We start from the raw sequence: 56,692 nt of genomic DNA, 5'->3' as shown, positions 1-56,692 counted from the left end.
CGACGATTTCGTCAAAAACACCCGTCTGTTCACCTATGCCATGAAGGCCTTTGGCCTTGGCGACATGGCCTACGCCAAGGCCTTCATGGTCAAAGCCCTGAAGGAAGGTGTCTCCGACTCCGATAGCTTCGCCAACAAATTGACCGACAAGCGCTATGCGGAGTTCGTCACCGCCTTTAACTTCGCGGCCCTGGGCGCGGACGCCACCAGCTACAGCCCCGCTCAGCAGGGCGTGACCAAGAATTACGCAGCGCAGGTGGGGCTCGGCTCGTTCCAGAACGGCTACAGCTATTACAAGGGCGAAACGTCCAATTTCATCAGCAATATCTCCAAGGTCAAATCGATCGACGATCTGATGGGAGACAACCGGTTGCTTACCTACGCCATGGCCGCATTCGGCCTTGACGCCGAGGCCGAGCCGCCCGCTACCGTACGGGCCATGCTCGAGGGCGGTGTCACCGATCCGGACAGTCCCGCGAACAAGTCGATCAACAAGGGTTACGCGGCTTTTGTCGCTGCCTTCGATTTCGTCCAGTATGGCGATCAGGCGACATCGCGGGACGCGGTTCAAGTGGCGATTCCCAAGGCGGTGATGGCCGGGACCGGGCTGGTTCTGGTGAAACCGACCGCGCAGTACATCAAGGGCGAAGCCGACTATTACGCGGCAAACATATCCAAGGTGAAATCGATCGACGATCTCATCAAGGACAAGCGCCTCTTGACCTTCGCCATGGCCGCTTATGGCATCGATGCGTCAACCCAGACGCCGAAGCAGATCCGCACCATGGTCAATGGCGGCGTCACCGATCCGTTCAGCCCGGCCAACCTGCAGACCGACAAAAGCTACGCCAACTTCGTCCGCGCTTTCGATTTTGCCCAGTATGGCGACCAGACAACCACGCGCGACGCGGTAACGAAGGACACGCCAAAGCTCTACACCGGTCTGTCTACCCTCGGTCTCATCTCGCCGAACGCCGATGCCGTGCAGGCAGAAACCAATTACTACAACGCCAACATCGTCAAGGTGAAATCGATCGACGATCTGATGGCCGACGGCCGGCTCTACAATTATGCGCTGTCGGCAAGCGGAATAGATCCGGCAAGCGTCAGCAAAGACCTGATCCGCAGGGTCCTGGAAGGCGGCGTCAGCGACCCGGACAGCGTCGCCAACAAGGCCACCAACAAGGCCTTTGCCAGGCTCGCCACGTCGTTGAACTTCGAGGCTTACGGAGAGGCAGCGACCACCCGCGTCGCCTCGCAGCAGCCGGTGATCGACAAATACATGCGCCAGACGCTGGAAGAGGATGCGGGCAAGACCAATGAAGGCGTGCGGCTGGCGCTCTATTTCGAGCGCAAGGCGCCCACCATCACCAATTGGTACGACGTGCTGGCCGACACGGCGCTGGCCAGCGTGGTACGCACCGCGATCGGCCTGCCCGATTCCTTCGCCACCGCCGATATCGACAAGCAGGCGCAGGCCTTCGAGGCAAAACTCGACCTCACCGACTTCACCGACCCGGCCAAGCTCGACAAATTCCTGACCCGCTTCACCAGTCTGTGGGAAATCAACCATCCGACTTCGACCGCCCAGACATCGATCGGAGTGCTGTTTGCCCAACCGACCACCGTCGGCATCTCGACCGATCTGATGATGGCCATGCAGAAACTGAAATTCTGAGAGCACCATGCAGGACAGTCTTTACGTCGCCCTTTCCTCGCAGATCGCGCTCGAGCGCCGTCTCGATACTATCGCCGACAATGTCGCCAACGCCTCGACCATCGGCTTTCGCGCCACCGGTGTGAAGTTCGAGGACGTCGTCTCCGGCAGCGGCCCCAAATCGGTGTCCTTCGCCTCCTCCGGCAAGACCTATTTGTCCGGCGCGCATGGCGCGATGACGCAGACCGGCAACCCGTTCGACTTCGCCGTCCAGGGCGATGCCTGGTTCGGCATCGACACCCCGGCCGGCACCGTGATGACGCGCGACGGGCGTTTTTCGATGAACGAGAACGGCGAGTTGATGTCGCTCGAAGGCCATCCGGTGCTCGACGCCGGCGGTGCGCCGATCCAGCTCGACCCGCGCGACGGGCCACCCAAGGCGGGCGCCGACGGTTCGCTGCGCCAGGGCGACAAGCTCGTCGGTGCCATTGGCCTGTTCAATTTCGACCCAGGCCCGAATTTCGTCCGCTACGGCAATTCGGGCATCGTTCCCTCACGCGCGCCGGAGCCGGTCACCGACCGCTCCGATCTCGGCGTCGCGCAAGGCTTTGTCGAGGAATCCAACGTCAATCCGGTGCTCGAGATGACGCGCCTGATCATGGTTCAGCGCGCCTTCGAGAACACGGCGGCGCTGATGCGCCAGACCGACGCCTCGACCGACGACGCCATCAAGACGCTCGGCTCCAAGTCGTAGCGCATGTCGAGCCCGCAATCATCGATACGTGCGCTTGAACGGCAGCCGGAAGCAGCACCGGAAAACCGGCTGGCTGCGCTGGAGCGGATCTGGCGCCGGTTCGACGATACCGAAACTCTGCTGCGGCGCGGCGGTCGCGTCGCCGAGGTTTCGCCGACGCACTACAAGGTGCGCGGCCTGTCCGAAGTCGCGAGGCTCGGTGACCTCGTCGAGCAGCGCGGCCAAGCCGGCACGCGCCGCGGCGAGATCGTCAGGATCGGCCGCGACGAGGTGGTCATCGCGCCTTTCGAACGCAGCGCCGATGCCGGCATCGGCGACGCCGTGTTTCGCCGCGGTCCGCTGGTGGTGACGCCACACGCTTCCTGGCGCGGACGCGCCATCGACGCGCTGACCCGCGCCATTGATGGCGGTCCGCCGCTGATCAGGAACGGCGAGGCGGCAAGCGGCGACGGCACCACGCCCGGCGCCATGGCGCGGCAGCGTGTCGGCACCGCCTTCACTACCGGGGTCAAGGTCATCGACATCTTCACGCCGCTCTGCTTCGGCCAGCGCCTCGGCGTCTTTGCCGGTTCCGGCGTCGGCAAGTCAACGCTGCTCGCCATGCTGGCCGGCGCCGATGCTTTCGATACGGTGGTGGTGGCGCTGATCGGCGAACGCGGCCGCGAGGTGCGCGAATTCCTCGAAGACACGATCGGCGCGCAAAGCATGGCAAAGACGGTCGCCGTCGTCGCCACCAGCGACGAGAGCGCCATGATGCGGCGGCGCGCGCCGGACACCGCCATGCGCGTCGCCGAGCATTTTCGCGATCAGGGCCACCGTGTGCTTCTGGTGCTGGATTCGATCACCCGTTTTGCCCATGCGCTGCGCGAAGTGGCGACCGGCACCGGCGAGCCGCCGGTGGCGCGCGGCTATCCCGCTTCCGTCTTCACTGACCTGCCGAAGCTGCTCGAACGCGCTGGACCCGGCGCTGAAGGCCCAGGGGTTAAGGGACAAGGATCCATCACGGCCATCATCTCGGTGCTGGTTGACGGTGACGACCACAACGACCCGGTCGCCGATTCGGTGCGCGGCATTCTCGACGGCCATGTCGTGCTCGACCGCACGATAGCCGAACAGGGCCGCTATCCGCCGGTCAATCCGCTGTCGTCGATCTCGCGCCTCGCCGACAAGGCATGGAGCCCCGAGCAGCGCATGCTGGTGACGAGGCTCAAGTCGATGATCTCGCGCTTCGAGGACACGCGCGACATCCGCCTGCTCGGCGCCTACCAGGGCGGCGCCGATGCCGAACTCGACATTGCGGTGCGCCAGGTGCCGCTGATCTATGAAGCGCTGACGCAGTCGCCGAAGGACCGCGCCTCGAGCGACGCATTCTCCGACCTCGCCCGTCATCTGAAAGGCAAGCAAAGTGTCGATGCCGGAGACTGAGCGCCAATACACCGAGCGGCTTTTGCGCGAGATGCTGGCCGAGGCCACCGCCGCCGAAGAAGCCAGGGCTGACGAAGCAAGGGCTGCCAAGGCGAAAGCTGATCGCGCCAAGGCAGCCAAAACCGCGGCCGCATTGGCCAGGGCGGCCAAGCCACCCTTGCCGAGACTGGTCCAGCCTGCGTTGCGCAGCGTGCCCGAACCTGCCTTGCTCGGCTCGCCCGAGGTTACCTCGCCGAGCGTAGCCAACCTTGCCCTGCCCGGCATGGGCGAGCCATCCACACCCAGCGCGCTCAGGCTTGCCTTGGTCGGTGCACCGAAGGCCGCCTTGCGCGCTGTGTCCAGGCTTGCATCGGGCAGCGCGAAACTTATCTCGAGCAGCGCGTCCAAGGCGGCGTCGCGCAAAGCGGCCAAGTCCGCCTCGCGCAAAATGGCCAAGCCTGCTCCAACCGGCGAGACCAAACCCGTATCGATCAGAACAGTCGAACCTGCACTGCGCGATCTCAGCAAGCCTGCCTTCCCCGAGGTGGCCAGACCTGCTCCGCCCGCTTTCGCCAAGCCGCCACCGCCCAAGGCTCCGCATGCCGAACTCAACGAGGCGATCGCGGCTAGCCGTGACTCGCTTCTCGACGGGCTCTTTCCCGACGTCGACTGGCCGCAGCCGCCAAGGGCGCAGTTTCCCAAGGTGAAAAAGAACGCTGACCGCCGCAGTGATATCGTCTTTGCCGCGATCGGCATCACGCTCGGCCTGATCTGCGCGCTGTTTCCCTGGTATATCTTCTTCAATCAGGACCAGTTCGGCGTGCAGGCGATCAAGTTCGGCGGCAGCGGCACCAATGCCGGTCGCGTCAGCGGTGGCTCCCAGATGGAAAATTCCGGCCAGCCGCTGACGGCGAACGATGTACCCGATGTCGACCTGTTCGCCACCGGCACGCTGCAGGATCCCGAGGACAAGACACGGGCTCCGGGCGTAGACGAGCAGCCCTTTCCGGCCGACCCAAAGTTCCGCATGGTTCATGTCGCCAATGGCCGCGCCATGATTGAGGACGACGCCGGCCTGTGGATCGTCCAGCGCGGCTCGAAGCTGCCCGACTCCAGCGTGGTCTCGTCGATCGAGCAGCGCGGCGGCAAATGGGTCATGGTCACCAGCACCGACCAGGTGATCGAACTCTCCAAATAATCGCACGCTCCAGCTGCGGCACGGGCCGGCCCGCGCAAGGTCCGCGCAAGACTGGCGGCCTAGTCTGGTGCGTACCAGCCTGGAGATCCCCATGGAGCCCGTCAACCTTTTCGATCTTGCAGCCAAGCAGTCGCAATGGCTGTCCGTGCGTCAGTCCGCCATTGCCGGCAACATCGCCAACGTCAACACGCCGGGCTACACCGCCGGCGACGTCGAGCCGTTCGAGAAGGTGCTCGACCGCACGGCGGTATCGCTGACGGCCACCCAGGCCGGGCATCTCGGCACCGCCGCCCCCAATGCCGGCTTCACGGTCAAGCCCGAAGAGACGACCGGCGCCATCATGCCGTCGAAGAACACCGTGGTGGTCGAGAACGAGCTGATGAAAGCCGGCGAGGTCCGCCGCTCCTTCGAGCTCAACACGGCGATCGTCAAGGCCTTCCATTCGATGATGATGATGGCGGTTAAGACCTGACCATGGACGCGCTCACCGCAGCCCTCAAGATCGCCGCATCCGGCCTCGGCGCCCAGTCGGATCGTTTGCGCGTGGTCTCGGAAAACCTTGCAAACGCGCAGTCGACCGGCAACACGCCGGGCGCTGACCCCTATCGCCGCAAGACCATCAGCTTCGTCTCCGAGCTCGACCGTGCCTCCGGCGGCACGATGGTCGAGGTCAACTCCATCGACCGCGACCCCAGCGACTTTCCCGTTGAATTCCAGCCCGGCAACGAGGCCGCCGACGACAAGGGCTACGTCAAGATGCCCAACGTCAACGTGCTGGTCGAGATGGCCGACATGAGCGAAGCCAACCGTTCCTACGAAGCCAACCTTCAGGTCATCAAGCAGGCGCGTGATCTGATCTCCATGACCATCGACCTGATGAGGAACCAGTAATGATCAGCGGCATTGGCGGTATCGGATCGCTTCCACTGAAGCCGGAGATCGGCGGCACTGACGCCGCGACCGACCTGTTTCAGGGCACCACGGCGCCAATGGCTGGCGGCGAGATCGGCGGCACCTTCGCCGAGGCGCTGAGCCAGGCCGCTTCAAAGACCGTCAACACCTTGCAGAATGCCGAGCAGGTCTCGATCCAGGCGCTCAAGGGCGACGCCGATACCCGCCAGGTCGTCGACGCCGTCATGAGCGCCCAGCAGGCCCTTCAGACCACGATCGCCATCCGCGACAAGGTCGTCTCCGCCTATCTCGAAATCAGCCGTATGGGCATCTGAGGAGACTTGCCGTGAAAGCACTCGCCATTGCAGCGACCGGCATGAACGCCCAGCAGACCAATCTGGAAGTCATCGCCAACAACATCGCCAACATCAACACCACCGGCTACAAGCGCGCGCGCGCCGAATTCTCCGACCTGCTCTACCAGGTCGACCGCACGCAAGGCGTGCCCAACCGCTCCAATTCCTCGCTGGTGCCGGAAGGCGTCTCGATCGGCCTCGGCGTCAAGACGACGGCGGTGCGCAACGTCCATACACAGGGCGAGCTTACCTCGACCGGCAACAGTTTCGATATGGCGCTGACCGGCCGCGGCTGGTTCCAGATCGAGGGCGCCGACGGCGGCACGCTCTACAGCCGCGCCGGCGCCTTCAACACCAACGCCACCGGCCAGCTGGTGACCGTCGACGGCGCCAATGTCATCCCGGCGATCACCGTGCCCGTCGATGCCATCGAGGTCGTCGTCAACAAGACCGGCCAAGTTTTTGCCCGCATCGACGGCCAGACCGATCTCCAGCTGCTCGGCCAACTGCAGCTCGCCAACTTCGCCAACGAAGCGGGCCTCGCGCCGCTCGGCGACAATCTGTTCCAGGAAACGCCGGCCTCCGGCCCGGCCAATGTCGGCGTGCCCGGCGATCCCGGCTTTGCCACGGTCGAGCAGGGCTATCTCGAGGCGTCCAACGTCGATCCGGTCAAGGAAATCACCGAGCTGATCTCGGCGCAGCGCGCCTATGAGATGAACTCAAAGGTCATCCAGGCCGCCGACGACATGGCCTCGGTCGTGTCCAAGAACATCAGGTAAGGTTTGATGGTCTCTCCGGCCTCCCGCTTAGCACTTTGCCGCACCGCGCTGATCCTCGCGCTGGTGGCCGGCGGCATGCCGGCGTTGGCACAGGAGCAGATCAGCACCCAAGTCGTCAGCAGCCAGACAACCGGCGAAGTCGTGTTGATCCCCAATCGGGTCATCTATCCCGGCGAGATGATCGACACCGGCGCCTTGAAGCCGGTGACGCTGCTGCCCGGCAAGCACAGGCCGGACGCGGTCGCCACGCAGGCCGAGGAACTCCAGGGCAAGGTCGCCAAGCGCACGCTGCTGCCCGGTCGCTACATTCCGGTCGCAGCCATCCGCGATGCCTGGCTGGTCGAACAGGGCGCTGCCGTGCAGGTCTATTTCATCGCCGGCGACCTCACCATTTCGGCCACGGCGGTGTCGCTGCAGCCGGGTGCTGCGGGCGATCTGATCAAGGTCCGCAACACCGACAGCGGCAAGATCTTTTCCGGCACGGTGATGGCTGACGGCACCATCCGGGTCAGCGCTTCATGAGACGCGGACCTGCCCTTCTGCTCGCGGCCATTCTTGGCCTGCAGCCGGCGCTGGCCGACGGGCTTACGCCGAAGCAAAAGCGCGACCTTGCCGGCCAGAATGGCGGCGTCTTTGTCGACCCCGAATACGACCCGGCCACCACCAGCCGCATGTTCAGGGTGTCCAACGGCCCAAGCTCGCTGCCCCCCGGCCAGGTCGCATCGCGCATCAAGGACATCGCGCAGCTGCAGGCCTCGCGCGACAACCAGCTCGTCGGCTACGGCCTCGTCATCGGCCTCGCCGGATCGGGCGACAGCCTGCGCAATTCGCCCTTCACCGAACAGTCGATCCGCGCCATGCTGGAAAATCTCGGCATCGCCACGGAAGGCGGCAGCGCGCGGGCCAAGAACGTAGCCGCCGTCATCGTCACCGCCAACATGCCGCCCTATGTCCAGTCGGGCGCCCGCATCGATATCGACGTCTCCTCCATGGGCGACGCCACCTCGCTTGCCGGCGGCACGCTGGTGATGACGCCCCTGAAGGCGGCCGACGGCGAAATCTACGCGGTCGGGCAAGGCTCGGTCATCGTTTCCGGCTTCACCGCCCAGGGCGACGCAGAAAAGCTGACGCAAGGCGTGCCTACGGCCGGCCGCGTGCCCAACGGCGCCATTATCGAGCGCACGGTGCGCGCCGAGTTCGAAGACCAGTCGCTCCTCACCTTGCAGCTGCGCAATCCGGATTTCTCCACCGCCGTTCGCATCGCCGACGCCATCAACGGCTACACCTCGCAGCGCTTCGGCATGCGCGTGGCGGCCGAGCGCGATGCGCGTACCGTGCAGATCAGGCGACCGAAGAATGTTTCTGCGGCGCGCTTCTACGCCGAGATCGAAAACCTGGTCGTCGAATCCGACACACCGGCGCGGGTCGTCATCGACGAGCGCACCGGCACCATCGTCATCGGCAACGAGGTCAAGATCTCGCGAGTGGCGATCAGCCACGGCACGCTCACCGTGCGCATCACCGAGCAGCCTAAAATCGTCCAGCCCGAACCTTTCTCCAAGGGCGTGACCGCTGAGGAACCCTTCACCACCATCGAGGCCACGCGGCCCGATGCCCGCGTCGCCGTGCTCGACGGGCCGAACCTCGAAACGCTGGTGTCTGGCCTCAACCGTCTCGGCGTCAAGCCGGACGGCATCATTGCCATCCTGCAAGGCATCAAGTCGGCCGGCGCTTTGCAGGCCGATCTGGTTCTCCAATAGGCCATGCCGATGATGGATTTCCTTTCCCGAGAGCATCGCCGCAACGCCGCCCTGGCAGCTTGCGCCATCGCCACGCTTGTCTCAGTCATGCCCGTTCGCGCCGAAGAAGCGGTGCGGCAGGTTTTGCCCGGCGCACAGGCGCCCGCTGCACCTCAGCAGCTGGTTCGCGAGAAAGCGCCGGACGAAAGCGAAATCCAGCGCTTCTGCTCCAACATTGCCGACGCCGCCCGTGACCGCCGCTACTCGCTACAGGCCGAAGAGCTGAAGCAACTGCAGGCCGGCATCGACCAGCGCATGAAGGCGCTGGACGAGAAGCGCGCCGAATACGAGCAATGGCTGAAGCGGCGCGAAGTTTTTCTGGCCCGCGCCGAGGACGGCGTCGTCAAGATTTATGCCGGCATGAAACCGGATGCCGCGGCCGAGCGCCTTGCCATGGTCACCCCCGATCTGGCCGCCGCCATCCTGATGAAACTCGATTCGCGCAAGGCCGGCGTCATTCTCAATGAAATGGACCAGAAGGCGGCGGCCACGCTTACCGGCATCATGGCCAGCGCGGCCCGAAGGGTAGATCCGTCATGAAGTTGCAGTTGCTCGTCCTGGTCGCCGCCGCAGCACTGTCCAGCTGCGCCGTCGACCCAAAGGAGATCGGCAGGGAGCCGGCGCTGTCGCCGGTCGGCACCGGCATCACCGGCAGCGTCAATGCGCCCTATTCATACCCGGAAGAGCCGCGGGCGCCGGTCAAGAAATTCTCGCTATGGGACGATCGGCAGAGCCGATTGTTCACCGATCCCCGCGCGCTGCGCGACGGCGACATCCTGACCGTCAGGATCAAGCTCAACGACAAGGCCAACTTCAAGAACCAGAACGACCGCAGCCGCACCGCCGCGCGCAAGCTCGGCTATGACGTCAAACTCGGATGGGAGGATGCCAGCACCAGCGGCAAGGGCGACGCCGGCTTGAGCTCCAGCACTGAAACCAACGCCGACGGCGAAATCAAGCGCTCGGAAAACCTCGAACTCAATGTCGCCGCTGTCGTCACCGAAGTGCTGCCCAACGGCAATCTGATGATCCGCGGCTCGCAGGAAGTGCGCGTCAATTACGAGCTCAGGGTGCTGACCATTGCCGGCATGGTGCGCCCCTCAGACATCGGTGCCGAAAACACCATCTCCTACGAACGCATCGCCGAGGCGCGCATCTCCTATGGCGGCCGCGGCCGCGTCAGCGAAGTCCAGCAGCCGGCTTACGGTCAGCAGATCCTCGACCAAGTCCTCCCCTTCTAGGTCAGGAGAACGGCGCCGTGGCAAATGTCGAACAGGTCCAGCCCAAAAAGGGCCCATCGCTTGTCATCCAGCTGGCGATGCTTTTGGCGGTGACGGGCGCTGCCATCGGCATGGGCTGGGTCTCCGGCGGCTACCTGAAGGGCGTCGGCGGACCGGTGCCGGTGCCGGCCGCACCCGAGAACCAGTCCAACGCCGAGCAGCCGAGCCCGGCCGCCGAACATGCGCCGGGCACCGGGCCGATGCTCGTGCAGCTGGCGCCGATCACCACCAATCTGGCCGCGCCGGCCGATATCTGGATAAGGCTGGAAGCCTCGGTGGTCTACGATGCGCCGCAGCCGCCGGAGCTCACTGAGAGCATTCACCAGGACCTGCTGGCCATGGTCCGCACCCTGAAGATGCATCAGATCGAAGGCGCCAGCGGCTACCAGCATTTGAAAGCCGACCTCGAGGAGCGCGCAGCGATCCGCAGCGGTGGCCATGCCAAACAGATTCTGATCAGGACATTGCTGCTCGAATGAGAAAACTCATCCTCGCCGCCGCGATCGTCGTTGCTGCCACTTCTGTCGCCGCTGCCCAGCAGCTCGACCTCGGCGGCATCGGCAAGGCCGACGGCGCCACCGTCGGCTATATCATCCAAATGTTCGGCCTGCTCACCGTGCTGTCGGTGGCGCCGGGCCTGTTGATCATGGTGACGAGCTTCACCCGCTTCGTCATCGCCTTCTCGATCCTGCGCGCCGGCATCGGCCTGCAGTCGACGCCGGCCAATCTGATCCTGATCTCATTGTCGCTGTTCATGACCTTCTATGTCATGGCACCGACCTTCGACCAGGCCTGGAACACCGGCGTCAAGCCGCTGATGGACAACCAGATCAGCCAGACCGAGGCGTTCGAGAAGATCTCGGACCCGTTCCGCACCTTCATGCTGCACAATGTCCGCGACAAGGATTTCGACCTGTTCGCCGATCTCGCCCGCGAACGCGGCCAGGTGGTTGCCAAGGAAACCGTCGACCTGCGCATTCTGGTGCCGGCCTTCATGATCTCCGAAATCCGCCGCGGTTTCGAGATCGGTTTCCTGGTCGTGCTGCCGTTCCTCGTCATCGATCTGATCGTCGCCACCATCACCATGGCCATGGGCATGATGATGCTGCCGCCGACCGTCGTTTCGCTACCCTTCAAGATCCTGTTCTTCGTCCTCATCGACGGCTGGAACCTGCTGGTCGGCAGCCTGGTGCGATCCTTCACCTGACCGCACGCGACCCTGCGTGGCTCCCGGCTAAAAGTTTACGCAATATATTTCCGGTTAACCGTCCCGTTTAGCCCTTTGGTAGGGACTTGCCCGCATATTGCTCGCAGATGGCGGGTGATCGGGTTTCACGATCATTGGCATGATGCCGCTCCGTCATACCGGAAAAGCCGGTATGCAAAAAAACACCCTGTAAAAATCAAGGTACGAGTAGCCATGTCCAGTATCATGACGAACGCCGCGGCGCTGACCGCGCTGCAGAGCCTGAACAGCACCAACAAATCCCTCGAGCAGACGCAGGCCCGCATTTCGACCGGCTACCGCGTCGCCACCGCTTCCGACAACGCCGCTTACTGGTCGATCGCGACCTCGATGAAGTCCGACAACAAGGCGCTTTCGTCGGTTCAGGATTCGCTCGGCCTCGGCGCCGGCAAGGTTGACACCGCCTACACCGCCATCAACGACATCAAGGACCAGGTCGACCTGATCAAGTCCAAGCTCGTCACCGCTCGCGGCGCCTCGAAGGAAGACCAGCAGAAGATCGCGACCGAAATCAACGCCATCCAGGCGCAGATCAAGTCGTCGGTGACCAACGCCAACTTCGCCGGCTCGAACCTGCTGCAGACCGACGGCGCCGCCGCCTCCGACCTGAAGATCGTCGCTTCCTACAACCGTACCGGCGCGACCGTCACCATCGACACCATCGACGTCAAGGCTGCCGACACGCAGGTTCTCGACGTCGCCGGCACGGGCGGCATCGTTGGCGGCCTGCTCGCCACGGCTTTCTTCGATCCGAGCACCACGGCGGTTGCCGCCACCGCAATCGACACGGCGCTCGGCACCGTTGAAACGGCGCTCGCCAAGCTGTCCACCGGCGCTGCCTCGCTCGGCGCCGCCAAGTCGCGCATCGACACCCAGAAGAGCTTCCTGTCGAACCTGTCGGACTCGATCGACAAGGGCGTCGGCGCTCTGGTCGACGCCGACATGAACAAGGAATCGACCCGTCTGCAGGCTCTCCAGGTCCAGCAGCAGCTCGGCATCCAGGCGCTGTCGATCGCCAACGGCAACTCGCAGTCGATCCTGTCGCTCTTCCGCGGCTGATCTCTCGACTTTACGACTGACAAGATCCGATCGGGCCGCGCCAACAGCGCGGCCCGATCTCTTTTTTGTGGCTGTTGATTTTCTCTTTGGATGGCGGCCGATTTTGCTTTTGGCCAACGCCCGGATTGGCTTGTTTTAACAGGCCATTAACCATATCCCGCTAGTCATGGTTAACCATACCATGGCGGGCAGACCAGACGGTCGATGGGCTTATGCCTACCCCCTGATGAAGTTGATCCGGCGTGTACGGGACACGCCAGTTTTTGAAAAGGGGTAGATATCTTGGCAAGCATCATGACCAACGCTTCGGCGCTGACCGCGCTGCAGAGCTTGAACAACACCAACAAGCAACTCGAAATGACTCAATCGCGCATTTCGACCGGCTACCGCGTCGCCACCGCCAGCGACAACGCCGCCTACTGGTCGATCGCGACCACGATGAAGTCCGACAACAAGGCGCTTTCGGCCGTTCAGGACGCGCTCGGCCTCGGCGCCGGCAAGGTCGACACCGCCTACACCGCCATCACCGACATCAAGGACCAGGTCGACCTGATCAAGGCCAAGCTGGTTACCGCACGCAGCGCCTCGAAGGACGACCAGCAGAAGATCGCGACCGAAATCAAGGCCATCCAGGACCAGATCAAGTCGTCGGTCACCAACGCCTCCTATGCCGGCTCGAACCTGCTGCAGAACGATGCTACCGCAGCCTCCGACCTGAAGATCGTCGCTTCCTACAACCGCACCGGCACGACCGTCGCCATTGACACCATCGACGTCAAGGCTTCCGATACGCAGGTTCTCGATCTCGCCGGCACGGGCGGCATCGTCGGCGGCCTGCTGGCTGCGACCTTCTTCGATCCGAGCACCACCCAGGTCCTCCCGGCTGCCATCGACACTGCACTCGGCGCTGTTGAAACGGCGCTGGCCAAACTGTCCACGGGCGCCGCCTATCTCGGCGCCGCCAAGTCGCGCATCGACACCCAGAAGAGCTTCCTGTCGAACCTGTCAGACTCCATCGACAAGGGCGTCGGCGCTCTGGTCGACGCCGACATGAACAAGGAATCGACGCGGCTGCAGGCCCTCCAGGTCCAGCAGCAGCTCGGCATCCAGTCGCTGTCGATCGCCAACGGCAACTCGCAGTCGATCCTGGCGCTGTTCAAGCAATAGGCCTGACCCGGTTTTCCTTGCCTTCGAATTGAAGGGCCGCGCCAACGGCGCGGCCCTTTCGCTTTGCGGCTGTATTTGATGCATGTCGTTGGCCCGGAACCGCTGCACACTTCCGGGCGACATGCTTTATCATCTTCGCACAAGCTTCGCGGTCTAGTGTTCCCACGGATATCATGCTGGGAGCGCTTGAATCGTGCCGCAACAGATCCAGAGCATCATCTCGAATCTCAGGGCATTTGGCGTCAGGCGCCTCGCCATGCTGGCCGGCATCGCCGCGCTGGTCATGGCCGTCATCGGCATCGGCTCGGTCTATCTCAACCGCCCCGCCTATGAGACGCTCTATGTCGGGCTCGATCGTTCCGACGTGAACCAGATCGGCCTGGTGCTCGGCGAGGCCGGCATCGGCTTCGACGTCGGCTCCGACGGCACCTCCGTGCTGGTACCGGCCGGCACCACCGCGCAGGCGCGCATGCTGCTTGCCGAAAAGGGGCTGCCGACCAGCGCCAACGCCGGCTACGAACTGTTCGACAATGTTGGGTCGCTCGGCCTGACCTCCTTCATGCAGCAGATCACCCGCGTGCGCGCGCTCGAGGGCGAGATCGCACGCACCATCCAGTCGATCGCGGGCATCAAGGCGGCACGCGTCCACATCGTCATGTCCGAGCGCGCCAACTTCCGCCGCGACGAACAGCAGCCCTCGGCCTCGGTGGTCATCCGTTATTCCGGCATCGACGCCGAAAAGAGCGCCATGTCGATCCGCCATCTCGTTGCCGCCGCCGTGCCCGGCCTGTCGGCCGACAAGGTCACCGTGCTCGATTCCAACGGTAATCTGTTGGCCGCCGGCGACGACCCCTCCAACACCAGTGCTGCCCGCACGCTCGGCGTCGAGCAGACTGTTGAGGCGCAGATCGGCGACAACATTCGCCGCGCACTGACGCCCTATCTCGGCCCCGACAATTTCCGCGCCAGCGTCAAGGCCGACGTCAACACCGACACCCGCCAGACCGAAGAGACGATCTTCGATCCGGAGTCGCGCGTCGAGCGTTCGGTGCAGTCGGTGCGTGCCAACGAAAACAGCAACCAGCGGCAGGCCTCGACCCCGGCCAGCGTCGAGCAGAACCTGCCCGAGACCCAGGCGACCAGTACCGACGGCCCGCAGACGACATCGGCCAACGACCGCAAGGAGGAGATCACCAATTACGAGATCAACTCCAAGAAGATCGCCACCGTCTCCAACGGTTATTCCGTCACCAAAATGTCGATCGCCGTCGTCGTCAACCAGCAGCGGCTGATGACCATCCTCGGCAAGGACGCCACCCCCGAGCAGATCGCCAAGCGCGTCGCCGACATCCAGAAGATGGTGGCCTCGGCCACCGGCTTCGACGACAAGCGCGGCGATATCATCGATGTCTCGGCGGTCGAGTTCATCGACGGGCTGGACGGCGAGCCGATCGAGCAGCCCGGCATAATGGCATCGATCGGAACCCATGCCGGCACGATGATCAATGCCGGCGCTTTCATCGTCGTGGTGTTCCTGGTCGCCTTCTTCGGCCTGAGGCCGATGGCCACCGCGCTGACCGCGCGGCCGACGCCCGCACTTGCCGGTCCGAGCTTCGACGATGTCCAGCGTTCGCTGCCGACACCCGAAACGGCAAGTGCCGAACCCGCGCCGGCTGCCTTGCCGGGCAGCCGCCCCGGCCCGACCCCGCTCGACGATCTTCGCCAGAAGATCAGGCCGGCGCCGCAGGAGCGGCTCGCCCGCATGGTCGATCTCAACGAGGAGCGCACCGCGCAGATCTTGCGCAAATGGGCCGCCCAGGAAGCAACGGTGTAGACCATGGTCTCGGCAGCGCTTTTCGACCTTTTGCCGGATTTCGGCGCACGCACCCAGCGCGCCGGCCAGCCGCCGCTCGCGACCAAGGCCGAGCCAAAGCCGGAGACGCCGGCGCCGCAGGCCGACATCGGCGCGCTGATCGCCGAAGCGGTCGTCGATGCCGAAGCGGCGCTCGAGGCGCGCCTTGCCGTGGCACATCAGGCCGCGCTCGAAGCGGAGCGTCAGGCGAGCGCCGACGAAGCGAGGGTTTTCCTGGAAGGCTTCGGCGGTGACCTTGGCGCGGCCGTCACTGCCCGTATCGACGCCATGGAGGCAAAGGTCAGCGAACTTGTCGGCGCCACCGTCGCCCGCATCATTGGCGGCATCGTCAGCGACGATCTCCAGAAGCGCTCGCTGGAAGCCCTTGCGGGCACGATCCGCGAAGCCGTCGGCGACAGCGAAGCGGTGCGCATCGCCGTGCGCGGGCCGCTGTCGCTATTCGAGACGCTGAAGGCTTCGCTTGGCCCACGCGCGGCCAATCTCGATTTCATCGAGGCGCCCGGCTTCGACCTCACCGTCGCCATTGACGAGGCGGTGTTCGAAACCCGCATCGCCGAATGGTCTTCCGCCTTGTCCGAGGCCCTCTCATGAACGGGGACTTGTCATGAGCGTTGCCGACGCTGCAGAACCCAGGCACGAAATCATCATCGTGCGGCGCAACCACGACGACCACGACGACGCCCATCATGGCGGCGTCTGGAAGATCGCCTTTGCCGATTTCATGACCGCCATGATGTGCTTCTTCCTCGTCATGTGGCTGATCAATGCCGCCAACGAGCAGACCAAGGCCGCCGTCGCCAGCTATTTCAACCCGGTCAAGCTGGTCGACCGCAACGCCAGCCGCAAGGGCCTCGAAGACCTCGGCGATGGCCCGAGCAAGGTTGGGCTGACGGCTGACGACCCGAAGGACAAGACCAGCAAGGCCGGACAGGACGGCATCGGCGGCGCAGGCACCTCGGACAAGAAACAGCCGAAGGAATCGGCGCCAAAGACCGATCTTTCCGACGAGCATCTGTTTGCCGACCCCTATGCGGTGCTGTCGGAAATCGCCACCGATACCGGCGTCATGCAGAATGTCAGCGAGAAGGGCGATGGCGGCGCGCAGGCGTCCGGCCCGGCCACCGGCGCATCGGGCGGCCAATCCTACCGCGACCCGTTCGCACCGGATTTCTGGTCGCAGCAGGTGGCGGCACCCGGTGCCGAAGCCACCGCCGAACGCAGCAAGATCGAAGGCGATCCGCTCAAGCCCGGCGACAAGGCGGCACAGACGCAAGTGGCTGAAGTGAAGGCCGTGCCGCCGGCGCCACCAGTGACCGCGGCCCCGCTCGAGCCGCCGGCGAAGCCCGCATCCGACAAGCCGCTGAGCAAAGCTGAAGCCAAGGCAGAGGCCAAGGCTGAAGCCGCAAAGGCCGAAGCGAAAAAGGCGGAGGAGGCAAAGGCCGAAGCCGCCGCACAAACCGCACCCAAGCCCGAAGCCGCGGAAAAGGCGCCGAGTGCCGCCGCCGTCAAGGCCGCGGCACAGGTCAAGCAGGAACTGGCCGAGGCCTTCAAGCCAGGCGACAAATTGCACGACGGCGTCTCCGTCGAGGCCACCGACAAGGGCGTCGTCATCTCGATCACCGACCAGTTCGATTTCGGCATGTTCGAGATCGGCTCGGCAGTGCCGCGCCGTGAACTGGTGCTGGCGATGGAAAAGATCGGCCGCATCGTCAACGAGCAGAAAGGCACGATCAGCATCAACGGCCACACCGATGCGCGGCCGTTCCGCAGCGACACTTACGACAATTGGCGGCTGTCCACGGCGCGCGCCCATTCCGCCTATTACATGCTGGTGCGCGGCGGCGTCGACGAGCGCCGTATCACCGAGGTCGCCGGCTTCGCCGACCGCGAGCCGAAAATTGCAGCCGACCCGATGGCTGCCGCCAACCGCCGCATCGAGATCCTGATGGCGACCGACGGATGAGACGCGGCGCCATCATCGGCCGCGCCATCGGCCTGCTGCTGCTGAGCGCTGTCCATTCGCCCGCAGCTTTTGCCGAGGACGGCTTGCAGCCCTATCAGCTGGTGCGCTCGCTGCAGCTGGTCCAGGACCGCATCGCCGCCGGCGACCATGCCGCGCTGCCGATGCAGGCCAAGCTGCTCGAAATGACCGACACAAGGCTGCGCGCGGCGAACGCGGACGATTTCAGCGACCCGAAGAATTTTCGCGCCTTGCTGGTCTATGGCATGAGCGGCGGCAACCCCGTCACCGTCGAGGTGGCGATGTCGCGCGCCAAGACCGACCCGCAAAGCCTGGCCATCGCCAAGGGCATTATCGACTATCTGAACGGCCGCCCGGCGGCCGCGATCGAGGCGCTGAAGCCGATCGATCCAATGACGCTGCCCGCCGATCTCGGTGCTTTCCTGGCGCTGGTCAAAGGCTCACTGCTTGCCACCGAGCAACCGGCCGCAGCACTTGCCCTGCTCGACGACGCTCGTCTGCTCAGTCCCGGCACGCTGGTCGAGGAAGCAGCGCTGCGCCGCTCGGTCGGCATCGCCGCCGCGCAAGGCGATGGCGCGCGCTTCGCGCTCGCCTCGACCCAATATGTCGAGGACTACCTCTATTCGCCCTATGCCAGCCAGTTCGCCGACGCCTTCGTCTCCGGCGTCATCACGCTGCATATGGCGATCAGCCAGGACAAGCTCGCCGACATCACTGCAATGATGGATCCAGAACGCGAGAAGGTGATCTACCTGCGCATCGCCCGCCGCGCCGCGATCGACGGCCTCGCCGATCTCTCCGCCTTTGCCTCGGCCACGGCCGAACAGGGTCGCGACGGCATCCACAACCAGGACGACCCGCGCGCCCAGCTCTATTCCAGCCTGTCCACGGTAACGTCGGGCACCATCGACGAGGTCCGCGCCAAGCTCGACAAGATCGATCGCAGCCAGCTTTCGCAAAGCGACCGCGACCTGCTCGACGCCGCGCAGGCCGTGGCCGGCGAAGTGATCGCGCCGCCGGCGCCGCTGCCTGCCGACAAGCCCGCGCCTGCCGCGGTCAAACAGGAGCCGGTCAAGACCGCGGCTACGGAAAACACCGATGGATCCGATCTGCCGCCGGTCGAAGGCGCAATGCCGGAACAGCCGGCCGTTGCCGCATCCGGGGAACCAGCCGCAACCGACAGCCCGAAGGCGCCAGGCGAGCCAGCCACGCAGGCACAGAGCACGCCAGAAACAAATGCGCCGCAAGCACCTTCTGTCGCCATCGCCAGCGATGCGGCGCCTGTCGTGCCGGCATCGGCACCTGCAGCCGGGGCCGAGCCCGCCGATCCCACCGACGCCGCCATGGCCAAGACGCGTCGCCAGCTCGATTTGATCGACCAGATGCTTGGAGCAGCCCCGAAATGACCACCAATGTTGGCCAGGCCCTGCCGGGATTTGCACCCGTGCACGCTGGATCGAAGCAGACCGCGCCGAACGCCAAGGGCGACGACAAAAGCTTCGGTGAACTGGTGCGCGGCGACGACAATGCGCCGACGCAGAAAGGCCAGGGAGCAACCGAGGCCGCGCCGCACGAGCCACGTTGGACCCGGCGCAGCGCGGCCGGCCCCGTCAAGGGCGAGACTGCACACGCGGAGACGGGCAAGACGGCTCCCAAACCGGTTGTCGGGAAAGTCGCAAAGGACCATGTCGACGGCGATCCGGACAAAGCGTCCGCCGACGCCGAGGCGACCGGACAAGGCACAGACACCCTCACCCTTCAGGACCATCTGCCGTTGCTGATAGCGCTGCATGACATCAGCCGTTTCTCGGCGGCCAGAGCGAGCGGGAACGGGCCTGCTACGAATGAACAGACTGAGCAACCGGCGCTCGACGGCGAGACCGTTTCTGCGCAGACGCCGCCTCCGTCGTTGAAGAAATTCCGCGCGGCATCCGGCCCCGGCAACAGCCTCGACACACCGCCGCTTTCCGAACGGGCCAAGGCCGGAGTCGACGTTTCCGCACAGGATCAGGGGCAAAAGCTGGCCGCGATCGGACCACAGTCCGGCAAGCTGCCGCACCAGGATGGCGCGACGCCAACTCTGCCGGCGGACGGGCCGGCAAGCGGCGATTCGGCCGCCGATGCAAAGCGATCTGCGCCGTCGATGAAGGCCGTCGATGGAGCCCATTCCACTGCATCGTCCACACCCGAAAAACAGGCGCCGTCCGCCGGGCGCGTCGACATTGTCGCCGAGCAGAGTTTCCCGGCGCCGGCGCAAAGCCCGATGAACCAGACGACGTCGGCTCTGATCGACGCTCTCGATTCGGACAACGGCTTGCGGCAAGCAGTTTCGACGCCGTCGACGACCGCCCAGACGGCCGGTTCTGTTGCCGTTCCGACACATATATTGAAGATCGAGCTTCACCCGGCCGAACTCGGCATGGTCACTGCCAGTCTCAGGCTCGCCGGGGAACAACTTTCGATAGAATTGAAGCCCGAAACCCACGAGGCTTGCCGCCGCCTCACCACCGATAGCGACGCTATAGTGAAGTCGTTGCGCGGGCTCGGCTTCGATGTCGACAAGGTCACCATCCTGCAACCCTCGATAGCAGTCCACGCTCCGGCGCGCAGTGATGCAGCGAACTCCCAGGCGATGCCGCAAGGCCGCGATCAGTCTGCTTTTCAGCCCGGGAACTCGAGCGGCAACAATGCGGGTTCGGGCGGCCAGCAGTCGGGAAGAAATCGCAATGACGATGCACAGGAATTCGGTCGCCCTGCAGCGCCTGTTCGCGAGCGTGCTGGCGACGATATGTTTATCTAGCCTCGGCACTGGATCGGCCAACGCCGCCACTAACCCTTGCGAGCCCGAGATCCTGCGCGCCGCCGATCGCTATGGCGTGCCGGCCGGCATCCTCTATGCCGTCGGACTTACCGAGACCGGCAAGAAAGGCAGCCTTCAACCTAATGCCTTGAATATAGAGGGAAAAGCCGTCTTTCCGAAGAGCCGCGCCGAGGCCTTGGCGACATTCGAAGCGGCTCGGCGCGAGGGAAAGACGCTCATCGACCTCGGCTGCATGCAGATCAACCATCACTATCACGCATCGCATTTTCGCAGTGTCGACGACATGCTCGACCCGCGCCAGAATGTCGACTACGCGGCGAGCTTCCTGGCCAGCCTGCATGCCCGTCATGTCAGTTGGTCGATGGCCGTCGCCCGCTACCACGCCGGCCCTGACAATGATCCCGCGCAGAAATACTATGTCTGCCGCGTCATAGCCAACATGGTCGCCACCGGCTTCGGCAAATGGACGCCGAACGCCCGCGCCTTCTGCAACCCATAGATGCATCCGCCTTTCGCAGATGTGCGCAAGCCGCCACCTGCCGGTGCCCCGGCACGTCCCGGTATCGGCTGCCAACGATGCAACTTCGTGACTGCTGTTATTTCGAAACCCGAAATAACTCCCAAGAAAATAGCTACAAGAAATGATGGTTGTTCAGGATTCCCGCCACCGGTTACGCCTCTTCCCACGGGGCAGATGATCTGATTCGGAGGCGGGGCCGATGATTGTAATCGTTGACGAGCGTGAGCTCGTAACTGAGGGGTATAACTCCCTTTTCGATCGCGAGGGGGTCGCCTGTGCGGGCTTCGCACCTGGCGAATTCGGCGAGTGGGTGACATCGGCTGCCGACACCGATTTGAAGTCGGTCCGCGCCTTCCTCATCGGCGACTGCCGCGAAGGCGCCATCTCGCCACGCCAGATCCGCGACCGCACCGGCGCTCCGGTCATCGCGCTCAGCGAACAGCACTCGCTTGAAAATACGCTGCGGCTGTTCGAGAGCGGCGTCGACGACGTCATCCGCAAGCCGGTTCATATCAGAGAGATCCTGGCCCGCATCACCGCCATCCGCCGCCGCGCCCATGAGGACGTCAGCTACACCGAGATTGGCGCCATGCGCATCTTCATGGACGGCCGCGATCCCGAGATCGATGGCCAGCCGCTGCCACTGCCGCGCCGCGAACGCCGCATCCTCGAATATCTGGCGAGCAACCGCGGACGCCGTGTCACCAAGACCCAGGTCTTCAACGCCATCTACGGCATCTTCGACGAAGAGGTCGAGGAGAACGTGGTCGAGAGCCACATCAGCAAATTGCGCAAGAAACTGCGCGAGAAGCTCGGCCAGGACCCGATCGATTCCAAGCGCTTCCTCGGCTACCGGCTGGTGTTCTGATGGCGGTCTGCGCCAGCTTCGCGCAAGACAGAAATTATACCCTCGCGACCACAGACATGGGCATTGAGGAGACGTTTCGATGAGCCTTTACGGAATGATGCGGACCGGCGTTTCCGGGATGAACGCACAGGCCAATCGCCTGTCGACGACAGCCGACAACATCGCCAATTCCGACACCACCGGCTACAAGCGATCCTCGGCCGAGTTTTCGACGCTGATCATGCCGCAGGTCGGTGGCGCCTATAATTCTGGCGGCGTCAACACCACCATCCGCTCGGCCATCAGCGCCCAAGGCGTGCTTCAGTACACAACCTCGGTCTCCGACCTGGCGGTCAACGGCAACGGTTTCTTTGTCGTCCAGGACCCAAGCGGAACGCCTTTCCTCACCCGCGCCGGCGCTTTCGTTCCCGACGCCCAGGGCAGGCTGGTCAACGCCGCCGGCTACCAGTTGATGGCCTACAGCTACGCCAACGGCACACCTGCCGCCACCGCCAACGGCTTCGAAGGGCTGGTTCCTGTCGAGATTTCCGACCAGGAAATGACGGCGACGCCCAGCACCTCGGGCAACTTCAACGCCAATCTGCCCGCGGGCGCCACCCCGCCCGCCGGTCCGCTGCCGTCCACCAACAGCGCGACGGCAGAGTACACGTCGAAATCCTCGATCGTCACCTACGACAATCTCGGCAACAAAAAGCTGCTCGACGTCTATTTCACCAACACCGGCACCGGCACCTGGTCGGTTTCGGTGTTCGACCAATCCAAGGCTACGCCCGGCACGTCCTTCCCCTATACGGGCGGTGCGCTGGCCTCGGCCAACCTGACATTCGACACCACCACAGGCAAGCTCACCGGCGCCGTCGACTCAATTACGATACCCGTACCGGGCGGTGCGTCGCTCGATCTCGATCTGTCCAAGCTGACCCAGCTCGGCACCGGCTTCACCGTCTCCGAAGCGAAGGTCAACGGCAACGCTCCCAGCACGATCGAAAAGATCCAGATCGGCGAGGACGGCGTCATCTACGCCCAGTATCAGGACGGTTCGACCAAGCCGCTGTTCAAGATCCCGTTGGCCGACGTCCAGAGCGCCGACAACCTCACCGCACTGCCTGGCAACGTCTATGCGCAATCCACAGACTCCGGCACTGTGCGCATCGGCTTTGCCAATGAAGGCAAGCTCGGCAGCATCATCTCCGGCGCGTTGGAAAATTCCAACGTCGATATCGCCGAGGAACTGACCAACATGATCGCGGCGCAGCGCAGCTACACCGCAAACTCGAAAGTATTCCAGACCGGTTCCGACCTCATGGACGTCCTTGTCAACCTGAAGAGATAAACGACGGGCGCTAGTGGGATGAACCCAAACCGGAGCAGCGCGGTGCGCGGATTTCGAATTCAAGGCCACACCGGCAAACCGGCTGGTGTGGTTTGGAATTGGAGGTTTTCGAACGCTGACGCCGCCGACAGGGCAGAAACGTCATCCCCTCCCCACTGGCCTCGTGAAAGACCCGCATGTCGCTGACTTCCGCATTGACCATAGCCCAACAGTCGCTTCAGACCACGTCGAAGCAGACCAGCGTCCTTTCCCGTAATATTGCCGACGCTAGCAATCCCGACTACGCCCGCCGCACCGCGGTCGTCGTCAGCAGCGCGCCCGGCGCCCGCTCGGTGGAGATCCAGCGCGCCGCCAACGCCCTGCTGTTTCGCCAGAACCTCAGCGCGCAATCGGCCTGGAGCGGCCAGAGCACGCTTTATAGCGGCATTGACCGCCTCGCCGTTGCCGTCAACGGCGTCGACAACGCCTCCTCTGCCTCGACCGCGATCGGCAATCTGCAGAACGCGCTGCAGCTTTACGCCTCCACGCCATCCAACCAGAACCTCGGTTCCAGCGTCATCGACGCGGCCCAGCAGGTGGTGCGCGCGCTGAACGACGGCACCGACGCGATCCAGGATTTCCGCACCCAGGCCGATGGCGAGATATCGACGGCCGTCGACGATCTCAAATCGCTGCTCAGCCAATTCCAGGATGCCAACAAGGCGGTCATCTCCGCAACCCGTTCGGGCACGGACGCGTCCGACGCGCTCGACCAGCGCGACGCCCTTTTGAAGAAGATCGCTGACTATGTGCCGGTGTCGACCTTCACGCGCGGCGACAACGACATGGTCATCACCACCAAGGACGGCACGACGCTGTTCGAGACCATTCCGCGCTCCGTCAGTTTCACGCCGTCGGCGGGCTACACCGCCGGCACGCCCGGCAACACCATCTACATCGACAATGTGCCGGTCAGCGCCGGCACCGGCGGCAACGCCAGCGCCGACGGCAAGCTGGCCGGGCTGATCACCTTGCGCGACGGCGTCGCCGCGACCATGCAGAGCCAGCTCGACGAGGTCGCGCGCGGCCTCATCACCGCCTTTGCCGAGACAGCACCTTCGCAGCCCGACCGAACCGGCCTGTTCACCTGGTCTGGTGCACCCGCCATTCCAGCCGCCGGCACGCTGATCGACGGCCTTGCCGGCTCGATCAAGGTCAACGCCGCAATGGATCCGAGCGTCGGCGGCAATCCGGTTCTGTTGCGCGACGGTGGCGCCAATGGCGCCGCCTATATCGCCAACACCGACGGCAACGCCTCCTATTCGCAGCTTTTGATCGGCTATGGCGACAAGCTCGACAAGCCGATGCCTTTCGACCCTTCGGCCGGCATCACCGTCACCTCCAGCGTGTCCGACTACGCCGCCAATGCCATTGGCTGGTTCGAAGGCCAGCGCCAGCAGGCCTCGACCAACGCCGATGCCAAGGAAGCGCTGGCATCGCGCACCGCCGAGGCGCTGTCCAACGACACCGGCGTCAATGTCGACCAGGAGATGTCGCTGCTGCTCGACCTCGAACACACCTATCAGGCCTCGGCGCGCATGATGAAAACCGTCGACGACATGCTGTCGTCCCTGCTCGATGCCGTGGGATAAGCCATGAAAGCCACATCCGTCTCCTCAGCCGCTCTCTCTAACGCCGCGCGCTATCAGCAGATGCGCATGCAGGCCGAACTGGTCAAAGCCACCAAGGAATCGACGACCGGCACCGTCGCCGATGTCGGCCTGGCGCTCGGCGCGCGCACCTCGCAGGCGGTGACCTTCTCGCGCGATCTCGACCGGCTGAACGTCATCATCGATTCCAATTCGCTGGTCACCGCCCGGCTTTCCTCGACGCAGGATGCGCTTGGCCAGCTTTCCGACACGGCACAGAATTTGCTGACCGCGTTGACCGCCGCCGGCAATTCCTCGAGCACCATCACACAGCAAGCCGGCAAGGCCGCCGTGCAGCAGATGACCTCGATCCTCAACGCCAGCGTCAACGGCGAATATCTGTTTGCCGGCACCAACACCGACGTCAAGCCGGTCGACGACTTCACCGCCACCGGCTCACCGGCCAAGGCTGCGTTCGACGCTTCCTTCTTGTCCTATTTCGGCTTCACGCAGACCGACCCGCTCGCCGCCAACATCACCGCCGCCCAGATGGACAGCTTCATCACCAGCAATGTCGTGCCGCAGTTCATGGGCGCGGGTTGGCAGGCCAACTGGTCGAATGCCACGGACCAGCAGATCGTCAGCCGCATTTCGCTCGGCGAAACCACGCAGACCTCGGCCAGCGCCAATGACGACAGCATCCGCAAACTCGCCATGGCTTCCGCCATGGTCACAAGCCTGCTCTCCGGCAACATCAGCCAGGCCGCGAAGACCACCGTCGTCGGCCGCGCCCAGGCGATGGTCGGCGAGGCGCTGGGCGGGCTCGGCCAACTGCAGGCCGAGACCGGCCTTGCCGAAAAGCGCGTGTCCGACGCCAGCGATCGCATGAAGACGCAGGTCGATCTGTTCGAACGGCATATCCTCGATCTGGAAGGCGTCGATCCGGCCGAGGCCGCCACCCGCGTCGCGGATCTGACGCAGCATATCGAAACGTCCTTCGCGCTGACTGCACGCCTGCAGCAGATGAGCCTGCTGAACTACCTGACCTGACAATCTCAACCGCAACGGTAGAGCCAAACGATGTACCAATTCTCCTACGCCGACATCCAGACCGACTCCGTCACCGACGCCAAGGATCGCGAGCGGCAGCTTTTGACCCGCTCGATCGAAATGTTGTCGGCGGCGGCGGCAGTCGGCCACACTTCGATGGAAGCGGTCGAGGCGCTGCACTTCACCAACCGGGTCTGGACCACCTTCGTCGAGGATCTCGGCTCCAGCGACAATGTCCTGCCCAAGGAACTGCGCGCCAACCTCATCTCCATCGGCCTGTGGCTGCTACGCGAGGCCGAGGACATCCGCCAGGGCCGCACCGACAATTTCGAAGGCCTGATCGAAGTGTCCCAGATCATCCGGGACGGCATTCAATGACCAACACGCTGAAGATATCGCTGAAGCCGAACGAGAAGATCTACATCAACGGCGCCGTCATCCGCGTCGACCGCAAGGTCACGGTCGAGCTGATGAACGATGTCCAGTTCCTGCTCGAGAACCATGTCATCCAGGCCGAAGACGCCTCGACACCGCTGAAGCAGCTCTACTTCATCCTGCAGGTCATGCTGATGAACCCGGCCGGCGCCATCGAGGCACGCGCAATGTTTCGCCGCTCGCTGCCTCTGCTTTTGGCAAGCTTTGAGGACGAGCAGATCAACGGCGCGCTGAAGCAGATCGACCGCATGGTCGGCGAAGACCATATCTATGAAGCGCTGAAGGCGATCCGTGCGCTTTATCCGCTCGAACGCCGCGCGCTTGGCGGCAATGACGATGTTCAGGGCGCGCAACGCCCGCTGGCCGTGGGAGCACAATACTGATGAATGTGGACATGACGACGACAGTACCGACGGGCGCCAACCAGGGCACCCAGCAGACGTCGAAGACAGCGGTCGACTACCAGTCGTTCCTGAAGCTGCTGATCGCCGAGATGAAGAACCAGGATCCGACGAAGCCGATGGATTCGACGCAGTATGTCGCCCAGTTGGCCACCTTCTCGCAGGTCGAGCAATCGGTGCAGACCAACACCAAGCTCGATCAGATCATGCAGTCTTCGGCGCTGTCGCAGGCGGACGCCCTGATCGGCCGCTCGATCACCTCCGCCGACGGCAAGACGACGGGCGTCGTCGCCTCCGTCAAGCTTGCCAGCAACGGCCTGATCGCAGTGCTGCAGAACGGCACCGAAGTGCCGGTCGGCGCGGGCGTTTCGATAAAGCCGGCCAGCTAGACCGGTTCCGTAGAGGCGCGCTCACATGAACGAGGCCGACGCACTCGACATCGTCCAGTACGCGGTGTGGACGGTGCTCACCGCTTCCGCGCCGGTGGTGCTGGTCGCCATGGCGGTCGGCATCGGCATCGCGCTGATCCAGGCCCTGACCCAGATTCAGGAAATCACCCTGACCTTTGTGCCCAAGATCGTCGCCATCATGCTGGTCGTGGCCCTGACCGGCCCGTTCATCGGCAGCCAGATTTCGGCCTTCACCAACGTCATCTTCGAGCGCATCGAAAACGGATTCTAGGCACGCTTGCGGCCTGCCTCGTTCCCGCTAAATTGCGAGTCATGACCCAGGCAACATCGACCGGCAGGCCATGTGCGGAATAGCCGGCGTCTGGCGCAAGCGAAACCCGATCGACGCCAACGACCTGTCGGATGTCATCCGCATGATGCAGGCGCTGGTGCATCGCGGCCCCGATGATCACGACAGCTGGAGCAACAACCGGCTGGCCCTCGGCCATCGCCGGCTGACCATCATCGACCCCTCGCCCGCCGCCCGCGAACCGATGCTGACCGCATCCGGCCAGGGCGTCCTCGTCTACAATGGCGAGGTCTACAACTACCGCTCGCTGCGCGAAACACTGCAGGCGCAAGGCCTGGTCTTTCGAACCATCAGCGATGCCGAAGTGGTCCTCGAAGCCCTGCATCACTGGGGTCCCGAAAAGGCCGTGCCGCTGTTCGACGGCATGTTTTCCTTCGCCTATTTCGACGCCCGCAACAGTGCGCTGTGGCTTGCTCGTGACCGTCTCGGCATCAAGCCGATGTCGGTGGCCGACATGCCGGATCGATTCCTGTTTGCCTCCGAGGACAAGGCGATCCTCACTTGCGATGGTTTTCCGCGCGACATCGACAGCCGCGAGATGACCTTGCGGCTGGCCTGGCAGAGCCGCGATTCCAGCTACAGCCTGTTCGACCGCATCGAGCGCTTGCCGCCTGCCGGCCTGTGGAAGATCACCGACGGCGGTATCGAAAAGCGCCGCTTCTGGCATGTGCTGGACGTGCTGGAGACCGCGCGCATCACTGGCGACGTGTCCTCTGACGCTGAGCACATGGCGACGCTCGAGGCGCTGCTCAAGGACAGCGTCGAGCTTCACTGCATCGCCGATACCGGCGTCGCCACGGCCTGCAGCAGCGGCGTCGATTCCGGCCTGATAACGGCGCTGGCAAGGCGGTTCAGGCCAGAGGTCCATGGTTATGTCGTCGACCCGCAGCTCGGCCGTAGCGAGGCCGAAGACGCCGAGCGCACCGGCCGCCATGTCGGTGTGCCCTTGCGCCGGGTGCCAGTCGACAGGGACCGTTTTTTCGACCTTTGGCCAAGGGTAATCTGGCATCTGGAAAGCGATGGCTGGCACGCCAGCCATGTCGGGCTGCTGGCGCTTGCCGAACAATGCCGGGTGGACGGCGTCAAGGTGTTGCTGACCGGTGAAGGCGCTGACGAATTGTTTGGCGGTTACCCACTACAGGCCTTGAGCCTGAAGATGTGGCGCCCCTGGTCGTGGCCCCGGCGTCTGTTGCATTCGAAGCGCTCGCTCGACCGAAGATTCGAGCATCAGCGCCGTGCGCCCTACAAGGTCTCGGCTGGAAGCCACTCACAAATGGAGCGCAACATGGTCCTGCGCGCCCTGTCGCCGGAGCTGAACTTCCTCCAGACCGAGATTTTCGACCGCTTGCAGCCGGTAGCGCCGCCCGCCGATCGTGCCTTCCTCGGACATTGCCTCTATGACCTCTATTCACATCTGCAGGACATCCTGCACCGGCACGACCGGCTGAGCATGGCGGCGTCCGTGGAGCTGCGGGTCCCGTTCCTGGAGAACCGGCTGATCGATTTCGCGATACATTTGCCGAGGCGGCATAAATACCGCGACAAAACAGGAAAATGGCTTTTGCGGAAGGTCGCGCAAAAGCATATTCCGCGCCAGAACGTCCAGGCGCGCAAGATCGGCTTCGAGATATCGTCCGAATTTTCGGCCGGCACCGAGACTTTGCTGCGCGGCGGTTTCCTGCGCGATGCCATGAAGTGGCCCACAGCCAGCGTGGGGGACATGATCCAGTTCGCGCGGCGCGAAGAACCTTCCAGGCTGCGGCTTGTCGGCATGGAGCTTTTCCTGCGCCTTCACGCCGGCGGCGAGACGACGGGTACGCTGACCGAAGCTCTGCATGCCGCCGCCCGCGACAGAAGCTGACTTCCCCCGGCGCGGTGGACCAACGAGAACATCGCCCTGGGCAGCGAACCCTTGCCGGCTGACGTATTTTCGCCTTGCTACCCTGTTGTTGGACCATGATCTTTTTCGAAGGGGCGTTCGCCCTTTTGGATGTCGTGCTCTATTTCAAACGGATGCCATGATTGTCGTCCCGGCGGACGAAACCAGCGCATGAAGGTGGGACAGGTCTGATGATCGATGACGAGCCGGACAGCGAACGCGTCTCGGCGCTGGCGCCGTTCCGGCATGGTATTTTTCGCGCCGTCTGGTCGGCCAGCCTGGTGTCGAATTTCGGTGGCCTGATCCAGGGCGTCGGCGCCGCCTGGATGATGACCACCATCGCCACCTCGCCCTATCAGGTGGCGCTGGTCCAGGCCTCGACCACTCTGCCGATCATGCTGTTTGCGCTCGTCGCCGGCGCCATTGCCGACAGCTTCAACCGGCGCAAGGTGATGCTGATCGCCCAGGTCTTCATGCTGGTCGTCTCTGCACTTCTAACGCTGTTCACCTGGAACGGCTGGATGACGCCGTGGACGCTGCTTGCCTTCACCTTCCTGATCGACAGCGGCACGGCGCTCAACAATCCGTCCTGGCAGGCATCGGTCGGCGACATGGTGCCGCGCAACAAGCTGCCGGCGGCTGTTGCGCTGAATTCCCTCGGCTTCAACCTGACCCGCAGCGTCGGTCCGGCGATCGGCGGCATCATCGTTGCCGCCGCCGGTGCGGCCGCTGCCTTTGCCGCCAATGCGCTGAGCTATATCGGCCTCATCGTCGTGCTCTTCCGCTGGAAACCGGAGCTGCCGGTCTCGACGCTGCCGCGCGAGACGCTGGGTGCGGCCATGGGCGCCGGCCTGCGCTATGTCGCCATGTCGCCCAACATCGGCAAGGTGCTGGTCAGGGGCTCCGCCTTCGGCTTCAGCGCCGGCGCGGTTCTGGCGCTGCTGCCGCTGGTGGCGCGCGACGTCGTCAAGGGCGATGCCTTGACCTACGGCATCATGCTCGGCGCCTTCGGCATCGGCGCCGTCGGCGGTGCGCTGATCAGCGTGCGTCTGCGGCAATTGCTGTCCAGCGAGACGATGGTGCGCATGGCCTTCGCCGGCTTCGCCGTCTGCGCCCTCAACGCCGCAATCAGCCACAATGCCTGGCAGACATCAGCGGGCCTCCTCATTGGCGGCGCCTGTTGGGTGATCGCCCTGTCGCACTTCAACGTCACCGTGCAGATGTCGACGCCGCGCTGGGTCGTCGGCCGGGTGCTGTCGGTCTACCAGACGGCGACCTTCGGCGGCATCGCGCTGGGCAGCTGGATCTGGGGTGTCGTTGCCGATGCGCATGGCGCCGAAACCGCGCTCATTGCAGCAAGCATCGCAATGCTCGTCGGGGGCGCCATCGGCCTGCTCCTGCCCTTGCCGCAGCAGACCGCGCTCAACCTCGACCCGCTCAACCGCTTCAAGGAGCCGCATCTCGGCCTCGACCTAAAGCCACGCAGCGGCCCGATCGCCATCATGATCGAGTATGTCATTCGCGACGAGGACGTGCCCGAATTCCTCGCCACCATGGCCGAGCGCGGCCGCATCCGCCGCCGCGACGGCGCCCGCAACTGGACGCTGGCGCGCGACCTCGAAAATCCCGCAGTCTGGATCGAGCACTACCACACGCCGACCTGGCTGGAATATATCCGCCACAACCGGCGCGCCACCCATGCCGACGCCGTCGTCACCGAACGGGTGCGGGCGCTGCACAGCGGCGACGAACCGCCGCGCGTGCGCCGCCTGATCGAGCGCCCGACGACCGCCGGCACCGCGCTGGTCTCGCCAAAGGGCCCGATCGACCACTGATTTCGTCTGGACCGAGCGACGCCCTTCAGCCGGTGCTCTGGATCATGTAGTGCTTGCGCGTGGTCTCGCGTATCCGCCACTCGCCCTTCAGCCTTGCGGCAGGACAAGCAGGTCGCCCGGACCGAGTTCGCGCGCATCGCCGTCGATGCGGCTCAGTTCCACGCGCCCCGAGATGATGTGGCAGATCTCCGACGAGTCCGAACGATCCGCGGTGAAGCGGCCGGGCGTGCATTCCCAGATGCCGATATCGACGGTTCCGTCCGGCGACTGGAAGAACGCGCGCACGGCCTCGAGCTGATCGCCTTCGATGGAGGTCGCCTTGGGCGAGAACGCGCCGATCTCGGCCTTGGCGAGATCGTGGAAGGTCGAAAGGTCGATCAAGTCGGGCTCCATAGTCGGTGGCCTGTGAGGCTGTCGGCGATTGGCGGCCAGCTTCGAAACGAAACCGACCAAAAAATTAAGCTTTGAACGGCAGTATCGACTGTTAGCCAGCGAGATCCTGCGGCCAAGATCCGTAGCGGCTCCGCTGGGCGGGAAGGATAGTGATATGTTGTCCTTGCTAAAGAAGGGCCGGTTTATGCTTGTGCGCAGCCTGCTGATGCTGGCTGTCCTGGCGATCGGCGTGTTGCCCGTTTGGGCGCTAGAACCGGCCAGCTTTCCGGAGCCACCAGAGACTGTGGCTTTCAACGTTCAGAAGGACGGCAAGTCGATCCCGATCACGCTGCGGCAGTTGGAAAAGCTTGGCCTCTACAAGGTCGTCACCACAAGTCCTTTCGAGAACGGGCAACTGATCTTTCAAGGCGTTCTGTTCCGAGACGTGCTCAAATCCGTGGGGTTGGAAGATAGGGATTCCGTTACCCTGCGGGCAGTGGACGAATACGTGCAGGTAATTCCGCACGAAGATTGGACGGAAGGGCCTCTGCTTCTAGCAACCCGCCAGGACGGAGAGTTGCTCACCCGACGGACGCAGGGACCGACCCGCCTGATCTACCCTCTCAAGGACCACCCCGCCTTCGACACGCCGATCCGTAAGCCGCGATGGATCTGGCTGATCAAGACAATCGAGTCCGGCAACTGATCGGCTGTAGGCCTCAATGGTAGGTACTCGACTGAGAGGCTGGCAAATTCCGCTTACCTACGGCAGCGCCATAGGGCTGGCGGCGATCGGTTCCGCGATCCTCATCGTCATGCTGTTTATCAGTATCAGCAAGATCGAGTCATCGCTGCCTAGGTTCGGGTTCTTCGCCATCCGCGAATTCCATATCGCGATACGCGACGTGACCCACCTGAGGGATATGATCTCACTCGCCGAAGGCGCTCCCAATTCCCAGGAGAGCCTCGATCAACTGTCGGCGGCAAACGACCTGGTTTACATACGCTTCGATCGGATCGACGGCAGAGAGACGATCAGCGCAATTCCAGCTTATGCAGGCATCGTGCCGCGCGTCGACGATGCGGTGAAGCGACTTGATGTCGTGATTGCGGCGGGGCTACCGCTCGATCAAAAAAGCCTGACGGAACTGGGTTTGGAGCTTGAGCAGATCGTCGGCCGGATGAACGACGAGTACTACAAATACGGCGAGGAAGTTAACGCCGATCTCTATTCGTCGGAAGTCAGCTTGAAGAGGTTCAACTATCAGATAGCCTTTGCCTTGACGATCCTGTCGCTGCTGGCGATGGGAACCGCGGTTCTGTTCATCGGGCGCCGGGAAACGATAAAGCAGCTGGAATTTCTTGCCTGGCGCGACGCGACGACGGGGTTGAAGAATCGTGCCTGGATGGCAGCCAACAGGGACGCCATGCTGGACCGGGCGAGGGAGACCGGCAAACAGCTTCAGTTGCTGCTGATCGATCTCGACCACTTCAAGAGCGTGAACGACACCTTCGGTCATCACGTCGGAGATCTGCTGCTGAAAGCGGTTGCCGAAATCCTTGAGTCGGTCGAGCAGCCCGACGACGTAGCCGCCGTGCGATTGGGCGGAGACGAATTTGCGATCATGGCTATTGCCGAGCGGAACGTTGGTGACGATTTGGGAGAATGTTTGCGCGAGCAGTTGAACAGGTTTGCCGAGTTGGAGGGCCACCAGGTGCGCATTGGCGCCAGCATCGGCATGGCGTGTTTCCCCCAACATGGTTCCGACATCTCCATGTTGCTGCACAACGCAGACAGTGCTCTCTACAAGGCGAAGGCCGAAGGACGGTCCGGTTTCGTGACGTTTTCGCCCTCGATCCTAAGTCAGATCGACATGCAGCTTGGTGAAGAAGCAGCCATCAAACGGGCGCTTAATTGCGACGAGTTCTTCCTGGTTTGGCAACCCCAGTTCGAACTGGCGACCGGCCGCATGACTGGCGCCGAGGCACTGGTCCGCTGGCGCGATGCTGTCTCGGGGGCGGTTCGTCCGCCGGCATCGTTCATTCCAATCGCGGAGCGGAGTGATTTGATATTGGAACTCGACAAGGTGGTTCTGGGCAAGGCTTGCATGCAAGCCGCCAAATGGATGCCTATTTCCGCCGAGGAGTTCATCTGTTCAGTCAACGTCTCTGGAAAAAGCCTCCAGGCCTATGCCTATCTGACGCACCTCACCGAAATGCTGCAGCAGACCGGATTGCCGCCATCGCGCCTGCAATTGGAGATCACGGAAGGTATATTTATCCAGGACAGCCGCAATGCCCTGGAGAGTATCGGCAAAATTCGAGAAATCGGAGTCAGCCTGGCACTCGACGATTTTGGGTCGGGCAATGCGAGCTTCGGATATCTTGCCGATTTCAACTTGAACCAACTGAAAATCGATCGCTCGTTCCTGGGCGATCTGGCTTCCTCCACCAGGAAACAGAATGTGGTTCGAGGGATCATCGCGCTGGGCAATTCGCTAGGTCTGACCGTTGTCGCGGAAGGGGTGGAGAACGAAGCTCAACTCGACTTTCTGATCCACGAACACTGCCACGGCGCTCAAGGGTTCTTTATGTCGGAGCCCGTTGAGGAGAGACTGATGACAAACTATCTCATCGCAAGGCAAGGCCGCGCCAAACATATCGAAAAATTCAGGCTGAGTCCCTTCGCGCCGGCCCCAACTCTGCTGCGGAAAGCCAATGTTGTCGCCAAGCAAAGCCGGAAGACCGCCAATTAGAGCGTTTCACCGTTTGACGGAAACGGAGAACCGCTCAATCTTCTTGTTTTGACGCAATTGCGGACGGAAAACCGCTCACACTTTTCCTGGAATTGCTCTAACCCTCAGCCCTCACCCGACAGATCGCGCCGCGCCTTGTCGAGTTCCTCGGCGTAGCGCCGCATCAGATGGCCCTCGGTCAAAAGTCCGACAACGGCCCGGTTGTCGAAGTCCTCGACCACCGCCAGTTCCTCGGCACCGGCGCGCTGAAAGGTTTCGGCGGCGGACTGGACGTTCATGGTCGGCACCAGCACCGCATCCGTGAATTTGGCCAGCGCCAACACCGGCGTCTCGCCGTCGGACGGGTCGCTATGCAGTTCGGCGACGATCAGCACGCCGACATAATGCTGGTCCTCATCGACGGCGATGACGCGCTGCGCCGAGCCCAGCGGCACATCCTTGCGGAACGCGGCAAGCGTCTTTGCGGCATCGACGGTGCGAACATCCTGGCGCATCATTTTCCCAACCGTCAGATTGCGCATCCAGCCGACATCATGAGCGCTGCGGATGGTCTCGCCGCGCAGGTGAAAACGCCAAGTAGAGAAGGAGTAGCCGAAGGTTTCGCGCACCAGGATCGCCGCCATCAGCGAGGCCGCCAGCACGACGCCGGTCAACGTCAGGTCGCGGGTCGATTCCAGCGCCAGGAAGGTCATGGTCAGTGGCCCGCCGACGACGCCCACGGCAAGCGACGTCATGCCGACAACGGCGGCGACGGAAGGGTCGATGCCGGTCGCCGGCGAAATGATGGCCATCACGCCCGCAAAGGCCTTGCCGAGCAGCGCGCCGAGGAACAGCGAGGCAAAGAACAGACCGCCGCGAAAGCCGGAGCCGAGCGAGATCGCCGACGCCGCTAGCTTGAGCACAAAGACGCTGGCGACGACGGCGAGGCCGTAATTCATCGCGAATTCGCGATGCAGCGCACCATGGCCTGAGGACAGAACCTGCGGCGTGATCAGCCCGAGCAGCCCGACGGCGGCGCCGCCGATGACCGGGCGAAGCGAACCGTCGATTGCCAGACGCGCGAAGCCACGCTCGACCAGGCTGACCAGATGCATGATGGCGATGGAGGCCGCACCGCCCAGCAACCCGAGCAGCAGGAACGGCAGATACTGGCTGGCGGTCAGCTCCGGCAGGCCGGAGAGTTCCATCGGAAACGGCACCACACCGAACATCTCGGCGGTCAGCGACGCGCAGATCGCGGCAGTCATCACCGGCGCGACATTGGCGACCGAGTAGATGCCGATGATCAGCTCGAAGCCGTAAAAGGCGCCGGTCAGTGGTGCATCGAAGGCAGCGGCGATGGCGCCGGCCGCGCCACAGCCGACCAGGATGCGCACATCGTTGCGGCGCAGCCGCAGCGCACGCGCCAGCCGCGACGCCAGGCCGGAGCCGACCTGCGTGTAGCCGGCCTCCAGGCCGACCGAAGCGCCGAAGCCGCTGGAGATCATCGTCTGCCCGGCGATGATGAAGGTGTCGGTAAGCGACATGCGTCCGCCGTACAGCGCATTGGCCTCGATCGGGTCGACCGGGGTACGGAATTTCCGCTTCCGCAGCCAGATCACCGTGAGGCCGAGCAGGATGCCGCCGATCGCCGGAATCAGCGCTTGGAACGGGCTTTGCAGCGAAAACATCCCCGACAGCCGGCCGCCGGGTTGGACGCCGAACAAAAGGAAATGCAGGCCCTGCACGGCCTCGCTCATGCCGGTGACCAGCACCGCCGAGATCACCCCGACGGCACCGGCTAGGGCAACGATGACAATGCCGCGCGCCTCGAGCAGCGGGACCGATCGGATCAGCACCGCGCGCAGGCGACGGGCATAGACCTGGGGTTCATTAGGCAACGGAACGGCTCGCGGGTGCGAGGGATGAAAGCTGCCGTGCCTGTTACGCCCGGCGGCATTGCGTGGCAATCGCAATGCCGACTGCTTGTGGCGCCATTTTGGCGTTGCGGCGAGCCGCGAAAGACGGCAGATCCTTCGCTCAGGCGGGCAAGCGGAAACCCGCACGCCGGCTCTGATCGTGACCATCCTGCTGATCAGCCAGGCTCGCCGCCCTGCCTCAGTCCCTTGCGGGCTATATGAGCGATCGCTTACGCAATCGACGCAACTATGGTATTTTTGCCCGTCTCTATTTCCCTCGAGGAGGAGAACATGAGTGCGCGGAGATTTTTTTTCATTAGCTGTTGGCATGATTTTTTTGAGCTCGTCTGCCGTAAGCAATTCAAGCGTGGATATGCCGGTTAGGTCTGTGTCACACTCGACGTCTCTTTTGTCGGGAGGCAATCCGGAAAACCAAAGCCGACCGGCAAAGGAATTTATCCAGACTGCACAACAAGACGTTTGCTGTCCTGGCGGCTATCCTTGGTATCGCAATTCGACAAACTCCTGCTACGGCAGCTATGAAGATTGCCACGATACCGATGGCGGCGGTTGGTCCTGCAGACAGGTCAATGCCTGCTAAACCTTAGCTCCAGACCTTCTTAGCCATAGCCTGGTCCTTAAGTCGGCTTGGGCTCGCCGGCCTCATAAAGCATGAGGTTGCGCTCGCCGATGCCGAGCGCTGCCCAGCTGGCCCGCCAGTCGGCGATGTGCGGCGAGCGGAAATGCGCGTCGAGCGCTTCCCTGTCGCTCCACACCTCCGTGACATGGATGAGCCCGGCGTCGAGCACGTCCTGCGCGTAGGAATATTCGATGCAGCCGGGTTCAGTGCGGCTGCCCAGGATCATGCGCTGCATGGCCGGCCTTGCTTCGTCGAGCCTCTCCGCCGGCAGTCGGATGGTACCGATGATCACCAGCATGATCGTTCTCCTCAAGGCCTCTGTCTTCGCGGCAAGTAACCAGTCCTCCCACCCTCGCGCAAGCTTGGCCGGTTAGGCTCGAAGGGCTGCCCTCATGTTCGGGCAGTCCATGGCTCGGGGACGATATGGCGATCAGCGAAAGCTTAGCGACGGGAACAGTGGCCAAGAACGGCCGCGATGTCTTCTTCGCCATCGGCATCGTCATCATCCTGGCCGTGCTGTTCCTGCCGATCCCGGCCTTCCTCATCGACATCGGACTCGCTTTCTCGATCGCGCTGTCGGTGCTGATCCTGATGGTGGCGCTGTGGATTCAGCGGCCGCTCGATTTCTCGTCCTTCCCCACTGTGCTGCTCATCGCCACGATGCTGCGGCTATCCCTCAACATCGCCACCACGCGCATGATCCTGTCGCACGGCAATGAGGGTACGCATGCCGCCGGCTATGTCATCGCCGGCTTTTCCAAACTGGTGATGGCCAGCGATTTCGTCATCGGCCTGATCGTCTTCATGATCCTTATCGTGGTCAACTTCATCGTCATCACCAAGGGCGCCACGCGTATCGCCGAAGTCGGCGCCCGCTTCACCCTCGATGCCATCCCCGGCAAGCAGATGTCGATCGACGCCGATCTGTCCGCCGGCATGATCGACGACAAGACCGCGCAACTCCGCCGCCGCGAACTGGAGGAAGAATCCTCCTTCTTCGGTTCGATGGACGGCGCCTCGAAATTCGTGCGCGGCGACGCCATCGCCGGCCTGATCATCACCGCCATCAACATCGTCGGCGGCATCGCCATCGGCTATATCAGGCACGGTATGGGCATGGGCGAAGCCGCCGACGTGTTCATCAAGCTGTCGGTCGGCGACGGCCTCGTCACCCAGATTCCGGCGCTGATCGTCTCGCTCGCCGCCGGCCTGCTGGTCTCCAAGGGCGGCACGCGCGGCTCGACCAACCAGGCGGTGTTCGGCCAGCTCGGCGCCCATCCGCGCGCGCTTTACGTCGCGGCCTCGCTGCTCGTCCTGCTCGGCCTGATGCCCGGCCTGCCGTTCTTCCCGTTCTTCACGCTCGCCGCCGGCATGGCCGGCCTCGGCTACGTCATCCCGATGCGCGCCAACCGAGAGGCTGCCGCCGTCGAGGCGCTCAAGGACCAGGAGAAGGCCAACAAGGTCGAGGAGGAGAAGAACTCGGTCAAGGCTTCGCTCACCACCGCCGAGATCGAACTTTTGATCGGCAAGCAGCTGTCGACGCGGCTGCTGGTGTCGCACCAGGAACTGGTCTTCCGCATGGCCAAGATGCGCAAGAAGTTCGCCACGCAATACGGCTTCGTCGTGCCGGAAGTGCGCGTCGCCGACGATTTCGGCATCCCGCCGAAGAGCTACCAGATCAAGGTCCATGGCACCGTCGTTGCCGAATACCAGATGCGTGTCGGCGAGATCATGGTGCTGCTCGGCACCCGCGACCTGCCCGACGTTCCCGGCGAGGAAATCCGCGAGCCGGCCTTCGGCATGCGCGCCTTCTCGGTGCTCGAAACCTTTGCCGAGGATCTGAAGCGCGAGAACTTCACTTTTGCCGACAACATGTCGGTGCTGCTCACCCATCTGTCCGAGGTGATCCGTAACAACCTGCCGCAGCTTCTGTCCTACAAGGACATGAAGGCGCTGCTCGAACGCCAGGATCCGGAATACCGCAAGCTCGCCGACGAGATCTGCACCTCGCACATCTCCTACCCCGGCCTGCAGGCGGTGCTGAAGCTGCTGCTCGCCGAGCGTGTCTCGATCCGCAACCTGCACCTGATCATCGAGGCCATCGCCGAGATCGCGCCGCATGTGCGCCGCACCGAGCAGATCGTCGAGCATGTCCGCATCCGCATGGCGCAGCAGATCTGCGGCGATCTCTCCGAAGGCGGCATGCTCAAGGTGCTGCGCCTCGGCAACCGCTGGGACCTCGCCTTCCACCAAAGCCTCAAGCGCGACGCCAAGGGCGAGGTGCGCGAATTCGACATCGACCCGCGCCAGCTCGAGGAATTCGGCCAGGACGCGACCAAGGCGATCCGCAAACATCTCGAGGCCGGCGAGCGTTTCGTTCTCGTCACCGCGCCCGATGCCCGGCCCTATGTGCGCATGATCATCGAGCGCCTGTTCACCACCCTGCCGGTGCTCTCCCATGTCGAAATCGCCAAGGGCGTCGAGATCAAGGTGCTCGGGACGATCTCGTGAACATACTGTCGCAAGGCGTCGTCATCGCCGCCTTCCTCGCCTTCTGCCGCATCGGCGCCTGCTTCATGCTGATGCCGGGCCTCTCCAGCGCCCGCGTGCCGGTCCAGGTCCGGCTGTTCGTGTCGATCGCCGCCACCGGTGGCCTGCTCGCCTTCCTGTGGGACAAGATTTTTCCCTTCGTCGATGCGCGTCCGCAGGTGCTGGCGCCGATGATCATTTCCGAACTGCTCGTCGGCGGGCTGATCGGCGCCATGACCAGGCTCTATATGGAGGCGCTGCGCTTCATGGGCTCGGCCATCGCCATGCTGATCGGCTATGGCGGCACCGGCGGCCCCGCCATCGAGGAGCCGGAACCGCAGGCGGCCCTTGCCGCCATCATCTCGTTTTCGGCGCTGCTGCTGCTCTTCGTCTTCGATTTCGATCACGAGATCATCCGCGCGCTGGTTGCCTCCTACACGGTGGCGCCGGTCAACGTCTTCTTCAACCCGCAGGCCGCCTTGGTCGATCTCACCGACACGGTGTCGGACGCCTTCTTCCTGGTCCTCCGGCTCGGCAGCCCGTTCATCGCCTATGCCATCCTGGTCAACCTGACGATCGGCTTCGTCAACAAGCTTACGCCGCAGATCCCGGTCTATTTCATCTCACTGCCCTTCGTCATCGCCGGCGGCATGATCATCTTCTACTTCGCCATCGGCACCATGCTGTCGCTTTTCGTCGACGGCTTCGTCGACCTGACGCTGGCGAGGTGAGATGACAACGCGCAAGGAACGGCTGAAGAAACTGGTCAAGGTACAGGAGCAGTTGAAGGCCCTGCACGAGACCCGCCATGCGAGCTTCGTGGCTGCGGCGGCATCCGCAGAGACCGAGGCCAGGGAACTGGTCCAGCATTTCGACGCCGACCAGTCGATGGCGGTCCTGTTTCCAGACCTTTACCATCGCCGCATCGCCAACGCGCTGATCCGGCAGGAGGCGAGCCTGGAAAGCGCCAGGCAGGAGGTCGGGCTGATTGCCACGGCGACGGCGCGCACCAACATGGTCGAGCGAGCCTACAAGGACGTGCGCCGCCAGGACGAGCGCGAACGCTCCGACCGCGACCGGCTCGATCTGATCGCCCAGAAGCGGGGGCAGGAGTAGTGGCGAGAGCTTTTGCTTTGACCCGAAACCAGCCTTTACCACGCCGACTGGCCGCTCGATATCCTTTGGGCCCCGCGATCTTGATGTCCTTTCGTCAGACCGGCAGCCCGAGCTGCTTTCGCAGGCTTTTGTCGAATGCGGACGCGGGGACGAAACGGCGCAGGAGACTGACCTGGCGCGCCATTTTTCCCGCCGCGTAGCGTTTCTTCGGAGTGGGATCGATCGCAGCGGCCAAAACGGTCTGGGCTACCACTTCGGGCGCATCGCCTTTTTCCATCGCTTTCCGCACGGCTACAGTCATGCCAGCGCGGGCGGAATCATAAATATCAAGCAACTGATCGGGGGCGGCGAGATTGTCCTCGAATGACGTGCGGGTATAGGCGGGCTCCACCAACGAAACGCGAATACCGAACGGGCGCAATTCGTGATCGAGCGATTCGGAATAGCCTTCAACGGCATGTTTGGTCGACGAATAAAGCGCGAAATAGGGGGCGGGGATAAACCCCTGTACCGAACTCAAATTAACGATTCTGCCCTTCCCTTGGCGTCGCATTGCCGGCAACACCGCGTTGGTCACGCGGAAAACGCCGAAGACGTTGACGTCGAACAGCGCCTGAGCCTGTGCGGTCGAGGACTCCTCCGCGCCGCCAAACAGACCCATGCCGGCATTGTTGACAAGCAGGTCGATGCGTCCGGCCTTGGCCAGAACGTCATCGACCATTTTCGCAACGGACGCGTCGTCGGTCACGTCGCAGGTCAGCATGGTAACGCCGTCGGATTGTTTGGAGACCGTGCGACGGCTGGTTCCGAATACGCGATAGCCCGCGTTCCGTAGGGTGTTGGCGGTTGCGCGCCCGATGCCGGAGGACGCCCCTGTGACGAGGGCGACGCCGGGATTGGTCTTGTTCATGGAAATCATTTCCTTCTTTGCGTTGGATCGGAGTTGGAGAAGCATGAAAGGTCGGAGCAAAGGGCGTCAGTCATGACTGCCTCTGGCGCTCGCGTCAGGCTACCGGGTGGTTCCAGCGTCTGAACAAGGCGCTGGCATTCACGCCGCCAAAGCCGAATCCATTGGAGATCGCGTACTCCATCTCCACTGGCCGGGGTTCGTTTGCGACGAAGTCGATTCCGTCGCCGGCCGGATCGGCCGCGCCCAGATTGAGGGTCGGCGGGGCGACCTGATCCCTGAGCGCCCGGATCGCGAAGATGGCACCAAGCCCGCCAGCCGCGCCCAGCAGGTGTCCGGTCGCCGATTTCGTTGCGCTGACTGCTATCGCGTAATCGCGCCCGAACACGCTCTTGATTGCCTCGATCTCACCCAGGTCGCCTACTGGCGTGGAGGTCGCATGCGCATTGAGATGACGAACCTCGCGCGGCGAAATCCCTGCTTGCGCAATTGCGATCTCCATGGCTCGGCGCGCACCGTCGCCGTCCTCAGGACCAGAAGTGACGTGGTGAGCATCCGCGGTCGTCCCGTAGCCGACGAGCTCGGCGAGCGGTTTTGCGCCGCGCGCCAGCGCATGCCTCAATTCCTCGATGACCAGCATGCCGGCTCCTTCGCCCATGACGAAGCCGTCGCGCGACTTGTCGAATGGTCGGGAGGCCTCATCAGGACGGTGATTAAAGGAGGTCGAAAGAGAGCGTGCCGCAGCAAACCCACCGAGGCTGACGATATTCATGCATGCTTCCGTCCCGCCGCACACGGCAATATCGGCTTCATTGGCGCGAATAAGACGAGCCGCATCGCCGATCGCCTGGATGCCGGCCGCGCACGCCGTCACCGGCGCGCCGAGTGGGCCTTTGAAGCCATGGCGGATCGAGATGTGGCCTGCAGCAAGATTCACCAGGAAGGACGGCACCGTAAAGGGCGACAGGCGGCGGACGCCACGCAGGTCGACGGTGCGCACCGCCTCGGTGATGGCGGGAAATCCGCCGATCCCTGAAGCGATGATCGTGGCCGTGCGCAGGCGGTCCGTTTCCGAGCCCGGCTTCCATTTTGCCTGCACAAGCGCCTCTTGCGCCGCCGCCAGCGCAAAGAGAATGAACCGATCTACCTTGCGCTGATCCTTCGGCGGCAGGACGGCATCCGGATCGAAACCAGCGTCCGGATCTTCTTCTATGGAGGGCACCACCCCGCCGATCTTCGCGGGCAGGTCGCCCACCACATCGTCCGGAAGCCTCCGGATGCCCGAGCGGCCGGCCAGGAGACGCGACCAAGACGCTTCAACATCGGCAGCAAGGGGCGTGACCGCCCCCATGCCTGTAACCACAATCCGTCGCATCTATTCTCCTATCACTTGGGTGCGCCGACAGCGCTGTCCACGCCGTTCAAGCGGTGACTGCTTCGCGAACCTGATCGGTCGCCGCATCCAGAAAAGCCTGCGCGAGGCCCGGGTCGTTGACGACCCGCGAGAGCAGCACCGCGCCTACCATTGTCGAGAGAATGGCCATGGCCTTGCCGCCGGCCTCGTCGCCGTCGGCCTCGCCAACCCAACTGCCAAGCATCTCAAGGTACTTCTTGATCCCGGCTTCGAATGACGCCTTCACGTCGGCACCCTGTCTGGCAGCATCCGAGCCGAGTGCAACGACCGGGCAGCCATCCATCTTTTCTTCGCGATGATCCATGCTGAGATAGAATGAGATCACTGCGTCGAGCGGATTCTCGGGGTTTGCTGCTGTTGCGGCCGACCACCGGTGGGTGGCGCTCTCCATCGCCCGCCTGGATGCCTGCGCAGCCAAGTCGTCCTTTGACGCGAATTGCTTGTAAAAGGCGCCTTGGGTCAGTCCGGCACCCTTCATCAGATCCTTGAGGCCGATGCCGTCAAAGCCTCGCTCCCGAAAAAGACGGCTTGCCACATTGATCACGGCTTGGCGGTTTTCCGCAGCTTGGGTCCGACTCACGCGCATCGTCATCTCCGGTTTTTAGATTACGCTCCTAATCTATACCTTATATAGAGTGTGAACGCAATCTATTGCGGCTCGAGCAATTAAGCCGACTGCGGATGAGATCTATGAGGTTTCGACGGAGGAACTGGAACGACGACCAGTTTAGGCTGCCAACACGCCTGCATTCCGCCCTCTCCCGCGCAAGCCTGCCACAAGCTTGTTGCGGCATGGTCCTTCCAGGAAACCCGGCAAAGAGGCGGACTTTCTTGGCGATTTCTCCACCCAGTGACATCGTTCTCGATGTTGCCCGCGCCGTCGACCCGACGGACATCGAGGCTGCCCGTGCCGCGCTCACCAAGCGGGCCAACGGCGTTGGCGGTACTTTCTCTGTCGACATGGCGGCTTCGGTCGACGCCGGTTCGATCCTGTCGCGCGCCACGGCCGACAAGGCCGCTGCAGGCGCCGATCCCGCCAACAAGTTCAAGAAGTTCGAGGCGATGGTCCTGCAGACCTTCATCCAGAACATGCTGCCCAAGGATACCGAGGGCGTTTACGGCAAGGGGCTGGCGGGCGATATGTGGAAATCGCAGCTGGCCGAGCACGTCGCCGACGTCATGGCCGAGCGCGGCGGCATCGGCATCGCCAAATCGCTGCTGGCCGACCATTACAAGGACGGCAAGCGCACCGTGCCTTTAGGGCCGGTGTCAACCGGGCCGCACAAGACCGAGATCGACCAGCAGACCCGGCTCTCCACCTCGCTGGTCGAGGAATTGCAGCGCAAGGCCGCACGGTCGATGACCGGCGACGAGACGACCATCAAAACCGACATCAAGATCTAGACCAGGATTTTCAATGGCCGATTTTTCAAAATTCTCTTCCAACCTGCCGGCGCGTACTTCCGAGGCGCCGATCCCCTTTGCACGGCCGGGCAACCTTGCCGCCATCATCGGCCGCATCGAGGAGGCGGTCGAGGAAGAGACGGCGGGTCTGAAGAACGACACAAGCTATGACCTCAAGGCCTCGAACGCCCGCAAGAGCCGCTACCTCTATGAGCTGACCCGCGCCATGAAGGGCGCCAACGAGCTCGAGTTCCTGGAAGAGCACCGCGACAGCCTGGCGCGGCTGCGCCAGAAGCTGGCGAAGAACGAGGCCGCGATCCTCGCCCACCTCAACGCGGTCAACGAGGTCGCGACGCTCCTGAAGAACGCCATCCAGCGCGCCGAAGCCGACGGCACCTACTCGGCCGGCGAATTCGGATGGGCGAGCTGATGATCTCGGCAACAGGCGGGACCAGCCGGTGATCAAATTCATCGCCGCCGCGATCTGGATCTGCGCCGCCACGCTGGGCGCCGTGTTCTATTCGTTCCAGGCGGCCGGCGAGCGCGGCGTCGGCGAAACGCCGAAGCCGATGCTGGGCGGTCTCGACTACGTCAAGACCGACATCATCTCGGTGCCGCTGATCCGCAATTCCAAGATCGACGGCTATTTCCTCACCAAGCTCGTCTACACGGTCGAGCCGGCCGAGATAAAGAAGATGTCGATCCCGGCCGAAGCGCTGATGACCGATCAGGTCTATTCCTATCTCTACTCCAACCCGCAGATCGACTTCACCAAGAAGGAAACCATCGATCTCGACGCCTTCCGCAAGGCCATACGCGACACCGTCAATGCCCGCGTCGGCGCCGACCTGGTGCACGAAGTGCTGATCGACCAGGTCAACTTCCTGACCAAGGACGAGATCCGCGACAACGCCATGCGACGCCGCAAGGACCCGGCCACGCCGACCGAACCGGCCGCGGCGGAATCGGCCCAGGGCGAGCCGGCCAAACCGGCCGCGGAGCACTGACCCCGCCGCAGGAGGGATGTTCCCTTCGCCTTTGTCCCTTCCGACTGAAACGAGATGACGCACCGCGTTGACGTTTACGTCAACTCGAAGCTATATGCGCCGAGCGACCAGGATCGCGGCACGCGCGAGACAGCGACTTCGGCACAGGCCGGTCACTGACGCGCGGCAAAACGCAACGAGACGAGGAGAACAGTCATGAGCGTTCAGGAGATTGCCGAGAAGATGAAGTCGCGCGTGGCGAGTGCCGGGTTCGAACATTCGGTGAAATTCGATACCGGCAGCGACGGCGTCATCGTCATCGACGGCGCAACCGTCTCGACCACCGACGCACCGACCGACTGCACCGTCAAGCTCTCGCTCGACGATCTGGATTCGCTGATCGCCGGAGACCTCAACCCGACCATGGCGTTCATGTCCGGCAAGATAAAGGTCGAAGGCGACATGACAGTCGCCATGGCGCTCAGCCAACTGCTCGGCTAATCCCGTCGCAAAAGCAAAACGCCGCCCATCAGGCGGCGTTTTGCTTTTGTCGACCCCAGGCTTTTGCGCCCTAGAAAGCCGAAGGCTTTACGCCGCGAAGGTCAGCGGCAGCACCTTGAGCTTGCGCCCGGCCGCCTTCACCGTGCCATGCGCGCCGTCGAGCGCGCCCTCGACCAGTTCCAGCGCCAGCAGGCGATGCCGCTCGTACGGACCTGGCATCGCCAGCGCGCCCGTCTTGTCAGCTGAGAAGCCGAAGCGACCATAGTAAGGCGCATCGCCGACCAGCAGGATCGCAGCATGGCCGAGACGCGCGGCCTCGGCCAGCGCATGGCGCATCAGCGCCGAGCCGATGCCGGCATTCTTCAGCGCGGGGTCAACGGCAAGCGGGCCGAGCAGCAGCGCTGCCGGACCGCCCTCGCCCACCCTCACATCCCACAGCCGCACGGTGCCGACAACCGCGCCCGCCGCATCGCGCACGACAAACGCGAGGCCTTCGGAAGGCCGGCGGCCGCGCCGCAGCTTCTCCGACGATTTCTTGCGCCGCATCGGGCCCATGGCATCGTCAAGCAGTGCCTCGCGCGATGCAATGTCGGCCGCAGTTTCAGCGACGATGACAATGGCGCGGCTATTCTCCCCCCTTGAGGGGGGGATGTCGCCGAAGGCGACAGAGGGGGTCGCCGCGCGTGAAGCGCCAACGCCCCTTATCGCAAAAGAAGTCGAGGCAGCCGAGGCGACCCCCTCTGGCCTGCCGGCCATCTCAAGGGGGGAGATCCCCACGGCACCGTCAATGTAATTTGCAATGTCCATTTCCGCGATCCTTCACGAGCGGAGCTTGTTCCACAGGCGAACCCAAGTGGGCGACAAACGCCCACCTGGGATGATCTGATCGGTCCTTTCGAACCGTCAGATCACGTAGGATCGGAGAGGCTCGAAGCCGTTGAAGGCGACCGCCGAGTAGGTGGTCGTGTAGGCGCCGGTGCCTTCGATCAGCACCTCGTCGCCGATGGTCAGCGACAAGGGCAGCGGATACGGCGTCTTTTCGTACATCACGTCGGCCGAATCGCAGGTCGGGCCGGCGAGCACGCAAGGTGCTGTCTCCGTGCCGTCATGACGGGTCACGAGCGGATAGCGGATCGCCTCGTCCATCGTCTCGGCCAGACCGCCGAACTTGCCGATGTCGAGGAACACCCAGCGCACATTGTCGTTGTCGGCCTTCTTGGAGATCAGCACGACTTCCGACTTGATGACGCCGGCATTGCCGACCATGCCGCGGCCCGGCTCGATGATCGTCTCCGGGATGGCGTTGCCGAAATGCTTGCGCAGGGCCGAGAAGATCGCCTGGCCATAGGCCTGGGCGGCCGGCACGTCACGCAGATAGCGCGTCGGGAAACCGCCGCCCATATTGACCATCTTCAACACGATGCCTTCGTCGGCGAGCGTGGCGAACACCTTCTTGGCGTCGCCCAGCGCGCGGTCCCAGGCCGTCAGGTCGGTCTGCTGCGAGCCGACATGGAACGACACGCCATAGGCGTCGAGGCCGAGCGTCTTGGCATGGCGCAGCACGTCGACGGCCATCGCCGGCACGCAGCCGAACTTGCGCGACAGCGGCCATTCGGCGCCTTCGCCATCGGTCAGGACGCGGCAGAACACGCGGGCGCCGGGAGCGACGCGAGCGATCTTGTCGACCTCCTCGACGCAATCGACCGCGAACAGCCGGATGCCGAGCTGGTAGGCGCGTGCAATGTCACGCTCCTTCTTGATGGTGTTGCCGAAGGAGATGCGGTCCGCCGGCGCACCGGCGTCCATCGCCATCTCGACTTCGGCAACGGAAGCGGTGTCGAAGGACGAGCCCATCGCAGCAAGGAGGCGCAGGATTTCCGGCGCCGGGTTTGCTTTCACCGCATAGTAGATCCTGGAATCGGGCAGCGCCTTTTCGAAGGCGCGGAAATTGTCGCGCACGACATCGAGGTCAACGACGAGGCAGGGGCCGGACGGACGTCGGGTGGCGAGGAAGTCAAGGATGCGCTGGGTGGCCATCGGGGTCTCTCCATCGCGCCTTTCGGCGCGCACAAGGGTGCGGACGCGGGCTGTCGGCCTCGCGAACACGCGGTCAAACAAAGGCGGGACGTCGAATTCATGGAACCAGCCGGTGGAGACCCCGGAACCATGAAACGCCGTCTCGCGGCGATGAACCTTGGCCTTGCCCGGCCTCGGTTCGCTTTGTCTGCCTTGGCTTGGATGGGAGACCCGTCCGCACTGCCGGCAATGAAGGTGTGCCTCTTTAGTAACCCCGGTCTTTGGACAACCGGAAGAGAACCAGAAAGGCCCGCACCGTCGTTGCTTCAAGGTGTCCTCGGGCTGGCGGTTGGCCGCTAGACCGACTGGAGGGGTTGGCTCCAGTTACCTTACCGATTTCCCTCACCATTCGAGGATCGGCGGACACCCACAGGCACGTGCGACTTTGGGCAAGCGCGATATAAGATCGAAAGATTTCACAATCAATAAAAATCGTATCCCAGGTTGTAAAATTTCTGGCATCGAACAATGCTGCGCCAACCGTATCCGGATATCGAACGATGACAGGCACGCACGGCCCGCTCAACGCTTTCCTCAATCTGCGTCGAATGCCGGTCGCCAATGCGGAACCGGGGCCGCTGGCCGGGCTCAGGCTGGCCGTGAAGGACATTTACGACGTCGCCGGCTACCGTACCGGTTGCGGCAATCTGGCGAAGTTCAACGAGGCGCACGCAGCCTCCAGCACCGCACCGGCCGTACAGATGATTCTCGATGCCGGCGCGCGCTTCATCGGCAAGACGCAGACCGACGAGCTCGCATTCTCGCTGATGGGCCAGAACGCGCATTTTCCGTTCCCGGTGAACCCGGCAGCACCCGATCGCGTCACCGGCGGATCGTCGTCTGGGTCGGCGGCGGCAGTGGCGGGCAAGCTTGCCGACATCGCCACCGGCTCCGACACCGGCGGCTCGATCCGCGCGCCGGCGAGCTTTTGCGGGCTGATAGGGCTGCGCACCACGCATGGCCGCATTTCGCTCGAAGGCACGATGAAGCTGGCGCCGAGCTTCGACACGTTCGGCTGGTTCGCCGACGACATCGAAACCTATGAGACGATCGGCAAATTGCTGCTCGGCCGCGACCCGCACCAGCACCCGCTCAACCGGCCGCTTTCGATCCGCTGGCTGGACGCCTTCGTGGCAGGCCCGGCCGAGGCAGCCGAATATGCCAGGATGAGAGCGCTGGCGGCCACTGTGGTCGGTGAACCAAAGCCGGTGGAATACGTCTTCGCTTCCTTCCCCGACGAGCTCTACTGGTGCTTTCGCCGGCTGCAGGCCGCCGAAGCCTGGCAGCAGCACGGCGCCTGGATCGTGTCGGGCGAGCGCCATCTCGGGCCGGGCGTCGAGGAACGCTTTGGCTTTGGCCGGACGATCGACGCCAAGACGGCGCAGGCCGAAGCGGTGCGCCGCCTGACCTTCCGCTCCGAGCTTGCCGCCCTGCTCGGCCAGGACGGATTTCTGGTCCTGCCGACGGTTCCAGGCCCCGCGCCTTTGGTCAAAAGCGAGCCGCAGCAGCTCCAGGCTTACCGCGAAAGGGCCTTGCATCTTTTGTGTCTCTCGGGTCTTTCAGGCTTCCCGCAAATCACCCTGCCGCTGGGCTCGGTCGACGGCGCCCCTTTCGGCCTCTCGCTTCTCGGCCCTCCCGGCAGCGACATTGCCCTGATACGGCTCGGCCGGCGGCTTCTCGATACGGCACGAAAGGCCTGATCCATGGACACACTGACCCGCATGCGCGCCTTCATCGACGTCGTCGAGGCCGAAGGTTTTTCCGCGGCTGCGCGCAAGATCGGCCGCTCCAAGGCGCTGCTGTCGAAATATGTGCGCGAACTCGAGGACGAACTCGGCGCGCTGCTGCTCAACCGCACCACGCGGCAGTTCTCGATGACCGAGGCCGGCCATACCTACTACAGCCGCGCTTCGGAAATCGTGCGCGAGGTCGATAGCCTAGCCGACGCGGTGCGCGAATCCTCCGGCGATGTGCGCGGCAGGATCAAGCTATCGGCGGCGCGCACCTTTGCCGATGCGCCGATCGGCCAGTCGCTGATCGATTTCGCCAAGCAGCATCCCGACATCGTGCTCGACATCCATCTCGACGACCGTTTTGTCGATCTGGTCGAAGAAGGTTTCGATCTTGCGGTGCGCATCTCGCGGCTCGAAAACTCCTCGCTGATCGCCCGGCGCCTTGGACCATTTTCGGTCAGGCTGTGCGCATCGCCGGAGCTGATCGCCAAGCACGGCAAGCCGACGCGCCCGCAGGATCTTGCCAACATGCCCTGCATCGTCGACACCAATGGCCGTTCGCTCGCCAACTGGCGCTTCAAGGGCGAGGGCGAGGAGTCCGTCAGCGTCAACGTGTCGGGGCCGATCGAGGTCAACAGTCCGATGGCCGCGCGTGCTGCCGCCGTGTCAGGCCTGGGCTTCACCATCCTGCCCGATTTCATCGCCGCCCCTGACCTCGCGTCCGGCCGGCTGGTTTCTTTGCTCGACGATCGCATCCAGTCGGGCAGCGGCATTTTTGCTGTCTACCCCCACCGCCGCTATCTGCCGGCCAAGGTCCGTGTTTTCGTCGATTTTCTGGTGCAGTGGTTCAAGAACCGCGAAGGCGCCTGACCTGCCTTAGCTGTGTCGCGGTCCCAATTTCGCCCGCTTTCTGGTAACCTCTCGAAATCTCTCCGAGGCCGATGGAACAGCGACCGAGAATGCACTGGAAATGCCACGCAATCATGCTGGCTTCGGCCTTGGCGGCGCCTTTTGCCGCCGTTGGAGCGGCTGGCGCGCATCCTCACGTCTTTGCCGAGGCCCGCCTCGACGTGATCCTCTCGCCGGATCACCAAAGTGTGAAAGCGCTGCGCCATCTCTGGCGCTTCGACGATTTGTTTTCGAGCACGGTGATGATGGAGTTCGACAAGAACTCCGACCTGAAGCTTGACGACAAGGAGCTGAAGGATGTCGCCGACACCGTCCATGCCTCGCTGGCCGAGTTCAATTATTTCCAGCTCGTCACCGTCGACGGCAAGGACGTGCCGATGACGCCGCCGCCGCATCTGATGGCCAATTTCGACAATGACCAGCTGATCATCCTGTTCGAATCCGAGCCGAAGGAGCCGATCAAGCTCGCCGGCAAGATTGATTTCGGTGTCTACGATCCGACCTTCTACACGGCCATCGATTTCACCGAGGATTCCAACATCACCGTCGAAGGCCTGCCGTCGAACTGCACCAGCAAGGTCATCCGGCCCGATCCGGACGAGGCGATCAAGGAAAACCAGAAGACCCTGACGGAAGCTTTCTTCAACGACCCGACAGGCACCGACATGAGCAAGATCTTCGCCACCAAGCTGGAACTGAACTGCCCGCCAGAAGGATAGATCCGGTGATGAAACCGTCCCTGCGTTTGGCGTTCGGCCTCGTGGCCGCTGCCCTGGTGATGACGCACTTTCTCGGGCAGGCCCACGCCCAGAGTTCGCTCGGCATCGGCGTCAATGACGGCATGGCGCCGACCACCGGCCCGTTCGCCCACATCCTGATGTGGATCAATCTGCGCCAGCAGGAATTTTATCGCGCGCTGGCCACGGCGATGAAAGCGATGCGCGAGGACGGCAGCAAGATGTGGCTGCTGATCGGCCTGTCCTTCGCCTACGGCATTTTCCACGCCGCCGGCCCCGGCCACGGCAAGGCGGTGATCTCGTCCTACATGGTCGCCAATGAAGTGGCGCTCAGGCGCGGCATCCTGTTGTCCTTCGTCTCGGCGCTGCTGCAAGGCCTGACCGCGGTGGTGGTGATGCTGCTTGCCTATTTCGTCCTGCGCGGCACCACCATTTCGATGACCGACGCGGCCTGGTTCATGGAGATCATGAGCTATGTCTTCGTCACCCTGTTCGGCGCCTGGCTGCTGTGGCGCAAGCTCGGCCCAACGGTCCTGCGCTGGTTCGGCAAGGCGCCCGCCTACAGCCTGTCGGCCGCCCATGCCGGTCATTCCCATGGCGGCCATGCCGGCCATTCTCACGCCGGTCACTCGCATGCCGCCCATTCCGCTCACGCGCATGCGCTTCACGCCCATCACGATCATGCCGCGCACGATCACCCTCACGATCACGGCGCCCACGATCATGATCATGCCGGACATGACCATTCCCATCACGACCATGCTCATCACGATCACGCCGCCGGCGAGGTCTGCGATACGTGCGGCCATTCGCATGCGTCCGATCCGGCGCTGTTGTCGGGCGACCGCTTCGACTGGCGTACGGCGTGGTCGGCGGTGGCCGCTGTCGGCATCCGTCCCTGCTCCGGCGCGCTGATTGTGCTGAGCTTCGCGCTGCTCAACGGCCTGTGGCTCGGCGGCCTGCTATCGGTGCTGGCGATGTCGCTCGGCACGGCGATCACCGTCTCGGCGCTGGCGACGATTGCCGTTACCGCCAAGAACTGGGCGGTCTATTTCGCCGGCGATGGCCGCATGGGCAACCGCATCCACACCTTCGTCGAGATCGGCGGCGCCGCCTTCGTCTTCCTGTTCGGACTATTGCTCCTGTCGGCGAGCCTGACTGGCAGCGTCTGATGATTGCGGGTCAGGCCTGACCCCCAATCTTGCCATCGAGCTCATCCTCGATATGCGCTTGGATGATTTCATCAAAACTCTTCTCGGCGCTGAAACCGAGATCCCGTGAGCGCCGCGCCTCGAAGCGCGTCGGCCAGCCCTTGACGATCGCCCAGATCGTTTCGTCAGGCTGCTCGCGGATCAGGCCCGCGACCTTCGGTCCGGCAATGCGCTCCAGCGCCTCGATCTGCTCGCCGACGGTGACGGCAACGCCGGGCATAGTGAGGTTGCGGCGCGGGCCGACGGCGGCACCGTCGATCCCCGCCGCATGGATCAGGAAACTGACCGCCGAGCGCGGGCTGGCATGGGTGTGCAGCACCGAACGCGGCACCGGCAGGATCGCCTCCTGCCCGGCAAGCGGCTCGCGGATGATGCCGGAGAAGAAGCCGGACGCAGCCTTGTTCGGCTTGCCGGGCCGCACGCAAATGGTCGGCAGGCGAATGCCGATGCCGTCGAAGAAGCCGCGCCTGGAATAGTCGGCCAGCAGCGCCTCGCTCATCTGCTTCTGGGTGCCATAGGAGGTCAGCGGCGTCGGGTGGAAGTCATCCGGGATGACATCCGGGAACGGCGCGCCGAACACCGCGATCGACGAGGTGAAGACGAGGCGTGGTGCAAAGCCTGCCAGCCGCACGGCGTCGAACAGCGCCCTGGTGCCATCGAGGTTGACGCGATAGCCGAGATCGAAATTGGCTTCCGCCTCGCCCGACACGATGCCGGCGAGATGGAACATCACGTCGGGGCGTGAAGCGACCAGGCTCACGGCGGCACCGGCGTCGGCAAGGTCGCCGGTATGCGTGGCGATGCTCACACCCTCCATCGCCGGCGCCTGCGGCGGCACGATGTCGTGCAGGTCGAGTGCCGTGATCTTGCGGCCGTTGAGCGTGCCGTCCTTGGCCAGCCGGGCGATGAGTTTGCGGCCGACCATGCCGGCCGCGCCAGTAATCAGGATGCGCATGTCGAAAAAGCCTCTTATTTGCCCTTGTTCTGGCTGCGGCCCCGCAACCAGAACACCAGAAAGAATGCCAGCACGAAGCCGATGCCGACGATGCCGGCAAGAACCGTCGAGACACTGCCGAGCGCCAGCATCACCGTCGGCAGGTAGAACGCCGCGATGCCGAACAGCAGCATGATCCAGGCTGCGGCAATCAGCGCGTTTCTGTTGTCGCGATCCATCATGCCGTCCCACCGTCGCGGAAGCTCGTCAACCTCAATGCCAATGCCATGAAATTCCCTGTCAGTGATAATGGCCGTGATGCGGCCGCGCACCATGGTCGTGGTCATGATCGTGGTCGTGCTCGTCATCGTGCTCGTCATGGCTGTCGGCGCACTGGCCGAACTCCGGCTCGACGGTGGCGTGGCTGATGCCGTGTTCGGCGGCGAGCCGCTTCTTGATGGCGCTGACCGCCTGATGCGGGTCGACGCCATCGTTCAAGCAAGCATGCAGCGTCGCCATGTTGCTGGAGCCGTCCAGCGACCAGACATGCATGTGATGCACTTCGCGCACGCCCTTGATGGTGCCGGCAATATCCTTGGCGATGAGATCGCGGTCGAGGCTTGCCGGCACACCTTCAAGCAGGACGTGGGCGGCTTCGCGCATCAGCGACCAGGCCGTCGACAGGATCAGCACCGAGACCAGCACCGACAGGATCGGATCGATGGGCGTCCAGCCGGTCGCCAGGATGACCAGCGCCGCCACGATCGCTGCCGCCGAGCCGAGCAGGTCACCCAGCACATGCAGGATGGCGCCGCGCATGTTGAGGCTGTCGCGGTCGCCGCCATGCAGCACGAAGAATGACGCGATGTTGACCAGAAGGCCGGCGATCGCCACCACCAGCATCGGCCCACCCAGCACCGGCGCCGGCGTCATCAACCGGCCCCAGGCTTCGTAGACGATCCACAGCGCGATAGCGAAGATGGCGATGCCGTTGGTGTAGGCAACCAGCGTCTTGACCCGGCCGAAGCCGTAGGTGAGACGCACGGTCGCTGGTCGTCCTGCGAGATGGAAGGCATACCAGGCAAGGCCGAGCGCGATGGAGTCGGCCAGCATATGACCGGCATCGGCCAGCAGCGCCAGCGATCCCGTCAGCAGGCCGCCCAGCACTTCGGCAACCATGAAGCCAGCGGTCAGGCAGGCTGCGATCAGCACGCGCTTCTTGTCGGTCGAGCCATGCAGGTGACCGGCGCCGTGGCTGTGGCCAGCGTGCGAACCGTGATCATGGCTGTGCGCCATCGCCTAAACTCCTGCTACGCGCCGAACTCGGCGCGGAAATCCTCGAGCCGCCGCTTCTGCCGGCCTTCGCCATCGAAATTGGCCGGATCGAGCCAGGCCTCATAGGCTTTGCGAAGCGCCGGCCATTCCTTGTCGATGATCGAGTACCACGCGGTATCGCGGTTTTCACCCTTGACCACAAGATGCTGGCGGAAAATGCCCTCGAACTTGAAGCCGAACCGCTCCGCCGCGCGTTTCGAGGGTTCGTTGCGGTTGTTGCATTTCCACTCGTAGCGGCGATAGCCGAGCCCGTCGAAAATGTACTTCATGAACAGGTACTGTGCCTCGGTCGCCGCAGGCTTGCGCGAGACCAGCGGACCCCAATAGATGTTGCCGATCTCGATGACGCCATAGGCGGGATCGATGCGCATCAGCGTCTGCCGCCCGGCGACCTTGCCGCTGGCCTTGTCGATGACGGTGAAGAACAGCGGATCCTCGCTCGCCTCGACCTTGTCCAGCCATGGCTGGAAATCGGCGCGAGTCTGCGGCGGATAGTCGGGCAGCCAGGCAAAGCGGCCGTCGATGTCGGGCACGGATGACGCCTCGTAGAGGCCGTCGCCATGCTTTTCGGCGCTCAACGGTTCCAGCCTGACATAGCGGCCATCGATGGCCTTGCGCTCAGGCCGCGGACGCGCTTGCCAGTCTTTGAGATTTTCAGACACGTAAACTCCAATCCGTTTGACTTTTGTGAGCAGACGCTCACAAAAACGCGACCCAACAGTAAGAACCACACGGACGGGAAAAATGCTCCACACGATTTCGGCCTTCGACCGTCTCGGCGAGGAAAACGCCTTTGCCGTGCTCGCGAGAGCGACGGCGCTGGCTCAACAAGGCCGCGACATCGTCAATCTCGGCATCGGCCAGCCCGACTTCAAAACCCCGCAGCACATCGTCGAGGCGGCGATCAAGGCGCTGCGCGACGGCCACCATGGCTATACCCCGGCCAACGGCCTGCTGGCGACGCGCGAGGCGGTGGTGCGGCGCACGCTGACCACGACCGGCGTCGAGGTTTCGGCCGAGAATGTGATGATCCTGCCCGGCGGCAAGCCGACCATGTTCGCGGCCATCCTGATGTTCGGCGAACCCGGCGCCGAAATCCTCTATCCCGATCCCGGATTTCCGATCTACCGCTCGATGATCGAGTTCACAGGTGCTGGCCCCATCCCGGTGCCGATCCGCGAGGAGAACGGCTTTGCCTTCTCGGCTGAGGAGACGCTGGCGCTGATCACGTCGAAGACCAGGCTCCTGATCCTCAACTCGCCAGCCAACCCGACCGGCGGCGTCACCCCGCGCGCCGAGATCGAGAAGCTGGTCAAGGGATTGGAGAAGCACCCGCAGGTCGCCATCCTCTCCGACGAGATTTATGACGTCATGACCTATGGCGGCGAGACGCATTTCTCGCTGCTCAATTTCCCCGAAATCCGCGACCGGTTGATCGTGCTCAATGGCTGGTCGAAGACCTGGGCGATGACAGGCTGGCGCATGGGCTGGTCGATCTGGCCGAACGGCGACAAGGGCGCCCATCTCTACGACAAGGTGCGCAAGCTGGCGGTCAATTGCTGGTCCTGCGTCAACGCCCCCAGCCAGTTCGCCGGCATCGCGGCAATAGACGGCCCGCAGGACGATGTCGACAAGATGATGCGCGCTTTCGACAACCGCAGGAAGATCGTGGTCGAGGGGCTGAACGCGCTGCCGGGCGTTTCCTGCATCACGCCAAAGGGCGCCTTCTATGCCTTCCCCAATGTTTCGAAGACCGGCTGGAAGGCGAAGAAACTCGCCTCTGCGCTGCTCGAGGATGCCGGCGTGGCGCTGATCGGCGGCCCCGATTTCGGCATTCTCGGCGAAGGCTATATCAGGCTCTCCTACGCCAATTCCGAAGAGAACATTCTGCGCGCGCTGGAGCGGATCGAGGCGTTCCTGAAGAAGTAAGGGGCTGATTGCGAAAAGCTTGCGCCGCCCCTCATTGCCCTGCCGGGCATTTCTCCCCGTATAGTGACGGGGAGAAAGAAGCTATGTCCGAACCGGATAGATAGGTAACAGAATGGACCGATAGCATGGGTGACAGTTTTCTTGTCCGCCGGAGGAACCGGCGATGGTTTGGCGAGAGACTGGCATCATGGACGAGCGGCTTCGGTTTGTTGTGGAGTGTCTTTCTGGAGATGAGACGATGGTGGCGCTTTGTGCGGCCCACGAGATCTCACGCAAGACCGGCTACAAATGGCTTGGACGCTATCGGGAGCTAGGCCCGGAAGGTTTGCACG

At 63.5% G+C, this 56,692-nt stretch carries 59 protein-coding genes (1 of these 59 cut by a window edge); 47 read left to right on the top strand and 12 right to left on the bottom strand.

What is annotated here, in order from left to right; all coding sequences use genetic code 11:
* From AC1D1L_RS03405 to AC1D1L_RS03250, 32 genes are all read left to right on the top strand, one after another.
* Positions 1-1,678 carry the 3' portion of a DUF1217 domain-containing protein gene (locus tag AC1D1L_RS03405; RefSeq protein WP_477338838.1) on the top strand. 134 nt of this gene lie to the left of the window's left edge, so 1,678 of the gene's 1,812 nt are visible here — the last part of the coding sequence; the start codon falls outside the window, past its left edge; its stop codon occupies positions 1,676-1,678.
* Positions 1,679-1,685: 7 nt separating this feature from the next.
* The gene (gene flgF / locus AC1D1L_RS03400; protein WP_112559340.1) at positions 1,686-2,411 is read left to right on the top strand and encodes a flagellar basal-body rod protein FlgF; all 726 of its coding nucleotides are present in this window, start codon (positions 1,686-1,688) and stop codon (positions 2,409-2,411) included.
* Between the two features lie 3 nt (positions 2,412-2,414).
* The gene (fliI, locus tag AC1D1L_RS03395) at positions 2,415-3,836 is read left to right on the top strand and encodes a flagellar protein export ATPase FliI (RefSeq protein ID WP_477338836.1); all 1,422 of its coding nucleotides are present in this window, start codon (positions 2,415-2,417) and stop codon (positions 3,834-3,836) included.
* Positions 3,823-5,013: a hypothetical protein gene (locus AC1D1L_RS03390; RefSeq protein ID WP_477338834.1), complete on the top strand. Its 1,191-nt coding sequence runs from the start codon at positions 3,823-3,825 to the stop codon at positions 5,011-5,013. The genes fliI and AC1D1L_RS03390 overlap by 14 nt, the downstream gene beginning before the upstream one ends.
* A 91-nt stretch (positions 5,014-5,104) precedes the next feature.
* The gene (gene flgB / locus AC1D1L_RS03385) at positions 5,105-5,485 is read left to right on the top strand and encodes a flagellar basal body rod protein FlgB (protein WP_477338832.1); all 381 of its coding nucleotides are present in this window, start codon (positions 5,105-5,107) and stop codon (positions 5,483-5,485) included.
* A gap of 2 nt (positions 5,486-5,487) precedes the next feature.
* Positions 5,488-5,904 carry a flagellar basal body rod protein FlgC gene (flgC, locus tag AC1D1L_RS03380; protein ID WP_142865957.1) on the top strand — a complete coding sequence of 139 codons (417 nt, stop codon included), beginning with the start codon at positions 5,488-5,490 and terminating at the stop codon, positions 5,902-5,904.
* A complete protein-coding gene (gene fliE / locus AC1D1L_RS03375; RefSeq protein ID WP_203278535.1) occupies positions 5,904-6,239 on the top strand; it encodes a flagellar hook-basal body complex protein FliE in 336 nt (111 codons plus the stop codon). The genes flgC and fliE overlap by 1 nt, the downstream gene beginning before the upstream one ends.
* Before the next feature lie 11 nt (positions 6,240-6,250).
* Positions 6,251-7,039 (top strand): flagellar basal-body rod protein FlgG, encoded by a 789-nt coding sequence (flgG, locus tag AC1D1L_RS03370; protein WP_112559336.1) that lies wholly within the window; start codon positions 6,251-6,253, stop codon positions 7,037-7,039.
* A gap of 6 nt (positions 7,040-7,045) precedes the next feature.
* On the top strand, positions 7,046-7,561 hold the full coding sequence (flgA, locus tag AC1D1L_RS03365; protein WP_477338829.1) for a flagellar basal body P-ring formation chaperone FlgA: 516 nt from the start codon (positions 7,046-7,048) through the stop codon (positions 7,559-7,561).
* A complete protein-coding gene (locus AC1D1L_RS03360; protein WP_477338828.1) occupies positions 7,558-8,799 on the top strand; it encodes a flagellar basal body P-ring protein FlgI in 1,242 nt (413 codons plus the stop codon). Before flgA ends, AC1D1L_RS03360 begins: the two co-directional genes overlap by 4 nt.
* 3 nt (positions 8,800-8,802) lie before the next feature.
* Entirely contained in the window at positions 8,803-9,378 is a 576-nt protein-coding gene (locus tag AC1D1L_RS03355; protein WP_477338826.1) for a MotE family protein, read from the top strand.
* Positions 9,375-10,079: a flagellar basal body L-ring protein FlgH gene (gene flgH, locus AC1D1L_RS03350; RefSeq protein WP_477338824.1), complete on the top strand. Its 705-nt coding sequence runs from the start codon at positions 9,375-9,377 to the stop codon at positions 10,077-10,079. The genes AC1D1L_RS03355 and flgH overlap by 4 nt, the downstream gene beginning before the upstream one ends.
* 17 nt (positions 10,080-10,096) lie before the next feature.
* Positions 10,097-10,597, top strand: coding sequence for a flagellar basal body-associated FliL family protein (locus tag AC1D1L_RS03345; RefSeq protein WP_477338822.1), 501 nt, complete (start codon positions 10,097-10,099; stop codon positions 10,595-10,597).
* Positions 10,594-11,325: a flagellar type III secretion system pore protein FliP gene (fliP, locus tag AC1D1L_RS03340; RefSeq protein ID WP_477338820.1), complete on the top strand. Its 732-nt coding sequence runs from the start codon at positions 10,594-10,596 to the stop codon at positions 11,323-11,325. The genes AC1D1L_RS03345 and fliP overlap by 4 nt, the downstream gene beginning before the upstream one ends.
* Before the next feature lie 213 nt (positions 11,326-11,538).
* Positions 11,539-12,423 carry a flagellin N-terminal helical domain-containing protein gene (locus AC1D1L_RS03335; RefSeq protein ID WP_477338818.1) on the top strand — a complete coding sequence of 295 codons (885 nt, stop codon included), beginning with the start codon at positions 11,539-11,541 and terminating at the stop codon, positions 12,421-12,423.
* Between the two features lie 282 nt (positions 12,424-12,705).
* Positions 12,706-13,590 carry a flagellin N-terminal helical domain-containing protein gene (locus AC1D1L_RS03330; protein WP_477338816.1) on the top strand — a complete coding sequence of 295 codons (885 nt, stop codon included), beginning with the start codon at positions 12,706-12,708 and terminating at the stop codon, positions 13,588-13,590.
* 193 nt (positions 13,591-13,783) lie between these two features.
* A complete protein-coding gene (fliF, locus tag AC1D1L_RS03325) occupies positions 13,784-15,424 on the top strand; it encodes a flagellar basal-body MS-ring/collar protein FliF (RefSeq protein ID WP_477338814.1) in 1,641 nt (546 codons plus the stop codon).
* Between the two features lie 3 nt (positions 15,425-15,427).
* Positions 15,428-16,054 (top strand): hypothetical protein, encoded by a 627-nt coding sequence (locus tag AC1D1L_RS03320; RefSeq protein WP_477338812.1) that lies wholly within the window; start codon positions 15,428-15,430, stop codon positions 16,052-16,054.
* A gap of 13 nt (positions 16,055-16,067) precedes the next feature.
* Positions 16,068-17,426 (top strand): MotB family protein, encoded by a 1,359-nt coding sequence (locus AC1D1L_RS03315; protein WP_477338810.1) that lies wholly within the window; start codon positions 16,068-16,070, stop codon positions 17,424-17,426.
* On the top strand, positions 17,423-18,850 hold the full coding sequence (locus AC1D1L_RS03310) for a chemotaxis protein MotC (protein ID WP_477338808.1): 1,428 nt from the start codon (positions 17,423-17,425) through the stop codon (positions 18,848-18,850). Before AC1D1L_RS03315 ends, AC1D1L_RS03310 begins: the two co-directional genes overlap by 4 nt.
* Entirely contained in the window at positions 18,847-20,244 is a 1,398-nt protein-coding gene (gene fliK / locus AC1D1L_RS03305; protein ID WP_477338806.1) for a flagellar hook-length control protein FliK, read from the top strand. The genes AC1D1L_RS03310 and fliK overlap by 4 nt, the downstream gene beginning before the upstream one ends.
* A complete protein-coding gene (locus AC1D1L_RS03300; RefSeq protein ID WP_477339728.1) occupies positions 20,177-20,764 on the top strand; it encodes a transglycosylase SLT domain-containing protein in 588 nt (195 codons plus the stop codon). The genes fliK and AC1D1L_RS03300 overlap by 68 nt, the downstream gene beginning before the upstream one ends.
* A 220-nt stretch (positions 20,765-20,984) precedes the next feature.
* The gene (locus AC1D1L_RS03295; RefSeq protein ID WP_112559323.1) at positions 20,985-21,653 is read left to right on the top strand and encodes a response regulator transcription factor; all 669 of its coding nucleotides are present in this window, start codon (positions 20,985-20,987) and stop codon (positions 21,651-21,653) included.
* Positions 21,654-21,732: 79 nt separating this feature from the next.
* Positions 21,733-22,986, top strand: coding sequence for a flagellar hook protein FlgE (locus AC1D1L_RS03290; protein ID WP_352586310.1), 1,254 nt, complete (start codon positions 21,733-21,735; stop codon positions 22,984-22,986).
* A gap of 176 nt (positions 22,987-23,162) precedes the next feature.
* Positions 23,163-24,617, top strand: coding sequence for a flagellar hook-associated protein FlgK (gene flgK / locus AC1D1L_RS03285; protein WP_477338804.1), 1,455 nt, complete (start codon positions 23,163-23,165; stop codon positions 24,615-24,617).
* 3 nt (positions 24,618-24,620) lie between these two features.
* Positions 24,621-25,664 carry a flagellar hook-associated family protein gene (locus AC1D1L_RS03280; RefSeq protein ID WP_477338802.1) on the top strand — a complete coding sequence of 348 codons (1,044 nt, stop codon included), beginning with the start codon at positions 24,621-24,623 and terminating at the stop codon, positions 25,662-25,664.
* A gap of 30 nt (positions 25,665-25,694) precedes the next feature.
* The gene (gene flaF / locus AC1D1L_RS03275; RefSeq protein ID WP_192254454.1) at positions 25,695-26,042 is read left to right on the top strand and encodes a flagellar biosynthesis regulator FlaF; all 348 of its coding nucleotides are present in this window, start codon (positions 25,695-25,697) and stop codon (positions 26,040-26,042) included.
* Positions 26,039-26,482, top strand: a complete 444-nt coding sequence (flbT, locus tag AC1D1L_RS03270; RefSeq protein ID WP_477338800.1) for a flagellar biosynthesis repressor FlbT — start codon at positions 26,039-26,041, stop codon at positions 26,480-26,482. The genes flaF and flbT overlap by 4 nt, the downstream gene beginning before the upstream one ends.
* Positions 26,482-26,889: a flagellar hook assembly protein FlgD gene (gene flgD, locus AC1D1L_RS03265; protein WP_477338798.1), complete on the top strand. Its 408-nt coding sequence runs from the start codon at positions 26,482-26,484 to the stop codon at positions 26,887-26,889. Before flbT ends, flgD begins: the two co-directional genes overlap by 1 nt.
* 25 nt (positions 26,890-26,914) lie before the next feature.
* The gene (fliQ, locus tag AC1D1L_RS03260) at positions 26,915-27,181 is read left to right on the top strand and encodes a flagellar biosynthesis protein FliQ (RefSeq protein WP_127853917.1); all 267 of its coding nucleotides are present in this window, start codon (positions 26,915-26,917) and stop codon (positions 27,179-27,181) included.
* A gap of 70 nt (positions 27,182-27,251) precedes the next feature.
* The gene (asnB, locus tag AC1D1L_RS03255; protein ID WP_477338796.1) at positions 27,252-29,120 is read left to right on the top strand and encodes an asparagine synthase (glutamine-hydrolyzing); all 1,869 of its coding nucleotides are present in this window, start codon (positions 27,252-27,254) and stop codon (positions 29,118-29,120) included.
* Positions 29,121-29,329: 209 nt separating this feature from the next.
* Positions 29,330-30,973 carry an MFS transporter gene (locus AC1D1L_RS03250; protein ID WP_477338794.1) on the top strand — a complete coding sequence of 548 codons (1,644 nt, stop codon included), beginning with the start codon at positions 29,330-29,332 and terminating at the stop codon, positions 30,971-30,973.
* 87 nt (positions 30,974-31,060) lie between these two features.
* On the opposite strand, the gene AC1D1L_RS03245 is transcribed toward AC1D1L_RS03250, so the two are convergent.
* Positions 31,061-31,354, bottom strand: a complete 294-nt coding sequence (locus AC1D1L_RS03245) for a cupin domain-containing protein (protein ID WP_477338792.1) — start codon at positions 31,352-31,354, stop codon at positions 31,061-31,063.
* Positions 31,355-31,394: 40 nt separating this feature from the next.
* Here AC1D1L_RS03245 and AC1D1L_RS03240 point away from each other — a divergent pair, with 40 nt between their 5' ends.
* Positions 31,395-32,051, top strand: a complete 657-nt coding sequence (locus AC1D1L_RS03240) for a molybdopterin-dependent oxidoreductase (protein WP_112559314.1) — start codon at positions 31,395-31,397, stop codon at positions 32,049-32,051.
* A gap of 16 nt (positions 32,052-32,067) precedes the next feature.
* On the top strand, positions 32,068-34,101 hold the full coding sequence (locus AC1D1L_RS03235; RefSeq protein WP_477338790.1) for a putative bifunctional diguanylate cyclase/phosphodiesterase: 2,034 nt from the start codon (positions 32,068-32,070) through the stop codon (positions 34,099-34,101).
* 104 nt (positions 34,102-34,205) lie between these two features.
* On the opposite strand, the gene AC1D1L_RS03230 is transcribed toward AC1D1L_RS03235, so the two are convergent.
* Entirely contained in the window at positions 34,206-35,981 is a 1,776-nt protein-coding gene (locus AC1D1L_RS03230) for a chloride channel protein (RefSeq protein ID WP_477338788.1), read from the bottom strand.
* A gap of 656 nt (positions 35,982-36,637) precedes the next feature.
* Positions 36,638-36,937, bottom strand: a complete 300-nt coding sequence (locus AC1D1L_RS03225; RefSeq protein WP_477338786.1) for a putative quinol monooxygenase — start codon at positions 36,935-36,937, stop codon at positions 36,638-36,640.
* Between the two features lie 125 nt (positions 36,938-37,062).
* On the opposite strand from AC1D1L_RS03225, the gene flhA reads away from it, so the two are divergent.
* Genes flhA through AC1D1L_RS03210 form a run of 3 tightly spaced genes read left to right on the top strand, consistent with a single transcriptional unit; the run spans position 37,063 to position 40,284 of the window.
* On the top strand, positions 37,063-39,150 hold the full coding sequence (gene flhA / locus AC1D1L_RS03220) for a flagellar biosynthesis protein FlhA (RefSeq protein ID WP_477338784.1): 2,088 nt from the start codon (positions 37,063-37,065) through the stop codon (positions 39,148-39,150).
* Positions 39,147-39,899: a flagellar biosynthetic protein FliR gene (gene fliR, locus AC1D1L_RS03215; RefSeq protein ID WP_192254473.1), complete on the top strand. Its 753-nt coding sequence runs from the start codon at positions 39,147-39,149 to the stop codon at positions 39,897-39,899. The genes flhA and fliR overlap by 4 nt, the downstream gene beginning before the upstream one ends.
* A 1-nt stretch (position 39,900) precedes the next feature.
* Positions 39,901-40,284, top strand: a complete 384-nt coding sequence (locus AC1D1L_RS03210; RefSeq protein WP_477338782.1) for a hypothetical protein — start codon at positions 39,901-39,903, stop codon at positions 40,282-40,284.
* A 94-nt stretch (positions 40,285-40,378) separates the two neighbouring features.
* Here AC1D1L_RS03210 and AC1D1L_RS03205 read toward each other — a convergent pair whose 3' ends face one another.
* The 3 genes from AC1D1L_RS03205 to AC1D1L_RS03195 form a co-directional block, all read right to left on the bottom strand.
* Positions 40,379-41,194 carry an oxidoreductase gene (locus AC1D1L_RS03205; RefSeq protein WP_477338780.1) on the bottom strand — a complete coding sequence of 272 codons (816 nt, stop codon included), beginning with the start codon at positions 41,192-41,194 and terminating at the stop codon, positions 40,379-40,381.
* Between the two features lie 94 nt (positions 41,195-41,288).
* Positions 41,289-42,566, bottom strand: coding sequence for a beta-ketoacyl-ACP synthase II (gene fabF, locus AC1D1L_RS03200; protein WP_477338778.1), 1,278 nt, complete (start codon positions 42,564-42,566; stop codon positions 41,289-41,291).
* A 46-nt stretch (positions 42,567-42,612) separates the two neighbouring features.
* A complete protein-coding gene (locus AC1D1L_RS03195; protein ID WP_477338776.1) occupies positions 42,613-43,191 on the bottom strand; it encodes a TetR/AcrR family transcriptional regulator in 579 nt (192 codons plus the stop codon).
* 245 nt (positions 43,192-43,436) lie between these two features.
* On the opposite strand from AC1D1L_RS03195, the gene AC1D1L_RS03190 reads away from it, so the two are divergent.
* From AC1D1L_RS03190 to AC1D1L_RS03175, 4 genes are all read left to right on the top strand, one after another.
* Complete coding sequence (locus AC1D1L_RS03190; protein ID WP_477338774.1) at positions 43,437-44,009, top strand: rod-binding protein; 573 nt, start codon at positions 43,437-43,439, stop codon at positions 44,007-44,009.
* A gap of 13 nt (positions 44,010-44,022) precedes the next feature.
* On the top strand, positions 44,023-44,439 hold the full coding sequence (locus AC1D1L_RS03185; RefSeq protein ID WP_192254483.1) for a hypothetical protein: 417 nt from the start codon (positions 44,023-44,025) through the stop codon (positions 44,437-44,439).
* A 28-nt stretch (positions 44,440-44,467) separates the two neighbouring features.
* Positions 44,468-45,016: a hypothetical protein gene (locus tag AC1D1L_RS03180; protein WP_192254485.1), complete on the top strand. Its 549-nt coding sequence runs from the start codon at positions 44,468-44,470 to the stop codon at positions 45,014-45,016.
* A 195-nt stretch (positions 45,017-45,211) separates the two neighbouring features.
* Positions 45,212-45,496: an SCP2 sterol-binding domain-containing protein gene (locus tag AC1D1L_RS03175; protein WP_454574533.1), complete on the top strand. Its 285-nt coding sequence runs from the start codon at positions 45,212-45,214 to the stop codon at positions 45,494-45,496.
* Between the two features lie 87 nt (positions 45,497-45,583).
* On the opposite strand, the gene AC1D1L_RS03170 is transcribed toward AC1D1L_RS03175, so the two are convergent.
* Positions 45,584-46,147: a GNAT family N-acetyltransferase gene (locus AC1D1L_RS03170; protein WP_477339726.1), complete on the bottom strand. Its 564-nt coding sequence runs from the start codon at positions 46,145-46,147 to the stop codon at positions 45,584-45,586.
* Positions 46,148-46,399: 252 nt separating this feature from the next.
* A complete protein-coding gene (gene odc2, locus AC1D1L_RS03165) occupies positions 46,400-47,533 on the bottom strand; it encodes an ornithine/lysine decarboxylase (protein ID WP_477338772.1) in 1,134 nt (377 codons plus the stop codon).
* 539 nt (positions 47,534-48,072) lie between these two features.
* Between odc2 and AC1D1L_RS03160 the strand changes: the two genes are divergently transcribed.
* The 4 genes from AC1D1L_RS03160 to AC1D1L_RS03145 all read left to right on the top strand — a co-directional run bounded on the left by AC1D1L_RS03160 (position 48,073) and on the right by AC1D1L_RS03145 (position 52,123).
* On the top strand, positions 48,073-49,272 hold the full coding sequence (locus tag AC1D1L_RS03160) for an amidase (protein WP_477338770.1): 1,200 nt from the start codon (positions 48,073-48,075) through the stop codon (positions 49,270-49,272).
* A 3-nt stretch (positions 49,273-49,275) separates the two neighbouring features.
* The gene (locus AC1D1L_RS03155; RefSeq protein ID WP_112559302.1) at positions 49,276-50,175 is read left to right on the top strand and encodes a LysR family transcriptional regulator; all 900 of its coding nucleotides are present in this window, start codon (positions 49,276-49,278) and stop codon (positions 50,173-50,175) included.
* 89 nt (positions 50,176-50,264) lie between these two features.
* Entirely contained in the window at positions 50,265-50,933 is a 669-nt protein-coding gene (locus AC1D1L_RS03150) for a DUF1007 family protein (protein WP_477338768.1), read from the top strand.
* A gap of 8 nt (positions 50,934-50,941) precedes the next feature.
* Positions 50,942-52,123 carry a nickel/cobalt transporter gene (locus AC1D1L_RS03145; RefSeq protein ID WP_477339724.1) on the top strand — a complete coding sequence of 394 codons (1,182 nt, stop codon included), beginning with the start codon at positions 50,942-50,944 and terminating at the stop codon, positions 52,121-52,123.
* 10 nt (positions 52,124-52,133) lie between these two features.
* Here the strand turns inward: AC1D1L_RS03145 and denD are convergent, their stop codons facing one another.
* From denD to AC1D1L_RS03125, 4 genes are read right to left on the bottom strand one after another with little or no spacing between them, the layout of a single operon-like run.
* Positions 52,134-53,117, bottom strand: a complete 984-nt coding sequence (gene denD, locus AC1D1L_RS03140; RefSeq protein WP_477338766.1) for a D-erythronate dehydrogenase — start codon at positions 53,115-53,117, stop codon at positions 52,134-52,136.
* Positions 53,118-53,131: 14 nt separating this feature from the next.
* Positions 53,132-53,338 carry a hypothetical protein gene (locus AC1D1L_RS03135; RefSeq protein ID WP_477339722.1) on the bottom strand — a complete coding sequence of 69 codons (207 nt, stop codon included), beginning with the start codon at positions 53,336-53,338 and terminating at the stop codon, positions 53,132-53,134.
* Between the two features lie 58 nt (positions 53,339-53,396).
* A complete protein-coding gene (locus AC1D1L_RS03130; protein WP_477338764.1) occupies positions 53,397-54,392 on the bottom strand; it encodes a cation diffusion facilitator family transporter in 996 nt (331 codons plus the stop codon).
* Positions 54,393-54,406: 14 nt separating this feature from the next.
* The gene (locus AC1D1L_RS03125) at positions 54,407-55,093 is read right to left on the bottom strand and encodes a GNAT family N-acetyltransferase (RefSeq protein WP_477338762.1); all 687 of its coding nucleotides are present in this window, start codon (positions 55,091-55,093) and stop codon (positions 54,407-54,409) included.
* A gap of 82 nt (positions 55,094-55,175) precedes the next feature.
* Between AC1D1L_RS03125 and AC1D1L_RS03120 the strand changes: the two genes are divergently transcribed.
* Positions 55,176-56,360 carry a pyridoxal phosphate-dependent aminotransferase gene (locus AC1D1L_RS03120; protein WP_477338760.1) on the top strand — a complete coding sequence of 395 codons (1,185 nt, stop codon included), beginning with the start codon at positions 55,176-55,178 and terminating at the stop codon, positions 56,358-56,360.
* A 163-nt stretch (positions 56,361-56,523) separates the two neighbouring features.
* The coding region (locus AC1D1L_RS03115; RefSeq protein WP_477339720.1) for a helix-turn-helix domain-containing protein at positions 56,524-56,692 on the top strand (169 nt) is incomplete at its 3' end.

The organism is Mesorhizobium sp. P2_D6 (genome assembly GCF_056404315.1).
Note: the sequence above shows the minus strand (reverse complement) of the source record. Positions and strands in the feature narration are given on the sequence as shown.

Bases quoted from the DNA above. Each gene is read 5' to 3' on its own strand.
- flgF (WP_112559340.1), top strand. From the start codon at position 1,686: ATGCAGGACAGTCTTTACGTCGCCCTTTCCTCGCAGATCGCGCTCGAG.
- fliI (WP_477338836.1), top strand. From the start codon at position 2,415: ATGTCGAGCCCGCAATCATCGATACGTGCGCTTGAACGGCAGCCGGAA.
- AC1D1L_RS03390 (WP_477338834.1), top strand. From the start codon at position 3,823: ATGCCGGAGACTGAGCGCCAATACACCGAGCGGCTTTTGCGCGAGATG.
- flgB (WP_477338832.1), top strand. From the start codon at position 5,105: ATGGAGCCCGTCAACCTTTTCGATCTTGCAGCCAAGCAGTCGCAATGG.
- flgC (WP_142865957.1), top strand. From the start codon at position 5,488: ATGGACGCGCTCACCGCAGCCCTCAAGATCGCCGCATCCGGCCTCGGC.
- fliE (WP_203278535.1), top strand. From the start codon at position 5,904: ATGATCAGCGGCATTGGCGGTATCGGATCGCTTCCACTGAAGCCGGAG.
- flgA (WP_477338829.1), top strand. From the start codon at position 7,046: ATGGTCTCTCCGGCCTCCCGCTTAGCACTTTGCCGCACCGCGCTGATC.
- AC1D1L_RS03360 (WP_477338828.1), top strand. From the start codon at position 7,558: ATGAGACGCGGACCTGCCCTTCTGCTCGCGGCCATTCTTGGCCTGCAG.
- AC1D1L_RS03355 (WP_477338826.1), top strand. From the start codon at position 8,803: ATGCCGATGATGGATTTCCTTTCCCGAGAGCATCGCCGCAACGCCGCC.
- flgH (WP_477338824.1), top strand. From the start codon at position 9,375: ATGAAGTTGCAGTTGCTCGTCCTGGTCGCCGCCGCAGCACTGTCCAGC.
- fliP (WP_477338820.1), top strand. From the start codon at position 10,594: ATGAGAAAACTCATCCTCGCCGCCGCGATCGTCGTTGCTGCCACTTCT.
- AC1D1L_RS03335 (WP_477338818.1), top strand. From the start codon at position 11,539: ATGTCCAGTATCATGACGAACGCCGCGGCGCTGACCGCGCTGCAGAGC.
- AC1D1L_RS03320 (WP_477338812.1), top strand. From the start codon at position 15,428: ATGGTCTCGGCAGCGCTTTTCGACCTTTTGCCGGATTTCGGCGCACGC.
- AC1D1L_RS03315 (WP_477338810.1), top strand. From the start codon at position 16,068: ATGAGCGTTGCCGACGCTGCAGAACCCAGGCACGAAATCATCATCGTG.
- AC1D1L_RS03310 (WP_477338808.1), top strand. From the start codon at position 17,423: ATGAGACGCGGCGCCATCATCGGCCGCGCCATCGGCCTGCTGCTGCTG.
- fliK (WP_477338806.1), top strand. From the start codon at position 18,847: ATGACCACCAATGTTGGCCAGGCCCTGCCGGGATTTGCACCCGTGCAC.
- AC1D1L_RS03300 (WP_477339728.1), top strand. From the start codon at position 20,177: ATGCACAGGAATTCGGTCGCCCTGCAGCGCCTGTTCGCGAGCGTGCTG.
- AC1D1L_RS03295 (WP_112559323.1), top strand. From the start codon at position 20,985: ATGATTGTAATCGTTGACGAGCGTGAGCTCGTAACTGAGGGGTATAAC.
- AC1D1L_RS03290 (WP_352586310.1), top strand. From the start codon at position 21,733: ATGAGCCTTTACGGAATGATGCGGACCGGCGTTTCCGGGATGAACGCA.
- flgK (WP_477338804.1), top strand. From the start codon at position 23,163: ATGTCGCTGACTTCCGCATTGACCATAGCCCAACAGTCGCTTCAGACC.
- AC1D1L_RS03280 (WP_477338802.1), top strand. From the start codon at position 24,621: ATGAAAGCCACATCCGTCTCCTCAGCCGCTCTCTCTAACGCCGCGCGC.
- flaF (WP_192254454.1), top strand. From the start codon at position 25,695: ATGTACCAATTCTCCTACGCCGACATCCAGACCGACTCCGTCACCGAC.
- flbT (WP_477338800.1), top strand. From the start codon at position 26,039: ATGACCAACACGCTGAAGATATCGCTGAAGCCGAACGAGAAGATCTAC.
- flgD (WP_477338798.1), top strand. From the start codon at position 26,482: ATGAATGTGGACATGACGACGACAGTACCGACGGGCGCCAACCAGGGC.
- fliQ (WP_127853917.1), top strand. From the start codon at position 26,915: ATGAACGAGGCCGACGCACTCGACATCGTCCAGTACGCGGTGTGGACG.
- asnB (WP_477338796.1), top strand. From the start codon at position 27,252: ATGTGCGGAATAGCCGGCGTCTGGCGCAAGCGAAACCCGATCGACGCC.
- AC1D1L_RS03250 (WP_477338794.1), top strand. From the start codon at position 29,330: ATGATCGATGACGAGCCGGACAGCGAACGCGTCTCGGCGCTGGCGCCG.
- AC1D1L_RS03235 (WP_477338790.1), top strand. From the start codon at position 32,068: ATGGTAGGTACTCGACTGAGAGGCTGGCAAATTCCGCTTACCTACGGC.
- AC1D1L_RS03225 (WP_477338786.1), bottom strand. From the start codon at position 36,937: ATGCTGGTGATCATCGGTACCATCCGACTGCCGGCGGAGAGGCTCGAC.
- flhA (WP_477338784.1), top strand. From the start codon at position 37,063: ATGGCGATCAGCGAAAGCTTAGCGACGGGAACAGTGGCCAAGAACGGC.
- AC1D1L_RS03210 (WP_477338782.1), top strand. From the start codon at position 39,901: ATGACAACGCGCAAGGAACGGCTGAAGAAACTGGTCAAGGTACAGGAG.
- AC1D1L_RS03205 (WP_477338780.1), bottom strand. From the start codon at position 41,194: ATGAACAAGACCAATCCCGGCGTCGCCCTCGTCACAGGGGCGTCCTCC.
- fabF (WP_477338778.1), bottom strand. From the start codon at position 42,566: ATGCGACGGATTGTGGTTACAGGCATGGGGGCGGTCACGCCCCTTGCT.
- AC1D1L_RS03195 (WP_477338776.1), bottom strand. From the start codon at position 43,191: ATGCGCGTGAGTCGGACCCAAGCTGCGGAAAACCGCCAAGCCGTGATC.
- AC1D1L_RS03185 (WP_192254483.1), top strand. From the start codon at position 44,023: ATGGCCGATTTTTCAAAATTCTCTTCCAACCTGCCGGCGCGTACTTCC.
- AC1D1L_RS03175 (WP_454574533.1), top strand. From the start codon at position 45,212: ATGAGCGTTCAGGAGATTGCCGAGAAGATGAAGTCGCGCGTGGCGAGT.
- odc2 (WP_477338772.1), bottom strand. From the start codon at position 47,533: ATGGCCACCCAGCGCATCCTTGACTTCCTCGCCACCCGACGTCCGTCC.
- AC1D1L_RS03160 (WP_477338770.1), top strand. From the start codon at position 48,073: ATGACAGGCACGCACGGCCCGCTCAACGCTTTCCTCAATCTGCGTCGA.
- AC1D1L_RS03155 (WP_112559302.1), top strand. From the start codon at position 49,276: ATGGACACACTGACCCGCATGCGCGCCTTCATCGACGTCGTCGAGGCC.
- AC1D1L_RS03150 (WP_477338768.1), top strand. From the start codon at position 50,265: ATGCACTGGAAATGCCACGCAATCATGCTGGCTTCGGCCTTGGCGGCG.
- AC1D1L_RS03145 (WP_477339724.1), top strand. From the start codon at position 50,942: ATGAAACCGTCCCTGCGTTTGGCGTTCGGCCTCGTGGCCGCTGCCCTG.
- denD (WP_477338766.1), bottom strand. From the start codon at position 53,117: ATGCGCATCCTGATTACTGGCGCGGCCGGCATGGTCGGCCGCAAACTC.
- AC1D1L_RS03135 (WP_477339722.1), bottom strand. From the start codon at position 53,338: ATGATGGATCGCGACAACAGAAACGCGCTGATTGCCGCAGCCTGGATC.
- AC1D1L_RS03130 (WP_477338764.1), bottom strand. From the start codon at position 54,392: ATGGCGCACAGCCATGATCACGGTTCGCACGCTGGCCACAGCCACGGC.
- AC1D1L_RS03120 (WP_477338760.1), top strand. From the start codon at position 55,176: ATGCTCCACACGATTTCGGCCTTCGACCGTCTCGGCGAGGAAAACGCC.